This is a genomic window from Ensifer sp. GW823-FHT05D09 (assembly GCF_058795755.1).
The window spans coordinates 1-56,439 of record NZ_JBXAIA010000008.1 but is presented as its reverse complement, the minus strand read 5'-3'; the positions used below and the strand labels follow the sequence as shown (position 1 = coordinate 56,439).

Annotated in this window: 53 protein-coding genes (1 of these 53 only partly in view); 27 read left to right on the top strand and 26 right to left on the bottom strand. The window is 62.3% G+C overall.

All coding sequences use genetic code 11. From position 1 onward, the window contains the following. Nucleotides 1-1,392: the 5' portion of an amidohydrolase gene (locus AC1Q80_RS21490; protein WP_492361766.1), read on the bottom strand. Its footprint begins 270 nt before the window's first position; 1,392 of the gene's 1,662 nt are visible here — the first part of the coding sequence; it begins with the start codon at nt 1,390-1,392; its stop codon lies beyond the left edge, outside the window. A 121-nt stretch (nt 1,393-1,513) separates the two neighbouring features. Beyond that, nucleotides 1,514-2,395, bottom strand: coding sequence for a helix-turn-helix domain-containing protein (locus tag AC1Q80_RS21485; RefSeq protein ID WP_173423376.1), 882 nt, complete (start codon nt 2,393-2,395; stop codon nt 1,514-1,516). A 95-nt stretch (nt 2,396-2,490) separates the two neighbouring features. On the opposite strand from AC1Q80_RS21485, the gene AC1Q80_RS21480 reads away from it, so the two are divergent. The 3 genes from AC1Q80_RS21480 (at nt 2,491) to AC1Q80_RS21470 (ending at nt 6,027) form a co-directional block, all read left to right on the top strand. Then, nucleotides 2,491-4,053 carry a 4-hydroxyphenylacetate 3-hydroxylase N-terminal domain-containing protein gene (locus tag AC1Q80_RS21480; protein WP_492361765.1) on the top strand — a complete coding sequence of 521 codons (1,563 nt, stop codon included), beginning with the start codon at nt 2,491-2,493 and terminating at the stop codon, nt 4,051-4,053. A gap of 10 nt (nt 4,054-4,063) precedes the next feature. Then, complete coding sequence (locus AC1Q80_RS21475) at nt 4,064-4,576, top strand: flavin reductase (RefSeq protein ID WP_173423378.1); 513 nt, start codon at nt 4,064-4,066, stop codon at nt 4,574-4,576. Nucleotides 4,577-4,782: 206 nt separating this feature from the next. Further along, a complete protein-coding gene (locus tag AC1Q80_RS21470) occupies nt 4,783-6,027 on the top strand; it encodes a GGDEF domain-containing protein (RefSeq protein ID WP_492361764.1) in 1,245 nt (414 codons plus the stop codon). 29 nt (nt 6,028-6,056) lie between these two features. Here AC1Q80_RS21470 and AC1Q80_RS21465 read toward each other — a convergent pair whose 3' ends face one another. Then, a complete protein-coding gene (locus tag AC1Q80_RS21465) occupies nt 6,057-7,535 on the bottom strand; it encodes an aldehyde dehydrogenase (RefSeq protein ID WP_492361763.1) in 1,479 nt (492 codons plus the stop codon). 59 nt (nt 7,536-7,594) lie between these two features. Beyond that, nucleotides 7,595-9,046, bottom strand: coding sequence for an APC family permease (locus tag AC1Q80_RS21460; RefSeq protein WP_492361762.1), 1,452 nt, complete (start codon nt 9,044-9,046; stop codon nt 7,595-7,597). Between the two features lie 307 nt (nt 9,047-9,353). Between AC1Q80_RS21460 and AC1Q80_RS21455 the strand changes: the two genes are divergently transcribed. Genes AC1Q80_RS21455 through AC1Q80_RS21430 form a run of 6 tightly spaced genes read left to right on the top strand, consistent with a single transcriptional unit; the run spans nt 9,354 to nt 15,716 of the window. Beyond that, entirely contained in the window at nt 9,354-10,136 is a 783-nt protein-coding gene (locus AC1Q80_RS21455) for an IclR family transcriptional regulator (RefSeq protein WP_492361761.1), read from the top strand. Further along, on the top strand, nt 10,136-11,389 hold the full coding sequence (locus tag AC1Q80_RS21450) for a Tm-1-like ATP-binding domain-containing protein (RefSeq protein WP_492361760.1): 1,254 nt from the start codon (nt 10,136-10,138) through the stop codon (nt 11,387-11,389). Before AC1Q80_RS21455 ends, AC1Q80_RS21450 begins: the two co-directional genes overlap by 1 nt. After that, on the top strand, nt 11,386-12,033 hold the full coding sequence (locus tag AC1Q80_RS21445; RefSeq protein WP_492361759.1) for an HAD-IA family hydrolase: 648 nt from the start codon (nt 11,386-11,388) through the stop codon (nt 12,031-12,033). Before AC1Q80_RS21450 ends, AC1Q80_RS21445 begins: the two co-directional genes overlap by 4 nt. Before the next feature lie 18 nt (nt 12,034-12,051). Continuing rightward, complete coding sequence (locus tag AC1Q80_RS21440; RefSeq protein WP_492361758.1) at nt 12,052-13,410, top strand: aspartate aminotransferase family protein; 1,359 nt, start codon at nt 12,052-12,054, stop codon at nt 13,408-13,410. Between the two features lies 1 nt (nt 13,411). Beyond that, a complete protein-coding gene (locus tag AC1Q80_RS21435; RefSeq protein ID WP_492361757.1) occupies nt 13,412-14,695 on the top strand; it encodes an aspartate aminotransferase family protein in 1,284 nt (427 codons plus the stop codon). Between the two features lie 7 nt (nt 14,696-14,702). Then, on the top strand, nt 14,703-15,716 hold the full coding sequence (locus AC1Q80_RS21430; RefSeq protein WP_492361756.1) for a phosphotransferase enzyme family protein: 1,014 nt from the start codon (nt 14,703-14,705) through the stop codon (nt 15,714-15,716). Nucleotides 15,717-15,733: 17 nt separating this feature from the next. Here AC1Q80_RS21430 and hpaR read toward each other — a convergent pair whose 3' ends face one another. Further along, entirely contained in the window at nt 15,734-16,204 is a 471-nt protein-coding gene (hpaR, locus tag AC1Q80_RS21425) for a homoprotocatechuate degradation operon regulator HpaR (protein ID WP_173423387.1), read from the bottom strand. A gap of 131 nt (nt 16,205-16,335) precedes the next feature. Between hpaR and AC1Q80_RS21420 the strand changes: the two genes are divergently transcribed. The 7 genes from AC1Q80_RS21420 (at nt 16,336) to hpaI (ending at nt 23,382) form a co-directional block, all read left to right on the top strand. Further along, complete coding sequence (locus AC1Q80_RS21420; protein ID WP_492361755.1) at nt 16,336-16,728, top strand: 5-carboxymethyl-2-hydroxymuconate Delta-isomerase; 393 nt, start codon at nt 16,336-16,338, stop codon at nt 16,726-16,728. Between the two features lie 69 nt (nt 16,729-16,797). After that, nucleotides 16,798-18,315, top strand: coding sequence for a 5-carboxymethyl-2-hydroxymuconate semialdehyde dehydrogenase (gene hpaE / locus AC1Q80_RS21415; RefSeq protein WP_492361754.1), 1,518 nt, complete (start codon nt 16,798-16,800; stop codon nt 18,313-18,315). Between the two features lie 44 nt (nt 18,316-18,359). Then, nucleotides 18,360-19,340 (top strand): 3,4-dihydroxyphenylacetate 2,3-dioxygenase, encoded by a 981-nt coding sequence (gene hpaD / locus AC1Q80_RS21410; RefSeq protein WP_209790233.1) that lies wholly within the window; start codon nt 18,360-18,362, stop codon nt 19,338-19,340. A 69-nt stretch (nt 19,341-19,409) separates the two neighbouring features. Next, nucleotides 19,410-20,822 (top strand): pyridoxal phosphate-dependent decarboxylase family protein, encoded by a 1,413-nt coding sequence (locus AC1Q80_RS21405; RefSeq protein WP_492361753.1) that lies wholly within the window; start codon nt 19,410-19,412, stop codon nt 20,820-20,822. A 58-nt stretch (nt 20,823-20,880) separates the two neighbouring features. Beyond that, nucleotides 20,881-21,750 carry a fumarylacetoacetate hydrolase family protein gene (locus tag AC1Q80_RS21400; protein WP_492361752.1) on the top strand — a complete coding sequence of 290 codons (870 nt, stop codon included), beginning with the start codon at nt 20,881-20,883 and terminating at the stop codon, nt 21,748-21,750. 3 nt (nt 21,751-21,753) lie between these two features. Next, the gene (gene hpaH / locus AC1Q80_RS21395; RefSeq protein ID WP_492361751.1) at nt 21,754-22,557 is read left to right on the top strand and encodes a 2-oxo-hept-4-ene-1,7-dioate hydratase; all 804 of its coding nucleotides are present in this window, start codon (nt 21,754-21,756) and stop codon (nt 22,555-22,557) included. Nucleotides 22,558-22,566: 9 nt separating this feature from the next. Further along, entirely contained in the window at nt 22,567-23,382 is an 816-nt protein-coding gene (gene hpaI, locus AC1Q80_RS21390; protein ID WP_492361750.1) for a 4-hydroxy-2-oxoheptanedioate aldolase, read from the top strand. 21 nt (nt 23,383-23,403) lie between these two features. Here the strand turns inward: hpaI and AC1Q80_RS21385 are convergent, their stop codons facing one another. From AC1Q80_RS21385 to AC1Q80_RS21375, 3 genes are all read right to left on the bottom strand, one after another. Next, nucleotides 23,404-24,375, bottom strand: a complete 972-nt coding sequence (locus AC1Q80_RS21385; RefSeq protein WP_173423395.1) for an NAD-dependent epimerase/dehydratase family protein — start codon at nt 24,373-24,375, stop codon at nt 23,404-23,406. A gap of 11 nt (nt 24,376-24,386) precedes the next feature. After that, the gene (locus tag AC1Q80_RS21380; RefSeq protein ID WP_492361749.1) at nt 24,387-25,661 is read right to left on the bottom strand and encodes a glycosyltransferase; all 1,275 of its coding nucleotides are present in this window, start codon (nt 25,659-25,661) and stop codon (nt 24,387-24,389) included. A gap of 249 nt (nt 25,662-25,910) precedes the next feature. Beyond that, nucleotides 25,911-26,498, bottom strand: a complete 588-nt coding sequence (locus AC1Q80_RS21375; protein WP_492361748.1) for a YqaA family protein — start codon at nt 26,496-26,498, stop codon at nt 25,911-25,913. Between the two features lie 331 nt (nt 26,499-26,829). Between AC1Q80_RS21375 and AC1Q80_RS21370 the strand changes: the two genes are divergently transcribed. Then, nucleotides 26,830-27,717, top strand: coding sequence for an NAD(P)/FAD-dependent oxidoreductase (locus AC1Q80_RS21370; RefSeq protein ID WP_492361747.1), 888 nt, complete (start codon nt 26,830-26,832; stop codon nt 27,715-27,717). 107 nt (nt 27,718-27,824) lie between these two features. Next, the gene (locus tag AC1Q80_RS21365; protein WP_209790300.1) at nt 27,825-28,301 is read left to right on the top strand and encodes an Rrf2 family transcriptional regulator; all 477 of its coding nucleotides are present in this window, start codon (nt 27,825-27,827) and stop codon (nt 28,299-28,301) included. Nucleotides 28,302-28,405: 104 nt separating this feature from the next. Here the strand turns inward: AC1Q80_RS21365 and AC1Q80_RS21360 are convergent, their stop codons facing one another. Further along, nucleotides 28,406-28,594 (bottom strand): hypothetical protein, encoded by a 189-nt coding sequence (locus tag AC1Q80_RS21360; protein WP_234903115.1) that lies wholly within the window; start codon nt 28,592-28,594, stop codon nt 28,406-28,408. Here AC1Q80_RS21360 and AC1Q80_RS21355 point away from each other — a divergent pair. Next, a complete protein-coding gene (locus AC1Q80_RS21355) occupies nt 28,515-29,501 on the top strand; it encodes a GH25 family lysozyme (protein ID WP_327795845.1) in 987 nt (328 codons plus the stop codon). The genes AC1Q80_RS21360 and AC1Q80_RS21355 overlap by 80 nt on opposite strands. A 732-nt stretch (nt 29,502-30,233) precedes the next feature. Further along, nucleotides 30,234-30,491 carry a hypothetical protein gene (locus tag AC1Q80_RS21350; RefSeq protein ID WP_173423400.1) on the top strand — a complete coding sequence of 86 codons (258 nt, stop codon included), beginning with the start codon at nt 30,234-30,236 and terminating at the stop codon, nt 30,489-30,491. Between the two features lie 159 nt (nt 30,492-30,650). Here AC1Q80_RS21350 and AC1Q80_RS21345 read toward each other — a convergent pair whose 3' ends face one another. Next, the gene (locus tag AC1Q80_RS21345; protein WP_077502660.1) at nt 30,651-31,112 is read right to left on the bottom strand and encodes an Lrp/AsnC family transcriptional regulator; all 462 of its coding nucleotides are present in this window, start codon (nt 31,110-31,112) and stop codon (nt 30,651-30,653) included. A gap of 215 nt (nt 31,113-31,327) precedes the next feature. Here AC1Q80_RS21345 and AC1Q80_RS21340 point away from each other — a divergent pair, with 215 nt between their 5' ends. Then, on the top strand, nt 31,328-32,581 hold the full coding sequence (locus AC1Q80_RS21340; protein ID WP_492361746.1) for a D-amino acid dehydrogenase: 1,254 nt from the start codon (nt 31,328-31,330) through the stop codon (nt 32,579-32,581). 283 nt (nt 32,582-32,864) lie between these two features. Here AC1Q80_RS21340 and AC1Q80_RS21335 read toward each other — a convergent pair whose 3' ends face one another. After that, on the bottom strand, nt 32,865-33,074 hold the full coding sequence (locus tag AC1Q80_RS21335; protein ID WP_209790243.1) for a hypothetical protein: 210 nt from the start codon (nt 33,072-33,074) through the stop codon (nt 32,865-32,867). A 141-nt stretch (nt 33,075-33,215) separates the two neighbouring features. Further along, nucleotides 33,216-33,635: a VOC family protein gene (locus tag AC1Q80_RS21330; protein ID WP_492361745.1), complete on the bottom strand. Its 420-nt coding sequence runs from the start codon at nt 33,633-33,635 to the stop codon at nt 33,216-33,218. 658 nt (nt 33,636-34,293) lie between these two features. Between AC1Q80_RS21330 and AC1Q80_RS21325 the strand changes: the two genes are divergently transcribed. Both AC1Q80_RS21325 and AC1Q80_RS21320 read left to right on the top strand, forming a co-directional pair. Then, a complete protein-coding gene (locus AC1Q80_RS21325) occupies nt 34,294-34,767 on the top strand; it encodes a GNAT family N-acetyltransferase (protein ID WP_492361744.1) in 474 nt (157 codons plus the stop codon). Between the two features lie 112 nt (nt 34,768-34,879). After that, nucleotides 34,880-35,191, top strand: coding sequence for a hypothetical protein (locus AC1Q80_RS21320; RefSeq protein ID WP_173423405.1), 312 nt, complete (start codon nt 34,880-34,882; stop codon nt 35,189-35,191). A 54-nt stretch (nt 35,192-35,245) separates the two neighbouring features. On the opposite strand, the gene AC1Q80_RS21315 is transcribed toward AC1Q80_RS21320, so the two are convergent. The 5 genes from AC1Q80_RS21315 to AC1Q80_RS21295 all read right to left on the bottom strand — a co-directional run bounded on the left by AC1Q80_RS21315 (nt 35,246) and on the right by AC1Q80_RS21295 (nt 39,507). Beyond that, complete coding sequence (locus AC1Q80_RS21315; RefSeq protein ID WP_492361743.1) at nt 35,246-35,743, bottom strand: DUF2165 family protein; 498 nt, start codon at nt 35,741-35,743, stop codon at nt 35,246-35,248. A 422-nt stretch (nt 35,744-36,165) separates the two neighbouring features. Further along, the gene (locus tag AC1Q80_RS21310) at nt 36,166-36,588 is read right to left on the bottom strand and encodes a DMT family transporter (protein ID WP_492361742.1); all 423 of its coding nucleotides are present in this window, start codon (nt 36,586-36,588) and stop codon (nt 36,166-36,168) included. Beyond that, nucleotides 36,585-37,070, bottom strand: coding sequence for a DMT family transporter (locus AC1Q80_RS21305; RefSeq protein WP_209790246.1), 486 nt, complete (start codon nt 37,068-37,070; stop codon nt 36,585-36,587). The genes AC1Q80_RS21310 and AC1Q80_RS21305 overlap by 4 nt, the downstream gene beginning before the upstream one ends. 306 nt (nt 37,071-37,376) lie before the next feature. Continuing rightward, nucleotides 37,377-38,807, bottom strand: a complete 1,431-nt coding sequence (locus AC1Q80_RS21300; protein WP_492361741.1) for a coniferyl aldehyde dehydrogenase — start codon at nt 38,805-38,807, stop codon at nt 37,377-37,379. Further along, entirely contained in the window at nt 38,791-39,507 is a 717-nt protein-coding gene (locus AC1Q80_RS21295) for a lysoplasmalogenase (RefSeq protein WP_492361740.1), read from the bottom strand. The genes AC1Q80_RS21300 and AC1Q80_RS21295 overlap by 17 nt, the downstream gene beginning before the upstream one ends. A 233-nt stretch (nt 39,508-39,740) precedes the next feature. Between AC1Q80_RS21295 and AC1Q80_RS21290 the strand changes: the two genes are divergently transcribed. Together AC1Q80_RS21290 and AC1Q80_RS21285 are read left to right on the top strand one after the other, a co-directional pair. After that, nucleotides 39,741-40,334 carry a TetR/AcrR family transcriptional regulator gene (locus AC1Q80_RS21290; protein WP_209790249.1) on the top strand — a complete coding sequence of 198 codons (594 nt, stop codon included), beginning with the start codon at nt 39,741-39,743 and terminating at the stop codon, nt 40,332-40,334. Between the two features lie 47 nt (nt 40,335-40,381). Next, the gene (locus AC1Q80_RS21285; RefSeq protein WP_210264627.1) at nt 40,382-40,855 is read left to right on the top strand and encodes a Rid family hydrolase; all 474 of its coding nucleotides are present in this window, start codon (nt 40,382-40,384) and stop codon (nt 40,853-40,855) included. A 16-nt stretch (nt 40,856-40,871) separates the two neighbouring features. On the opposite strand, the gene AC1Q80_RS21280 is transcribed toward AC1Q80_RS21285, so the two are convergent. The 3 genes from AC1Q80_RS21280 to AC1Q80_RS21270 form a co-directional block, all read right to left on the bottom strand. Then, nucleotides 40,872-41,774 (bottom strand): methylenetetrahydrofolate reductase, encoded by a 903-nt coding sequence (locus tag AC1Q80_RS21280; protein ID WP_492361739.1) that lies wholly within the window; start codon nt 41,772-41,774, stop codon nt 40,872-40,874. Nucleotides 41,775-42,025: 251 nt separating this feature from the next. Continuing rightward, nucleotides 42,026-42,172, bottom strand: coding sequence for a DUF1127 domain-containing protein (locus tag AC1Q80_RS21275; protein WP_173423414.1), 147 nt, complete (start codon nt 42,170-42,172; stop codon nt 42,026-42,028). A gap of 300 nt (nt 42,173-42,472) precedes the next feature. Next, the gene (locus AC1Q80_RS21270; RefSeq protein WP_492361738.1) at nt 42,473-44,521 is read right to left on the bottom strand and encodes a bifunctional aldolase/short-chain dehydrogenase; all 2,049 of its coding nucleotides are present in this window, start codon (nt 44,519-44,521) and stop codon (nt 42,473-42,475) included. Nucleotides 44,522-44,983: 462 nt separating this feature from the next. Between AC1Q80_RS21270 and AC1Q80_RS21265 the strand changes: the two genes are divergently transcribed. Continuing rightward, nucleotides 44,984-45,964 (top strand): sugar-binding transcriptional regulator, encoded by a 981-nt coding sequence (locus AC1Q80_RS21265; protein ID WP_492361737.1) that lies wholly within the window; start codon nt 44,984-44,986, stop codon nt 45,962-45,964. 59 nt (nt 45,965-46,023) lie between these two features. Here the strand turns inward: AC1Q80_RS21265 and AC1Q80_RS21260 are convergent, their stop codons facing one another. The 5 genes from AC1Q80_RS21260 to AC1Q80_RS21240 form a co-directional block, all read right to left on the bottom strand. Next, nucleotides 46,024-46,971, bottom strand: a complete 948-nt coding sequence (locus AC1Q80_RS21260; protein WP_492361736.1) for a carbohydrate kinase family protein — start codon at nt 46,969-46,971, stop codon at nt 46,024-46,026. 53 nt (nt 46,972-47,024) lie between these two features. Then, the gene (locus AC1Q80_RS21255; protein WP_492361735.1) at nt 47,025-48,059 is read right to left on the bottom strand and encodes an ABC transporter permease; all 1,035 of its coding nucleotides are present in this window, start codon (nt 48,057-48,059) and stop codon (nt 47,025-47,027) included. Continuing rightward, entirely contained in the window at nt 48,056-49,642 is a 1,587-nt protein-coding gene (locus AC1Q80_RS21250; RefSeq protein ID WP_492361734.1) for a sugar ABC transporter ATP-binding protein, read from the bottom strand. The genes AC1Q80_RS21255 and AC1Q80_RS21250 overlap by 4 nt, the downstream gene beginning before the upstream one ends. A 200-nt stretch (nt 49,643-49,842) precedes the next feature. Beyond that, nucleotides 49,843-50,844 carry a substrate-binding domain-containing protein gene (locus AC1Q80_RS21245; RefSeq protein WP_173423419.1) on the bottom strand — a complete coding sequence of 334 codons (1,002 nt, stop codon included), beginning with the start codon at nt 50,842-50,844 and terminating at the stop codon, nt 49,843-49,845. Between the two features lie 79 nt (nt 50,845-50,923). Beyond that, on the bottom strand, nt 50,924-51,853 hold the full coding sequence (locus AC1Q80_RS21240; RefSeq protein WP_492361929.1) for an ABC transporter permease: 930 nt from the start codon (nt 51,851-51,853) through the stop codon (nt 50,924-50,926). A gap of 623 nt (nt 51,854-52,476) precedes the next feature. Between AC1Q80_RS21240 and AC1Q80_RS21235 the strand changes: the two genes are divergently transcribed. Then, nucleotides 52,477-55,038 (top strand): GcvT family protein, encoded by a 2,562-nt coding sequence (locus AC1Q80_RS21235; protein WP_492361733.1) that lies wholly within the window; start codon nt 52,477-52,479, stop codon nt 55,036-55,038. A gap of 183 nt (nt 55,039-55,221) precedes the next feature. On the opposite strand, the gene AC1Q80_RS21230 is transcribed toward AC1Q80_RS21235, so the two are convergent. Then, nucleotides 55,222-56,091: an aldo/keto reductase gene (locus AC1Q80_RS21230; protein ID WP_492361732.1), complete on the bottom strand. Its 870-nt coding sequence runs from the start codon at nt 56,089-56,091 to the stop codon at nt 55,222-55,224. Between the last annotated feature and the right edge of the window lie 348 nt (nt 56,092-56,439).

Genomic DNA, 56,439 nt, shown 5'->3' with positions numbered 1-56,439 from the left:
CCCCTCGATGCCACTCCACGGATCGGGGATCGGGCAGACCGGCCAATCGGAACCGCCGGCCAAGAGCGTGCCGGCGTCCAAGAGATCGGCAACCGGCCAGAAGCGTTCCGCACGCTCGCGGCCCATCGCCTCCTTATGGCCTTCCAGAAAGGTGGTGGGGAACCAGATCATCGGGCACAGATCGGCAACCACGCCGAGTTCGGCAAAGCGACGGATATCCTCGTCGCGGATATAGCTTGCATGCGCAATGTGATGCAGCACCGGCGTCGGCCCGTTGAAGTGACGGACCGTCTCGATGGCATCGAGCATCTGCGTCACCGAAGCATCGCCGGTGCAATGGACCTTCAGACCCATGCCGAGCTTCTCGGACCTGTCGATGTAGCGCACCAGATCCGGCTGCGAGACAAGCGTGTGGCCGCGATGGCCAGAACCATGGGTCGCGTCGGCAACATAGGGCTCGTGGAAGGCGGCCGTCCTTGCGCCCGGCACGCCATCGAGGAAGATCTTGGTGAAGTTCGGCCGGACGTGCGCGCTGCGGAATTCGTCACGCCGCGCCAACAGCGCATCGCCAGAAAGCCCGAACATGAAACTCGGCTCGACCAGCGGGATCGACGTCACCGACCAGGCCGTCAGCGCACCCTTGCCATCGAGACGCGAGAGCGCTGCCATGACAGGAAGGACGGAAGCGGCATCCTGGAAAGCCGTGATGCCATAGGCATTGTTGCTTCTGACCGCCTGCGCGACGGCCGCCTCGGCCATATCGTCGGTGAAATCCTTGGCTGCCACGTGTTCGACGATACCGGCGGCCGCTTCGATCAGAATGCCGGTCAGTGCGCCGGTCTTCGGATCGCGGCCGAAGGCTCCGTCCACCGGATCGGGACTGTCAGCACTGATGCCCGAAAGGTGCATCGCCTCGCTGTTGACCCAACGATTGTGCGCGGTCTCGTCGCGAAGCAGGACCGGATGGCCGAGGCTTGCCTTGTCGAGGCGCTCAAGCGCGTCGGCGCTATTGAGCACGGCAAGCATGTCGGCGCCCCATTGGCTGCCGAAAATCCATTGGCCCGGCGCGGCGGCTACGGCTGCCTTGCGGACATGGCCGAGGATCTCCTCCAGGGTTGCCGTGCCAGGAAACCGCTGTTCGAAAAGCTCGGCCTGTCCGCCCATGAGGATGTGGTTGTGCACATCGACAAAGCCGGGCATCGCCATGCGGCCCTCAAGGTCGACAATCTGCGTTGCAGGTCCGGCCCGCAGGCGAACCTCGTCATTGCCTCCAACCGCAACGATACGGCCATCGACGATGGCGATCGCTTCCGCCCAGCTTCGGCGCGGATCGACCGTGTAGATCCGCCCATTGATCAGAATCGTGTCCGCGGCGCGGCCATTGGAAGTCATCCTGCAGTTCCCTTTGGTTCATTATTTGAACCTTCTAGTTGAGAAGAGGATGCATCGGCTTCGGCAGGGTGTCAATATAATTCACACGTTAAATATATAGCAGTAAAGCGATCGGCAACGATCAGGGTGACGACGCCGTCTGCCCCAGTTTGAGCTGTCGCCAATCGCTGGGCGCCACGCCCGTCCGCAAGCGGAAGAAGCGCGAGAAATAGGCCGCATCGCGAAAGCCGATCTCATAGGCGATATCCTCGAGCGGCCGAATGGTGAAGAGCAGCAGACGTTTGGCTTCCAGCAGCCGGCGCTCGTTGATCAGTTCCTTCACCTGCATGCCGAACGCAGCGCCGGTGGCCTTGGCCAGCAGGTGCGGGGTGGACCCAAGAGCATCGGTATAGCGCCCCACGGTCCAGTTTTCGCGAAAATGCGCATCGATCATGCGCCGCAACTGCATTGCAAGCATCATGTCGGGAGATTGCGACGGCGACGGCGCAAACGAGGCAAGACGGGCGATCTGCGTCAGGATCGCCGATGCGAGCGACGCCATCATCGACTGGGTGCCGAAGGCGGCCGTCGCATATTCGTCCGCAATGATGTCCATCAATTGCGACAGGCGCTGCCATTGGCTGTCGCCGCTTACGCCCGCGATCATGACCGGCACGTCGATCGCCAACGCTGTCTGTGCGCGAACTGACAGCATTAACCCATCGGCGATCGAGATGACGATGGCATCGCTTTCCCGTGGCTCGACGGAAAAACCGTGTACGATGCCGCTTGGCACAAAGCTGACGGCCGGCGCCGAAAAGTCCAACACCTTGTCTTCGATGAAGTACGATCCTCGCCCGCGCAGCCAATAAGTGACCTGCGCCAACTGATCATGCTTGTGCGCCTTGACCTGCCCATGATGCAGTCCACGCCGGGCCATCACCGTTTCGACGTGAAAAAACCCCGGCTCCAGCGGCTGTTCCGGCTCGCCGTAGACAAAGAAGCTTGGAATGCCGTCAACCATGGTTCACCCGAAAAAGTACAAGCCATTTTGGCATTCTGTCCATGGCAGCGGTGACAATCAATGCCTAGTCTTGACGAAACTCAAGGAGGAGAACCATGAGAGCTGAAGACTTTCGCGCCGACAAGGCGCGCCCGTTTACCGGGACCGAATACCTCGAAAGCCTGCGTGACGGTCGCGAGGTCTACATCAACGGCGAGCGCATTCAGGATGTGACGACGCATCCGGCCATGCGCAACTCCGCGCGATCGCTGGCGAGGCTCTACGATGCATTGCACGATCCCACCAAGAAGGATGCCCTGACCGCTCCGACCGACACCGGCTCCGGCGGTTACACCCACAAGTACTTCCGTGTCGCCCGCTCGTCCGCCGACCTCGTCGCCCAGCAGGGCGCCATCGCCGAATGGGCGCGCATGTCCTATGGCTGGATGGGGCGCACGGCCGACTACAAGGCGGCGCTGATGAACACGCTCGGCGCCAATGCATCGTGGTACGGCCCGTTCAAGGACAATGCGCTCGCCTGGCACAGCAGAGCCCAGGAGGCGGCGCTGTTCATGAACCACGCGATCGTCAACCCGCCGATCGACCGGCACAAGCCCGCCGATGCGGTCAAGGACGTGTTCGTCCACATCACCAAGGAAACGGACGCGGGCATCTATGTCTCCGGCGCCAAGGTGGTCGCAACCTCATCGGCCCTCACCCACTACAACTTCCTGGCGCAGAGCTCGGCGACCGTGACCGAGGATCCGTCGCTCTCGGTGATGTTCATCGTCCCGATGAATGCGCCTGGTATCAAGATGTTCTGCCGCGTTTCCTACGAGCAGACGGCCAATACCGTCGGCCACCCCTTCGACTACCCCCTGTCGTCGCGCTTCGACGAGAACGATGCCATTCTCGTGCTCGACAATGTCTTCGTGCCCTGGGAAGACGTGCTTGTGCTGCGCGATGCCGCCAAGATCCTGTCGTTTCATCCGGCATCGGGCTTCATGCACGGCTACTGCTTCCAGGGCTGCACCCGCTTTGCCGTCAAGCTCGACTTCCTCGCCGGCCTGCTGGCCAAGGCGCTGCGCGCCACCGGCGGCGATGCCTTCCGCGGCAACCAGGCGGCACTCGGCGAAGTCATCGCGCTCCGGCACATGTTCTGGAGCTTCTCCAACGCCATGGCCTATAATCCCATTCCCTGGGCGGACGGCGCCGTGCTGCCCAATCTGGAAGCCGCCCTCTCCTACCGGACCTTCATGTCGGAAGCCTATCCCCGGGTGGTCGACACCATTCGCCGGGTCGTCGCTTCGGGCCTCATCTACCTGCCATCCTCGGCCAAGGATTTCGGCAACGGCGAGATCGACCGCTACCTCGCGCAATATGTGCGCGGCTCCAACGACATGGGTCACATCGAACGCATCAAGATCATGAAGCTGCTGTGGGACGCGACCGGCACCGAGTTTGGCGGGCGGCATGCGCTCTACGAACTCAACTATGCCGGCGCGCCGGAAGAAGTACGCCTGCAGGTACTGAAAGGCGCCGAGCGCGGCGGACGGCTGAAGGAAATGGAAGCGCTCGTCGATACCTGCATGAGCGACTACGACCAGCACGGCTGGACGGGCGACACCTGGCTGCCGCCGCTGGGCGCCGAGGCGCCGATCCGCAATGCGGCCGAGTGAGGTGACCGGCATGGAAACGGCTGTCTCGAAGACCGAATTCCGCAACGCGATGGCGCGGGTCTGCGCGCCCGTCAACGTCGTCACCACCAACGGACCCGCCGGACGCGGCGGGTTCACGGCAACGGCGATGTGCTCGGTGACCGACGACCCGCCGAGCCTGCTCGTATGCATGAACCGCAACTCGACGCAATGCGGCCTGTTCATCGATAACCGCCGCTTCTGCGTCAACGTGCTCAGCCACGACCATACAGAGCTTGCCGGGCATTTTGCCGGCGCCACCAAGGACATGACGGAGCGCTACGCCGCCGCCGACTGGGTCGAGATGACATCGGGAAGTCTGGCCGTGAAGGATGCGATCGTCTCACTCGACTGCGAGCTCGCGGAGGCACGATTGCTCGGCACCCACCATATCCTGATCGGCCGTGTCGTCGGTATCCGGTCGCGCAGCGACGGCAATGCGCTTCTCTACTTCGACCGCAACTACGTGCACGTGCCGACACAGCTCGGAAGTTTCGGCGGGTAGGCGAGCGACCCAGTTGACCGTTGGCGTGTGCACGCGTCTCGCGGCACCTTTTGAACTCGGATCGCCTGTGATCGTTCAACACGGCCTCATCGCAGGCCGCATTGCCGCAGAGCCGTCGCAATCGACAGGCACATGCGGATTGGCGCCTTTTGCTTTTTCCCGAAACGCGTCTATTTGCCTGGCGCGGAATGAGAAAGGAAATCGGAATGGCGGTGGTCGAGCCAACCGGACGATCGACGACGGACGTTGGAGGCAGGGAATCTGATCGCCTCGCCGCCCTCGGACAACTCGATCTCCTTGAAGCACCGAGGGATCACGGCATTGAACGCGTCGTGCGGCTCATCAAGAACGTCTTTTCAATCGACATCGGGATCGTTTCCCTGATGGACGCCCATCGGCAATGGTACATGGCCTGCTCTGGGCTTTCGGCAGAGGAAATGCCGCGCGAAGACACATTCTGCCAATATGTGGTCGCTTCCGAAAAGCCCGTTATTGTGCACGACACCACGAAAGACCCGCGTTTTTCACAGCATCCGGCCGTGACAGGCGAGGAGCATATTCGGTTTTACGCTGGCGTTCCCCTGAAGACGAGGGACGGACACACAATCGGAACCGTGTGCGCGATCGATCGCACCCCACGAGCTTTTGCCGACAGGGAACTTGACGTTCTGACCGAGCTGGCAGGGGTGGCGATGGACCGGATCGAGTTGCTCCACTCAGCTGCGACGGACGGATTAACCGGCACCCTCACGCGACGCGCCTTCCGCGAAGAGGCGGACAAGCTGATTTCGCTGGCGATCCGGCATGGACACGCCCTTTCGTGCATCGTCCTTGATGTCGATCACTTCAAGCGCGTCAACGATACCTATGGACACTCTGCCGGTGACGAGGTCTTGAAGGCTGTTGCCTCCGCCTGCCAGTCCAGTCTGCGGGCAAGTGACCTGTTCGGACGGCTTGGTGGCGAGGAATTCGCCGTCATGCTGCCGCACGTTGACGCCAAAGGCGCTCTGGCTGCCGCGGAAAAGCTGCGAGGGGCGATTGCCGCCCAGGCAATCCATGGTGACTTTGGCCCACTTGCTGTCACCGCCAGTTTCGGCATTTCGGCACTGTCGGCCAACACCAGGGATAGCGCGACATTACTCGCGCAGGCAGACGCAGCAATGTACCTCGCCAAATCCGCCGGCCGAAACCGCTGTGTCGAGTGGGAAGCTGGTCGTCAGGCCGGCCCCCGTCAAAGCGTCCTGAAAGCCGGTGCCATCCTTTACGATGACCGTCGCTCAAAGGTCGGTTGCACGATTAGGTCACTTGGTCCCGATGGTGCGACGGTCACGGTTTCGAACTCCGCCGGCATTCCGCCGGAACTCGTGCTGGTCGTTGCCGGCGAGGGTTTCGAGACCAGATGCCATGTGGTCGCACGAGATCGACAAAACCTGGAACTCGCCTTCGGGTAGCACCATATCGCAGCCGCCGCGCGGGTCGATCAGAGCTGGATCCAGGCGGTCTTGAGGTCGGTGTACTTTTCGAGCGCATGCAGCGACTTGTCGTTACCGTTGCCGGACTGCTTGACGCCGCCGAGCGGCACGGTGTTGTCGGCGCCGCCATAGGTGTTGACATGCACGACGCCCGCCCGGATGGAGCGCACCATGCGGTGCGCCCGCGACAGGTTCGCGGTCCAGACTGCCGATGCAAGCCCGTACTCGGTGCCGTTGGCGATGCGGAGCGCATCGGCCTCGTCTTCAAAGGGGATGATCGACAGGATCGGGCCGAAGACCTCTTCTCTCGCAAGCGTCATGCCCGGCTCGACGTCGAAGATCGTCGGCTGCATGTAGAAGCCGCCGGTCTCTTCGAGGATGCGTTCTCCGCCGGTCCTTAAGCGTGCGCCCTCGCCCACCGCCTGCTCGGCGAAGCCGAGGTTCTTCTCAAGCTGGATTTCGCTGGAGATGGCGCCGGCTTCCGTCGACAACAGCAGAGGATCTCCCACCTTCATGGTTGCCGCGATTGTGGCCACTTTCTCGGCGAAGGCTTCGTGGATCGACCGCTCGACCAGCAGCCGCGAGCCGGCAACGCAGACCTGGCCGGAGTTGCGGAAGATGCCATAGGCCGAAACCTTGGCCGCCTGATCGAGATCGGGCGCATCGGCAAAGACGATGTTGGGCGACTTGCCGCCGAGCTCCAGATAGACGCGCTTGAGGTTGGAGCGCGCCGAATACTCCAGCAGCCGCCGACCGACGCCGCCCGAGCCGGTGAATGCCAGCACATCGATATCCGCATGGAGGCCGATTGCCTCGCCGGTGATTGCCCCCCGGCCAGTGACGACGTTCAACACACCTTCGGGCAAGCCAGCCTCTGCGCAGAGCTCCGCGAGCCGCAGCAGCGTCAGCGACGCGCCCTCTGCCGGCTTCAGGATCACCGAATTGCCCGCGGCAAGCGCCGGCGCGATCTTCCAGGCGCCGATCATCAGCGGAAAATTCCAGGGCACGATGGCGGCGATGACGCCGACCGGCTCGCGATGGATGAGGCCGAGGACATTGCCCGCGGTCGGTGCGATCTCGCCATAGACCTTGTCGATCGCTTCGGCATAGTAGCGGAAGGTGCCGGCAGCGCTGCCGGGCTCCGCCTTCAGCGCCATCGAAATCTCGGTGCCATTGTCCCGCACGCCAAGAACGGCAAGCTCGAGAGCGCTTTTCTCGATGAGTTCGGCGACGCGCAGCAGCACTTTTTTGCGCTCGGCGGGTGCGGCCCTCGACCAGGCGCCCTTCTCGAAGGCCGCGCGGGCGGCCAGCGCGGCGGCATCGACGTCGTCGATGCCGGCATCGGCGATCGTCGTCAGTCGCGTCCCATCAATCGGCGAGATGACGTCAAGCGTCCCGCCGGACGTAGCGTCGCGCCAGACGCCGCCGATGAAGAGTTTTTGCGGCGGCACCACGTCGCGGCGCAACTGGTCGATTTTGTCCTGCATGTGTCCCATTCCATGTGTCAGGCGGAAGAGCGGCCGATTTTTCGGCCGCCCCTATCGGATCAGATCTCCTGGCCGGCGCCAAGCCGGGCGAATTCGAGCGGGCGGCCCGATTTCAGCATCGCTGCCAGGATGAGGCCGATCACGCCGGCAATGACGACAAGTCCGGGCAGGAAGACTGCAAGCAAACCGGTGGCGCCGGCAAGATCGCCGAAGTTGATCGCAATGGCGATGATCACCGCGATCAGGATCAGACCGGTGATCACCGGGATGATCTTGGTCACGAGCGTATTCGATTCCAGACCCGGATTGCGGTTGAAAAAGGCGACGATGGCGAAGGCGGTAAAGGCCATCAGCACCATGACTGCGAGCGTACCGACATTGGTCAGCCACGAGAACAGCGCCAGCACCGGATCCTGCCCGGTTGCGGCAAACAGCGCGACGACGAGCACGGCCGTGATCGTCTGGATGACCGAGCCCGCATGCGGGCTATGATAGACCGGATGGGTTACGCCGATTGAGGCCGGCAACAGGCGCTCGCGACCGGCGACGTAGAGGTAGCGGGCGACACCGTTGTGGAACGCGAGCACACCGGCAAACAGGCTGGTGACGAAGAGTACGTTCATGATCGGCGGCAGCCAGCCGCCGGCATAGCGCTCGGCGAGACCGAAGAGGAAGGTCGTCGGGTCGGCCAGACCCTGCAGTTCCGGCACCAGCTTGTCGGAGCCGACCGCATTCACCATCAGCCAGGAGGTCAGCATGTAGAAGACGCCGATGATCAGCACGGAGATATAGGTCGCGCGCGGCACGGTCCGGTGCGGTTCGCGGGCTTCCTCGCTGTAGATCGTCGTCGCCTCGAAGCCGATGAAGGCGGCAAAGCAGAACAGGATGCCGATTGCCGGCGAGCCTGACAGCAGGGCCGAAGGCGTGAAAGACGTCATCGTCAGGCCGCTGTCACCGCCCTTGGCGATGATCGCGACGTCAATGACAAGCACGACCAGATATTCGAGAATGACCAGCACGGTCAGCACCTTCGCCGACAGGTCGACTCGGCGATAGCCGAGAACGCCGACGATACCGATGCCGATGAAGGTCCAGACCCACCACGGCAGGTCGATACCAAGCCCGGCAAAGAGGCCGGCGGTTGCGGCACCGAACAGGCCGAAGACGCCGATCTGCATAGCGTTATAGGCAAGGATCGCGATCATCGCGGCAGCACCTCCCATCAACCCGCCCAACCCTTGGGCGGTATAGGCATAGAAGGCGCCGGCGTTGCGGATATGCCGCGCCATGGCGACATAGCCGATCGAGAACATCAATAGGATCAGCGTGACGAGCAGAAACGTGCCGGGGATACCGGCGCCGTTACCGAGCAGCATGGCCAGCGGCACACCGCCGGCAACCGCCGTCAGCGGCGCTGCGGCCGATACCACGAGAAATGTGACGGCACCGACCCCGAGCGCATTCTTGCGCAGCTGGTTGGCGCCGGTTGCGGGCGACGATTGATTGTCCATAGCTTCTTAGCTCCCCTTTTCTTGGCACTATTTGCCTTTGCCTCAGGTCCATCTCTCCAAAGGCATCCTCCGCGAAGCTGCTGCAGACCATGTTGTTTTTTGTTCTTGGTCCCGCGCAATAATCGGTTCAATATTCAAACCGTTGCTTCAAATATAGACTTGCAAATGACACGGCGACCTGTCAAGTTATTTCGCATGTTAAGTATCTCTGCCGACTAAAAACGCGATACGGATGGCGCAACCGCCTGAAAATCAAGGGAACAGGCATCGGGATCACTGGCGGCGGCGCTCGACGAAGGAAGATTGGATGAGCACAATCGGAAAGGCACTGGCCCTTTTGGACGCGATCTCGCGCCTCGACAGGGAAGCGGGTTTGAGCGACATCGCCAGGCACTGCGCGCTCGACAAGGCGACGGCGCGACGCTTTCTCGTCGAGCTTGAAAGACATGGTTTCGTCGAACAGGATCCAGACACCAAACGCTATCGTATCGGCGGCGCGCCGGTCCGGCTTGCCCGCATCAGGGAAGCACGGTTTCCCTTTCTCACGCTCGCCATTCCCTTTGTAAAAGAGCTTGCCAACACATCGGGCGAGACCGTGCATCTCTCGGAATTTGTCGCAGGCCGGCTTTCGACCGTTCACGTGGAAGACTCGCCGCGCGCCCATCGGGTCATCGTCGATGTCGGCAGCCCGCTGCCCCTCCATGCAACGGCCTCAGGCCACGCCTTCCTCGCCTTCTGCCCGCAAAGGCAGGTCGAGGATGTCCTGTCGGCACCACTCGAAGCCTTCACCGAACACACGATCACCTCGAAAACCGAACTGCGCCGGCTGCTGACGGAGACCGCCCATCGCGGCTATTCGATCAGCCAGCAGGGCTTGGAGAGCGGCGTCATCAGCGTTGCCGCGCCGATCCGCGCGCCAAACAGCGTACCGATCGGCGCGATCGCCGTTGCTGCACCGGAGGTGCGCGCAAATGCCGACACGATCGCGGAACTCGGGCCGGTGACGGCGGCGATCGCCAAACGCATTTCCGAGAAATTCTTTGGGTTGGAGCAGGCGACTGCCAATCCGCTGGCAAGGAGGGCCGGCTGATGAATGCAATGAACCGTCTGCCCAACATCCTCGTCGTCGGAACGGGCGACACCAAATGCGAAGAGCTTCAATTCATGGCATCCGTCATCCGCGAGGCCGGTGGCCTGCCGGTGATGATCGACGTCAGCGTTCTCGGTGATCCGCCCTATGCACCGGAATATTCACGTCACGATATTGCCGAAGCGGCCGGCACGTCGATCGTGGCGATCGCCGCAAGCGGCGACGAAAACAGCGCGATGGAGTTGATGGCCAAGGGTGCGGCCGCTCTGACCCGCAGCCTCTATGATGCGGGCCAGGCCGATGGCGTCATCATTCTCGGCGGCTCGATGGGCACCGATCTTGCACTCGATGTCGCAGCATCCCTGCCGCTCGGCGTGCCGAAATTCGTCGTCTCGACCATTGCCTATTCGCACCTGCTGCCGCCGGAGCGCATCGCGCCCGATCTGATGATGATCCTTTGGGCGGGCGGACTATACGGCCTAAACGGCATTTGCCGGTCGGTGCTGTCGCAGGCCTGCGGCGCCGTGGTCGGAGCGGCCCGTTTCGGCACCAGGCCGGACAAGGATCGCCCACTGATCGGGATGACCTCGCTCGGATCGAGCTGCCTCAAATACATGAAGTACCTGAAGCCCGAACTGGAGCGGCGCGGCTATGACGTCGCGGTGTTTCACGCGACCGGCATGGGCGGCCGCGCCTTCGAGGCGATTGCCGCGCAGAACGGCTTTACCGCCGTCTTCGACTTCTGCATCCAGGAGGTCAGCAACCATCACCACGGCACCGTCGTCACCTCCGGACCGGATCGGCTGGAAAATGCCGGCCGCGCCGGGATCCCGCAGCTTGTAGCACCCGGAGCGGTCGACATGGTCGACCTGCCCGCATGGCAGGCGCTGCCCGCCGTTTTTGCGGACCGCCCCTATCACGCCCACAACCGGCTGCTCGGTTCGGTGACCACATCGCCCGAAGGTCGGCGCGAGATAGCCCGCATCATCGGCGGCAAACTCGCCGATACCAGCGCGGAGGTCGCCTTTATCCTGCCGCTCAAGGGCATTCAGGAGTGGGACCAACTGGGCGAACCGCTGCACGAACCGGAGGCGCTCGACGCGTTCATCGACGAGATGCGCCGCGCCGTGCCCTCCTCCGTCCACCTTCACGAAATCGACAGCCACATCAATGCACCGGAGTTCTCCGCCATGGCGCTTGCCATCTTCGACGACTGGATCGCCCGCGGCGTGATCCCGGAAGGCCGCCCGTGACCAACCGCGCCCTCGTCCTCGACTTCGGCGGCGTCGTCACCCGCACGCTGTTTGAAACCCATGATGTCACCGAGCGGGCGCTCGGCCTTTCGCCTGGCAGCCTGACCTGGCTCGGTCCGTTCGACACGGCGACCGATCCGCTCTGGGTGTCGATGCAAAGGCGTGAGATCACCGAGCGCGACTATTGGATGGAGCGCACCCGCGAAGTCGGCCGTCTTGTCGGCGAAGACTGGAGCGATATGAAGACCTTCGTCCAGCGCGCCCGCGGCGCCGAGCCGGAGCTGGTGCTGCGTCCGGAAGCGCGCGACGCGATCCTGCAGGCCAAGGAAGCCGGCATCAGGCTCGCCATTCTTTCCAACGAACTCGATCTTTTCTACGGCGTGGAATTCCGCAAATGCTTTCCGCTGATCGAGCTTTTCGACGTCATCGTCGATGCCACCTACACCGGCATCCTGAAGCCGGACCCACGGGCCTACGAACGCGTTCTCGCCGAACTCGGCCTGCCGCGGGAGGCCTGCGTCTTCGTCGACGACCAGAAGAAGAACATCGAGGGCGCGGAGGCCGTTTCCCTGCCCAATGTGCACTTCGATGTCACCAGACCCGCAGAAAGCTACGCCAGAGCCCTTCGGATGCTCGGCATTTGAACTGACCAGGAGCAAGACATGCGCGAAACCAACTTTCTCATCGAGAACAACGCTCGCCACCTGTGGCACCCGATGGCCCACCCGGCCGAAATGCACGCGACGCCGCCGCGCATCATCAATGCCGGCGAAGGCGTGGAGATCGTCGACATCCACGGCAAGACGGTGCTCGATGCGGTCGGGGGCTTGTGGAACGTCAATCTCGGCTATTCCTGCGAACCGGTGAAGAAGGCGATCCGTGACCAGCTCGACGAGCTGCCCTATTATTCGACCTTCCGCGGCACCACCAATTCGCCGCTGATCGAGCTCTCCTATGAACTTGCCGAGTGGTTCAAGGCGGATGGTCTCAGCCGCTCGTTCTTCACTTCGGGTGGCTCGGATTCGGTCGAGACCTGCCTTCGCCTCGCGCGCCAGTACCACAAGCTCAACGGCCAGCCGGAACGCACGAAATTCGTGGCGCTGAAGAAGGGCTATCACGGTACGCATTTCGGTGGCGCCTCGGTCAACGGCAACGCCAATTTCCGCCGCAACTACGAGCCGTTGCTGCCGGGCGTCTATCACCTGCCCGCCCCTTATACCTACCGCAACCCGTTTGCGACCACCGATGGCACCGAGATCGCCAAGGGCATTGCCCGCCTTTTCGAAGACGAGATCGCTTTCCAGGGTGCCGATACCATCGCGGCCCTGATCATGGAGCCGGTGCTCGGCGCCGGCGGCGTGATCGTACCGCACGAGACCTTCATGCCGCTAATGCGCGAGATCTGCGACCGCCACGGCATTCTGCTGATCGCCGATGAGGTGATCACCGCCTTCGGCCGCACCGGCGCCTGGACCGGCTCGCGTCTCTGGGGCGTCAAGCCGGACCTGATGTCGACGGCAAAGGCCATCACCAACGGCTATTATCCCTTCGGTGCGGTGATGATCTCCGACAAGGTGGCCGAAGCCTTCGAAACCAACAAGACGGCTGCCGGCTCGATCGGCCATGGCTACACCTATTCCGGCCATCCGGTCGGGGCCGCCGCGGCTCTTGCCGCACTCAAGGAAACCAAACGCCTCGATGTTGCGACGAATGCCGGCGCACGCGGCGAAGAACTGATGGCCGGTCTGCAGGCGTTGCACGTCAAACACGAGCTTATCGGCGATGTCCGCGGCAAAGGCTTGATGTGCGCGCTTGAACTGGTGTCGGATCGCGAGAAGAAATCGCCAGCCGCCAAGGACGTGGTCCAGAAAGTGCAGGACGCGGCCTACGAGGCCGGAGTCATGGTCCGCACATCCGGCCCGAATGTGATCCTGTCGCCGCCACTCGTCATTACCGCTGAGGATGTGACGCGCATTCTTGCGGCTCTCGATGCGGGCCTAAGCGCTACCGAGGGCAAGTGACATGAGCGATACGGCAGCGCTCAAGGAACGCCGCGAACGGTTACTCGGCAAGAACATGTCGCTCTTTTACAGCGACCCGGTCCATATCATCAGGGGCGAAGGCGTATGGCTCTTTGATGCCGACGGCAAACGCTATCTCGACTGCTACAACAACGTGCCGCATGTCGGCCATTGCCATCCGCGCGTGGTCGAGGCGATCTCCCGGCAGGCGTCGACGCTCAATACCCACACGCGCTATCTGCATGAGGGGATTCTCGACTATGTCGAGCGGCTGACGGCGACGTTCGACCGCAGCCTCGACACGGCGATCCTCACCTGCACCGGCAGCGAGGCCAACGACATCGCCTTGCGCATGACCCAGGCGGTGACCGGCAAGACCGGGGTCATCGCCACCGATCACACCTATCACGGCAACACCACTGCTGTTTCACAGCTGTCCACCCGCATGCCGCCGGTCGGTGGCTTCGGCGGCCATGTGCGCCACATTCCGGCGCCCGACAGCTACCGGCCGCTCGGTGGCGTGCCGGGCGAAGCCTTTTCGGCGGCGTTTGCCGCCGAGGTGGAGAAGGCAATCGCCGATCTGCGGGAGAGCCCCTTTGGCTTCTCCGCTTTGATCATCGATCCGTTCTTCGCCAATGAAGGCTTTCCCGATCTGCCGTCGGGCTTCCTCGACAAGACGGTTGCCGCAGTGCGCAAGGCCGGCGGGGTGATAATTGCCGATGAGGTGCAGCCAGGTTTCGGCCGCACCGGCGGCCACATGTGGGGTCACCAGAGGGCCGGCATCGTCCCCGACATCGTCACCTTGGGCAAGCCGATGGGCAACGGCCATCCGATTGGCGGCGTCGTTGCCGGCAGCGATACGTTGAATGCGTTTCGCAAGGCGTTCCGCTACTTCAACACCTTCGGCGGCAACCCGGTCTCCTGCGCAGCGGCGATGGCCGTGCTCGACGTGATCGACGACGAGAAGCTGATCGACAACGCCCGCGAGGTCGGCGCTTACGCCAAGGCCGGCATCGACCGGCTCAGGCACAAGCACGCCATCATCGGCGACATCAGGGGCAGCGGCCTGTTCTTCGGAGCGGAACTCGTGCTCGACCGGGAGAAGAAGACCCCGGCCGTCGATCTCGCCACCAAGGTCGTCAACGACATGCGCGAACGCGGCGTGCTTATGGGCAAGCTCGGCATTCACCAATGCGCGACCAAGATCCGCCCGCCCATGCCGTTTTCCAGGGAGAATGCCGACCTGATGATGTCGACCCTCGACGACGTCCTGTCGGGCTTGTGAGCAGTCCATGGCCGAGCATCTGCCACAACCTCTGCTCGATGCCCTTGCAGCGCGAGCGCATGAGGCCGCCACCCACTGGGAACTTGAGAACGCCCAGCCGACATTGCTGAAATACCGGGAGAACGCCGTCTTCCGGATCACGCTTGCCGATGGTGAACCGGCAGCGCTCAGGCTCCATCGTCCCGGTTATCATGAGGAAGCCGCGCTGCGCTCGGAACTACAGTGGATGACGGCGCTGCGCGAGAGTGGCCTTGCCGTGCCGAGCGCCGTTGCAACCCCGGGGGGCCACCTTCTCGTCAGTCTCGAGCCCACGGATACTTTTGCTGGCCAGCATGCCGACATCGTCAGCTGGATGCCTGGCGCGCCTCTTGGCGAAAGCGGCGTTCCGCTCGCCTATAGCGGCGAGCGGCAGATCGCGATTTTTTATGCGCTCGGCGTCATGATGGCCGACATGCACGATCTTGCCGATCGGTGGTCGATGCCATCAGGCTTCAAGCGCACAGCGTGGGACGTCGAGGGACTGCTTGGCGACAGGCCGGTCTGGGGCCGCTTCTGGGACTGCGATGGCCTGTCCAACGAACAGAAGCTTGGTCTGTGCGATCTGCGCACCCAACTCCGACGCATCTTCGATGCGATGTCGGACAACGAACTCGACTACGGCCTGATCCATGCCGACCTCGTGCGCGAGAACGTGCTGGTTCAGGGCGACGGCGTGGCGTTCATCGATTTCGACGATGCGGGCTTCGGCTTTCGCCTGTTCGATATCGCCACGGCGCTTCTGAAAAACCGAAACGAGCCAAATTACGAGGCGATCGAAAGGTCATTGATCTCTGGATACCGGAGCAGGCGGCCGCTCACCGATGTCAGCCTCTCGACGCTGCCGATCTTCACGACGCTTCGTTGCCTGACCTATATCGGCTGGTTTGCCGAGCGGCCGGAACTTACCGGCGCTCGGACCCGCGTGCGTCGCTACGCCGATGACGCGCTGCAGTTGGCGCAAGCGTTGCCGGCCTTAGCATGACGTCTGCCTGCGACCGCTCAGTCGCCGAGCGTTGCGAGTTCGTCCAGCATGTCGAGCAGCACCTCGACGCGTTCACGACCATAACGCGTTTCGAGCTGGTCGTAGATCGCCCGGCTTTCCGGGCCGACATCGGCAATGACACGCATGCCGGCAGGCGCGATCTCGAGCAGCACGCGGCGCCCGTCATCGGCGTCCTTGTGTTTGGTGATCAGTCCGCGTTCCTCGAGGGAGCGGATGATCCGCGTCAGGCTCGGCGCCAGGATGAAGGCTTTGTCGGCCATCTCGGACGCGTCGACCTTGCCGGATTCGGCCAGAATCCGGATGACGCGCCATTGTTGCTCGGTGATTTCGTGACGTGCCAGCATCGGCCGGAAATGCCCCATCACCGCTTCGCGCGCACGCAGAAGCGCGATCGGCAAAGATCGACGCGTATTGTGGGGAAGAAGGGCGTCGGGCCCAAGCTCGGTAGGGGTTTTCGCACGGCTCATGCCCGATCTATGGGCGATTTTTTTGCTTTCTGCAATTGCCGTCGGAAACCCGACCGGCGCGAAAGCCGCTTGACAGCGCATGCCTTATTGTTAACATGTTAAATAATAGCTCGGTGACCTGAGGACCGAAAATGCCGCACTTCACGATCGAATATTCCGCCAATCTCGACGCGCGTGTCGACTTCGACCGTCTGTGCCGCACGATCCACAAGACCATCCTCGACACTGGCCTCTTCGAAATCGGCGCCATCCGCGTGCGCACGATCCGCTGCGCCGACTATGCGGTTGCCGATCTCTTGCCTGAGAACGGCTTCATCGACATGGCCTTCCGCATCGGACACGGTCGCTCCGATGCGGAAAAAAAGGCGACCGGGACAGCCATTTTCGAGGCGGTCACACAGGAGCTCGCCAGCCTTTTCGTCACGCCCCATTTCGCACTCAGCCTCGAGGTCCGTGAGATCGATCCGGACCTCAGCTGGAAGAAGAACGCGATCCATCCACGACTCCGCCCGAAGGGCAACTGACACCGACGGAAGTCGGCACAACGTTTCTGCGCCCGCTTGAACGGCAGCGCACCACGACTGGAGAATGACATGTCCAAACTCGACGAGAACCTCACGAAGGCGGAAGCCTATCTCGCCCGCTTCCGCACGCACGGCGTCTTGAACCATATCAATGGCGAAGCCGTGCCGGCAATCGACGGCGACAGCTTCGAGACGATCTCGCCGGTCGATCTGAAGACGCTTGCAACCGTCTCGCGCGGCAAGGCAGCCGATATCGATCGCGCCGCCCGCGCCGCCAAGGAAGCTTTCCCGGCCTGGGCCGCAATGCCGGGCGACGCGCGCAAGAAGCTCCTGCACAAGATCGCCGACGCCATCGTTGCACGCGCAGAAGAAATCGCCTTTGTCGAGTGCATGGACACGGGACAGTCGCTGAAGTTCATGGCCAAGGCAGCCCTGCGCGGCGCGGAGAACTTTCGCTTCTTCGCCGACCGTGCGCCGGAGGCTCGTGACGGCAAAATGCTCCGCGCGACCGACCAGATCAACATGACCACGCGCGTGCCGATCGGCCCGGTTGGCATCATCACGCCGTGGAACACGCCGTTCATGCTGTCGACATGGAAGATCGCGCCGGCGCTTGCGGCCGGCTGCACCATCGTGCACAAGCCGGCCGAATTCTCGCCGCTGACGGCGCGCCTGCTCGTCGAGATCGCCGAGGACGCTGGCCTTCCCAAGGGCGTCTGGAACCTCGTCAACGGCTTTGGCGAGGACGCAGGCAAGGCGCTGACCGAGCATCCCGCGATCAAGGCCATCGGCTTTGTCGGCGAGAGCCGCACCGGGTCGCTGATCATGAAGCAAGGCGCCGATACGCTGAAGCGGGTGCATTTCGAACTCGGCGGCAAGAACCCGGTCGTCGTCTTTGCCGACGCCGATCTGGAACGGGCTGCCGACGCGGCGGTCTTCATGATCTATTCGCTGAACGGCGAGCGCTGCACCTCTTCCTCCCGCCTCTTGGTGGAACAGAGCATCTACGACCACTTCACCACGTTGGTGGCCGAAAAGGCCAAACGCATCAAGATCGGCCATCCGCTCGATCCTGAGACCGTCGTCGGTCCGCTGATCCATCCGGAGCACGAAAAGAAGGTGCTGGAGTACATCGACATCGGCCAGAAGGAAGGGGCGACGGTTGCCGCCGGCGGCTCCAAATTCGAGGGTCCCGGCGGCGGATGCTACGTCCAGCCGACGCTGTTTACTGGCGCCAACAATGCCATGCGCATCGCTCAGGAGGAAATTTTTGGCCCGGTCCTGACCGCCATTCCCTTCAAGGACGAGGCCGAGGCGCTGGCCCTCGCAAACGACGTTCAATACGGCTTGACCGGCTACCTCTGGACCTCCGACGTCACGCGTGCCTTCCGCTTCACCGACCACCTCGAAGCCGGGATGATCTGGGTCAATTCGGAGAACGTCCGTCACCTGCCGACACCCTTCGGCGGCGTCAAGAGCTCCGGCATCGGACGCGACGGCGGCGACTGGTCGTTCGACTTCTACATGGAAACCAAGAACATCGCGTTTGCCAGCTCGGCCCATGCGATCGCCAAGCTCGGCGGCTGAGCGCGAGATAGAACCGCGCCGCCCATAATCTGGAGGAGACAACAATGCCCTTACCGAAACCGAACCTTCATCCGCCCTTCAACATCGTGCGCCTGAGCCATGTCGAACTCGCCGTCACCGATCTCGCCAAGTCGCGCGCCTTCTATGTCGACGTGCTCGGCCTGCAAGTGACCGACGAGACCACCGACACGATCTATCTGCGTGCGATGGAAGAACGCGGCCATCACTGCATCGTGCTGAAGAAGGCGACGACAGCCGAGGCCCGCGATCTCGGTTTCAAGGTTTTCGGCGATGAGGACCTCGACAAGGCGGCGCATTTCTTCAAGCAGAAGGCGTTGCCGGTCGAATGGATCGAGCGTCCCTACCAGTCGCGCACCTTCCGCACCCGCGATCCCCAAGGCATCCCGCTCGAATTCTATTCGAAAATGGACCGCCTGCCGCCGATCCACCAGAAATATGCGCTTTATCGCGGCGTGAAGCCGTTGCGCATCGACCACTTCAACTGCTTCTCGCCCAATGTCGATGACGCCGTCGCCTTCTACAACGAAATCGGCTTCCGGGTGACCGAGTATACGGCCGACGAAGAGACCGGCCGTCTCTGGGCCGCCTGGACCCACCGCAAGGGCGGCGTGCACGACATCGCCTTTACCAACGGTCGCGGGCCGCGACTGCACCACACGGCCTTCTGGGTGCCGACGCCACTCAACATCATCGACCTGCTCGACCTGATGTCGACCTCTGGCTGGCTCGCCAATATCGAGCGCGGCCCTGGCCGCCACGGCATCTCCAATGCCTTCTTCCTCTATGTCCGCGACCCGGATGGCCATCGCATCGAGATCTATTGCTCGGATTACCAGACGGTCGATCCTGATCTCGAACCAATCAAATGGGATCTCAAGGACCCGCAGCGCCAGACGCTTTGGGGCGCGCCGGCGCCACGCTCCTGGTTCGAGGAAGGCAGCCAGTTTGCCGGCGCCGAGACGGTGGAATCGGCATTGAAGGCGCAACCTATCATCGCCCCGTAAATCGGGGCATGAAAGGCTGGGTGCCGGCACAAGAGATCTGGCAGCCATCGGCACAAGGGGAGGAACGGAATGGACGAGAAGACTTTCGGGGAGTGGTCGCAGAAGGCTGCGGAATGGGGATCGGCCTATAGGGCGTCGTTGCGCGACCGCCCGGTTCGTGCCCAGACGGCACCCGGCGCGATCGCCGCACAGCTCCCCACCAAGCCGCCCCAGACCGGCGAGGACATGCAGGCGATCTTCGAGGATTTCGAGACGATCATCCTGCCGGGAATGACCCACTGGCAGCACCCGCGTTTCTTCGCCTATTTCCCCGCCAACGCTGCGCCCGTCTCCGTCATCGCCGAGTATCTGGTGACGGCAATGGCCGCCCAATGCATGCTGTGGCAGACCTCGCCGGCGGCAACCGAGCTTGAAACCAGGGTTCTCGATTGGCTGCGCCAGGCAATCGGCCTGCCCGACGGCTTTTCCGGCGTCATCCAGGACTCGGCCTCCTCCGCCACGCTTTCCGCAGTGCTTGTCATGCGCGAGCGCGCCTTGAACTGGAAGGGCAACAAACAAGGCCTCAGCGCGCACGCTCCCTTGCGCATCTACTCCTCGGACCAGGTCCACACCTCGATCGACAGGGCCATCTGGGTGTCGGGCATCGGCGAGGAAAACCTCGTGCGCATCCCGGTGGCTGGGCCGCTGCAGTCCATGGATTGGCAGGCGCTCGAAGCGGCAATATTGAGAGACAAGGCCGCAGGGCTTCTGCCGGCCGGCGTGATCGCCTGCACCGGCGGCACCAGTACCGGCGCCTGCGACGATATCGCCGCGGTCGTGCGGGTCGCCCACAAGCATGGCCTTTATGTCCATGTCGATGCGGCATGGGCAGGCTCCGCGATGATCTGCGAGGAATTCCGCTCGCTCTGGGCCGGTGTCGAAGAGGCGGATTCAGTCGTCTTCAACCCGCACAAGTGGCTCGGCGCGCAGTTCGACTGCTCCGCGCACTTCATCCGCAATCCGGATGATCTCGTCCGCACACTGGCGATCCAGCCGGAATACCTGAAGACACACGGCCGCGACGGCATCATCAACTATTCCGAATGGACGATCCCGCTCGGCCGACGCTTCCGCGCATTGAAACTGTGGTTCCTGCTGCGCTTCCACGGGCTGGACGGCTTGAAGAAGATGATCCGCAACCATGTCGCCTGGGCGAGCCGCCTTGCCGAGCGCCTTGCAGCGAATGACGACTTCGAAATCGTCACGGCCCCACGCTTCTCGCTGTTTTCCTTCCGACATCTCGGTGGCGCCGACAGCGATGCTCACAACATCGCACTCGTCAACGCCATCAACGACGATGGCCGAATCTACCTGACCCAGACGCGGGTCGACGGCCGCGTCGCCATCCGCTTCCAGGCCGGCCAATTCGACATGACGGAGGCGGATGCCGATGTCGCGTTCGATGTCATCACCGAGATCGCGGTGCGAATGTCAAACCAGTGATCCACGAGATCAAACATGCCTGCCCGTCGGCATCGCCTGACCAGGCCGGAGGATTGAAATGACCTTTGCGAAATTCGCCACCTTCGCCGCCGCTGGCGGCCAGGGATACGGCCTTGTCACCCAAGATGGCATCATCGACCTATCCCGGCGCTACGGCTCGAAGTGGCCGACGCTGCGGGAAGTCGTCGCCGACGGCGCCCTGACAAAACTGGCGGACGAGGCTTCCGCCCTCGCTCCGGATTTGTCACTCGCCGATATCCGCTTCGAGATCCCGATCCCTGCACCGGAAAAGATCATCTGCGTCGGCGTCAATTTCCCCGATCGCAACGAAGAGTATCGGGATGGGCAGGCAGCGCCTTCCAACCCGTCACTGTTCATCCGCTTTCCGCGTTCCTTCACCGGTCACGGGCAACCACTGATCCGTCCACCCGAAAGCCCGCAGCTCGACTACGAGGGCGAGATCGTCATCGTCATCGGCAAGGGGGGCCGGCGCATCCCCGAGGCCTCGGCGCTCGACCACATCGCCGCGCTGTCGCTCTGCAACGAAGGCACGATCCGCGACTGGGTGCGGCACGCCAAGTTCAACGTGACGCAGGGCAAGAACTTCGACCGCACCGGGTCGATCGGGCCATGGATGGTTCCCTACACCAATGAGGCGCAGATCGCCGACATCAAGCTTGAGACCCGCGTCAATGGCGATGTCCGGCAGCAGGACCGCACAAGCCGGATGATCTTCTCGTTCCGCAAGATCATCAACTACGTCTCCACCTTCACGACGCTGGCGCCAGGCGACGTCATCGTCACGGGGACGCCGACCGGCGCCGGCGCCCGTTTTGACCCACCGATCTGGCTGAAACCCGGCGATATCGTCGAGGTCGAGGCCGATGGCATCGGCGTGCTGCGCAACCCTATCGCCGACGAGACCTGATCCATGTTGAATACGACCGAAATCGCCGATGCGGCAAAGGCGCTGGATGAGGCGGAAAAAAACCGCGTCCAGACCCACCTCCTCTCCCTGAAGCATCCCGGCATGACGATGGACGACGCCTATGCCGTGCAAGCGGCCTGGGTGAAGCAGAAGATCGCGCGGGGTCGCCGGGTCATCGGCTGGAAGATCGGGCTCACCTCCAAGGCGATGCAATATGCGCTCAACATCGACATCCCCGATTCCGGCGTGCTGTTCGACGACATGATGTTCGAGGATGGCGCGATGATCCCGAAGAACCGCTTCATCCAGCCGCGCATCGAGGCAGAGATCGCCTTCGTCATGAAGGCGCCGCTCGCCGGCCCCAATGTCAGCGTCTTCGACGTGCTCAACGCCACGGACTACGTCACCCCGGCGCTTGAAATCCTAGATACGCGCATCCTGCGTGTCGATCCGGAAACGAAGAAGGCCCGCACCATCGTCGACACGATTTCCGACAACGCCGCCAATGCCGGCATCGTCATCGGCGGCCGGGCCATGCGCCCGCAGGATGTCGACATGCGCTGGATGGGCGCCATCGTCTCGCGCAATGCCGAGGTCGAAGAGACCGGGCTTGGTGCCGGGGTGCTCAACCACCCGGCCCGCGGTATCGCCTGGCTCGCCAACCGGCTTTCCAGCTATGGCGACCGCATCGACGCCGGGCAGATCGTGCTTGCCGGCTCCTTCATCCGCCCCGTCGAGGCCCGCCACGGCGACACCATTGTCGCCGATTTCGGGCCGCAGGGAACCGTCAGCTGTTACTTCGAATAGGGTGCGCCCATGCCTGCTCCACGCAATATGTTCAAGTTGGCACTTGCCGAAGGACGGCCGCAGATCGGCCTTTGGCTGGCGCTCGCCAATCCCTACACCGCCGAGATCTGCGGTGGTGCCGGTTTCGACTGGCTGCTGATCGACGGCGAACATGCGCCCAATGACGTGCCGCTGATGATGGCGCAGTTGCAGGCGCTTGCCGGTTCGCAGAGCCATCCGATCATCCGTCCGCCGATCGGCGAGGCCTGGCTGATCAAGCAGCTCCTCGATATCGGCGCGCAGACGCTGCTGGTGCCGATGGTCGAAACCGGTGACCAGGCCCGCGCGCTGGTCCGGGCCGTGCGCTATCCGCCCCACGGCATGCGCGGCGTCGGTGCTGCGCTCGCCCGTGCCTCCGCGTTCAATCGCATCGACGATTATCTCCCGACTGCGAATGCCGAAATCTGCCTGCTGCTGCAGGTGGAAAGCCGGGCGGGTCTGGCGGCTATCGACGATATAGCCTCGACCGAAGGCGTCGACGGCGTCTTTATCGGCCCGGCGGATCTGGCCGCCGACATGGGCTTTCTCGGCCGGCCCGGTGCGCCGGAAGTGCAGGAAGCCGTCGAGGCCGCACTGGCGCGGATCCAGTCGCACGGCAAGGCTGCCGGTATCCTGACCTCGGACACTGCACTTGCGAAACGTTACCTCGAACTCGGCGCGCTTTTTGTTGCGGTCGGAAACGATGTCAGCCTGCTGGTGGGGGCGACCAGTCGCCTGCGTGCAAGCTTTGCCGAGCATGCTTCTGCACCGATAGCCGGAGCGAACACACCCGCCTCTGGCTATTGAAAGGCGACGGCAGCCAATAGGTCAGTACACTCTCGATCGCAAATGGTCGAGCGTCAGCGCCACGCCGGCCTCGAGATCGACACGCGGGGAAAGGCCATAGGAGGCCTGTAGCGCCGTATCGCCGCAACGGTAGAACACGCCCTCGGGCTTATCTGACCGGCCGCTTATTTTTGGCTCCCAGCCGATGCCTCGGCTGACCAGCCGGGCGAGTTCTATGAACGAGGTGGCGACGCCGGTGGAGATGTTGAGACAGGCGCCGTTCTGCAACCGGGTAAAGGTTCGCCAGACGAAGTCGATGCAGTCGGAGATATGGATGAAGTCGCGACACTGTCGGCCGGAGCCCCAGACGAAGACCTCCTCCGCCCCACGCTCCTCCAGAAGCCGCCGGCAAATCGCCGGGAACGGATAGCTCAGATCCTGGTCCTCGCCGTAGCCGCTGAACGGGCGATAGGCGACCGCCCGGCCGCCATAATTCTCGACATACAGCTTCATCAGATATTCGCCGCTGAGCTTCGCCCAGCCATAGCTCAGATCTGGAACGCCGATGCTGGCCTCGAAACCGATCATGTCTTCGCTGAGCTTCCGATAGGCTTCCGGTCGTTGCAGGCTCACGGGATAGGCGGCGCTGGAGCTGAAATAGACGACCGATCCCGGCCGCGTGCGCGCCGCCCAACGCCACATGTCGGTGTCAACCGCGAGATCCTCGGCGACCAGAAGCGTCTGCGTTTCAAGCATGACGCGACCGCCGACCATGGCGGCCAGATGAAACACCATGTCGAACCGGTCGTCGGCGCGATCGAAATAGCGGCGGCAATCCTCCTCAATCAGAGAGAAGCCGGCCTTTGGCGGGTTCGGCCATTCGGCGGGACGCATCGCGCCGGTTCCGCGCGCGAACTTGTCGACGCAAACGACATCGACACCCTCCGATATCAGCTTGCCGCAGAGATGGCGTCCTACAAATCCGGCTCCGCCGGTCACCAATGCACGCGCCATCCCCCTGCCTTTCAGATCCGGCCGGCCATTTCAAACTCTTGTCGGGCTGGCCTGCCCATTGTCTCTTTCAGCTTGTCGCGTGTCACGAATTTCAACCGGCCTGAGTAGATATCAACGATCCGCTGGCGCCATTCGTCTCTTGAGGGGGCAACGCTCTTGCCATAGGCGAAAGCCCCCCTGCTCAGACGCCGGACCAGAGCGTCGCTCTCCATCAGTGCCATGATCTCGGCAAGAGATCGTGCATTGCCGTTCTCGAACACCAGCCCTGCCTGGTGCTGCTCGATTTCCGAGGCAATCAACGCATTGCTGCTGGCGATCACCGGAATGCCGCACATCAGTGCCTCGGCGGCCACCAGACCATAGGGTTCCGGCATCCTTGACGGCATGAAGAAATAGCGCGCCCGCGATGCGACAGCCGCAACCTCGTCGTCATCGAGCCAGCCTGGAACATAACAGTGCGGAAGCGCGCGCTGGATCTCCTCAAGCAACGGCCCTCTTCCGATCAAGGTCGCAGCCTTGCCCGTGGCATTGAGCGCCTCGGCGAGGGTTCGAACGCCTTTTTCCACCGACATGCGACCAAGAAACATCGGGCGGCTGTTCTTCCAGGCCTCGACCGGGGATTGCGTGAGCGGCGTCGACGGCGTGCGCAACGTCAGGAAGTTTCGAAGCGGGCCCTCGCTCAGATAGGGTTCCATGCCCTCATGGGCGAGAATGACCCCGACACGGCTCCAAAATGCCTCGCCCGTGGCGGTCTGGGTCATCGCCCGGGCGAACCGCCACAGTTTGTGCAGGTGGTTGCGCTTGTCGCAGGCACTGACGAGGCAACCGGTCGACAGTGGCTTCTCAGTGCAGACCTCGCCCTTGCCGTAGTGGACATAGGCACCGTTTGGACAGGTCAGGAAGAAGTCATGGGCGGTGACGACGACCTTGGCCTTGCTGTGCGCAAGTGCATGAAAGATCGAGGGCGACAGGATCTGCGACCAGCCGTGGACATGAACGACGGTCGGGTCGCTCCGGGCTTCGAGCAATCGCCGCAAGGCGCGGTAGGCGCGGCGGTTGAAGTTCCTGTCAAACAGGTTTGTGAAGCGGACGCCGTCACGCAAGGGGCGCTCGCCCAAAGCCTCCACCTCGACACCAGGGAAACGCGAGCGAATGCCGGCACCGTCGTCGCCGACCAGAACGGCACAATCGAGCCCCGCAGCAACGCCAGCCTCAATGCATTGGAGCGCAACCTTGGTTGCACCCCCCAGGGCCTCCGATACGTCGTTGACAACGATAAGCCGCATGAACACTCGCCTCTCGGAGACTTTAACTGCGCGACCTGGTTCCCCTTCATTTCGCCGCCTGTTGCAGCAGATTTGCAAGCCATCAATTTGCGGTAGACGCCGCGCGCGAATGGCCGGATCAGCACCGCGCGAACCGCTTGAGAGGATGCCGGCTGGTACGCCGCAAAGGCTGCGGGAAGTTGGCGCTGTCTACCGGCTGATCCGTCCGAAGCGGGCAATGTGCACGCCCTTGGCTTGGCCTGACCGCTGCTACTTTGCCAGGACGTATAGGCCGTAAAGCACAATGAGCGCTGCAGCACCGATGGCCGCGATCAAGCCCAGGCGCTTCTCGATGAAGTGCCGCACCGCTTCGCCGTGCCGGCGAAGCACCGCGGCGAGGATGAAAAAACGTGCGCCGCGGGTGATGACCGCCGATGCGATGAACATGCCAAGGCTGACATTGGCTGCACCGGACAGGATGGTGACCACCTTCATCGGGGGTACATGCGCAAGCCCCGATGTGACCAGCATAAGCACGACCGCTTCCATGTCCACGGAAGCGCGCATGGATTCGAACGCATCGATCTTGCCGTAGAACTGCAGGATCGGACGGGCGATCGCGTCGAAAGCATAGTGGCCGAGGAACCAGCCGGCGATGCCGCCAAGCACCGAGAACAGGGTGGCAAGGAAGGCATAACGATAGGCCCTATGCGGTTTTGCCAACACCATCGGCAGGAACAGGACGTCGGCCGGAACCACGAAGACCGAACTTTCGACGAAGGCGACAAGCGCCAGCCACCAGGCCGCCGACTTTCGGCCAGCGAGGTCCATCGTCCAATTATACAAACTGCGAAGCATGGCAAATCCGGTCGTTCATGGGCGTCCCCATGGGACCCTGGCGGGAAGAGTTCCAATCCTCCGGGGCGGAGGCAGAGACTGAACACGCATCGATATGGTGCAGTCGGTTAGCAAAGGGGCGGATTTTTGTCTGCCCCAAAATCGCGCTGCGCAACTCTTATTGTCCGGCGACCCCTCCTCTCCGCAGCGGCCCGCGCTCGCGACCGCACCGGATCAGTCCGGTTGGCGCCGCATCATTGACGCCATCACGTAACTTTTATTGCGCCATGATATTGAAAAGCGCTACTCATGTAACATAATAAGATACGATATTCACGAAACGAGGCCCGACATGACCCATGACGTACTCATCCTCGGCGGCAGCTACGGCGGGCTTTCCGCCGGTCTTCAACTCGCGCGCGCCCGCCGGAAGGTGTTGGTGATCGACACCGGGTTGCGGCGGAACCGGTTCGCCCGCACGTCGCACGGCTTCCTCACCCAGGATGGCAGCACTCCGGCAGACATTGCCGCCGAAGCCCGCGCGCAGTTGATGGAATACCGGACGGTCGAGTGGCTGCAGGCTGAGGCCACCCATGCCGAACGCACGCAGGATGGCTTCAAGGTCGCCCTGCGGCAAGGCCCGGAGGTTACCGGAAAGCGGCTTGTGCTCGCCACGGGTGTCACCGATGTCCTGCCGGAGCTTGAGGGCCTTGCCGATCGCTGGGGCAAAAGCGTCTTCCACTGCCCGTATTGCCACGGTTACGAACTCGACGAGGGGAGCATCGGCGTGCTCGCGACATCGCCCCTGTCGATGCATCAGGCCCTGATGCTGCCGGACTGGGGTCCAACGACATTCTTTCTCAACGGGGCATTCGAACCCGATCACGACCAGTTGCAGCAGCTAGCACGGCGGAATGTGACGGTGGAGCATGGCATCGTCCACAGGCTCGATGGTGAACGGGCGGACGTTGTCATGCGGGACGGACGGGTGCTGCCAATGGATGGCCTGTTCACTACCACCAGGACGGTGGTCTCGTCGCCCTTTGCCGAACAGCTCGGCTGCGCCTTCGACGACGGCCCGCTCGGTCGCTACATCCGAACCGATGCCATGAAGGCGACGAGCGTTGCCGGCGTCTTTGCCTGCGGCGATGCGGCGAGGCCGACGGGATCGGTCGCGCTGTCTGTCGGAGATGGGGCGATGGCGGGTGCTGCCACTCACCGATCCCTCATGTTCGACTGAGAGGCCGATCGCGACAGGTCCCGGCAGCGCACCGCTGAACACCGGGACTGCGGGCTCCCCTGGCCTGCATGTTCCATGTTATCAAAGGAAAACAGGGAAGAATGCCATTGCGACAGGACGGACGACTCTCACGCTTGCTGCATGTATTGCTGCACATGGAAAAGCATGCGGCCCCAATGACATCCGAAACGATCGCCCGGATGCTCGGTACGAATTCCGTCGTCGTGCGCCGCACGATGGCCGGACTTCGCGACGCCGGTTACGTATCGTCCGAAAAGGGCCATGGCGGCGGCTGGACATTGTCGCGGCCGCTTTCCGATTTCACCCTCCTCGATGTCTATCGAACCATCGGCAGTCCAGGTTTCTTCGCCATGGGTGTCGCCACCGACGAACCGAGATGCCTGGTCGAACAGGCTGTCAATTCGGCGCTGGAGCGAACGCTCGATGAGGCCGAGGCCCTGCTGCTCGCGCGCCTCGGCGAAATCGCCGTTTCTGATATCGCCGCCGATTTCGAGCGGCGCTACGGCGCTGCCATGGGCAACAGGTTGCCCTCATGTGCAGACCACCCGAACAGCGCAGATTGAGTGCTGACTGCGCCATTGCACCATCCGCTCCGCCTCAGCGTCCTCAAGGGGGGCGGTCGTAAAGATTGTATTTAGTCTTTTCCGGTAAGTTTCCGTTAGCAATTTCACATCAATGGGGTCTGGCGGCACTGTTCCTCGCCGTCGACAATGTTTTGCGTACGGGTGTTCATGCGTTTCTCAGCTGTGCCAGCAATGTTCCTTGCCTGTCTGGTTTTGGCAGGCTGCACGTCCAGTTCGACGCTGGACACGATCGTGCCGCAACAGCCGTCGCGCGAAACGACGAGCTCGGTCATGCCGACATCTCCCGTGCCTTCGGCCAGTGTCGGCGTCGCCCAGGCGCAAGCTGCGCCGCCGCAGGAAGTGCTCGCCTGGGCAGGGGCGGTGCCGGAACCGGAAGCCTTCCGACCGGATGCAAGGGCCGCAGCAACACCGATGCCGTTGGAGCGGCCCGTTGCCGCCATCGTGCCGGCGACACCCGCGGTTCTGACGACGCCGGGAACCCGCTCGCAAATTTACGGGCATCGCTTCCGCGACGCAAAGCCGATCAATTTCGGACGGGCATCGCCACGCAAGATGGCCGTCCATGGCGTCGACGTGTCGCGCTGGCAGGGCGAGATCGACTGGCCCAAGCTGCGCACCCAGGGTGCCAACTTCGCCTATATCAAGGCGACCGATGGCGGCGACCACCTAGACCCGATGTTCAAGAAGAACTGGCGCAAGGCCAAGGAAGCCGGACTGAAGCGCGGTGCCTATCATTTCTTCTACTGGTGCCGGACTGCCGGCGAGCAGGCCGACTGGTTCATCCGCAATGTTCCGCGTGAAGCCGGCGCTCTGCCGCCGGTGATCGACGTCGAATACAATGGCGAGTCCAGCTGCAAGCGGCGCCTGTCGCGCGCCCGCGTGCTTGAAAAGATGCAGGTCTTCATGGACAAGCTCGAGGCGCATTACGGCCAGCGCCCGATCATTTACACCGCCCCGGATTTTTATGCCGACAACCTTTCGGGCGAACTGCTCGACTATCCGTTCTGGCTGCGCTCGGTGGCGGCTCACCCCTCAAAGAGATATCCGGGCCGCAAGTGGGTCTTCTGGCAATATTCGGGATCGGGCCTCTCGCACGGCGTCGAAGGCAAGATCGACCTCAATGTCTTTCACGGCGATGAGAACGATTGGCAGAACTGGCTCGCCCGGCGCGCAAGCTAGGCCATCGTAACCGACCGGGCGCCCGGAGCGCGCCCGGATCGACAAATTTCGGTTTAAAGATGCGTCAGCCTCGGACGCAATCCCCCTGCGGTAGCGTTGCAAGGCGAAACGCGCCGCCCCCTCTTTCTGGATGCACCAGTCGCGCTCTCCCGCCCAAAATCCAGACTTCCCCTGAATGCCGCCAGTCATGCGTATAGGCCGTGCCGGAAAAGAAAAAGCCTGCCGCGGGAGGAGGTGCGGCAGGCTCTTGAATGGATTGAATGGCAACTGGGAGGAGGAGTGTTGCCATTCCGGCAAGCGCTCTTTGGGAGGAGGAGAAAGCGCCTGCAACTATCGAAGCGTTGCGGGAGGAGATGCACCGCTTCGATGAGTTGACTATACAAGAAACCGGTCGGTTTCGTAGATCCGAGTTCGCAGACCAGCCATGCACTCAGCGCCGATCGGATGGCTCGCAACATCAGCCAACGACAGAAAGATCGGCCCAAACGGGCTTGAAACTGCCCTTCGCATGGACGAGCCCCCATCCTCCGCCAGCGGCAAAATTGAATGATATCAGAGACTTGCGTCGCAAGTGACACCCGCAGCCGCGGCCGTCACGCCCATGTCACGGGAACGGTCCCACAAACCGTGTTATAAAATCCCGTCATCGCGTGTCTCCGACATCCCCCGGCCAGCGGTTGTGGATGCGAGAAGCATTGAAAGCCCATGCAAAACGGAAAGGAGCGGCGGACCATGCCCCGCTACATGTACCATATCCATGCGGCCGGCGTGACGAGCCGCGATCAGGCCGGCAAACAGCACCCCAATGACGGCCGCGCAGTCGCTTACGGACAGCTCATCGCCGACGAACTCGCCGAGGAATACGAGTATCGTGGCGCGATCGTTGACGTGCTTGCGCCAAGCGGACGCCTGATTGCGCGTCTGGTTTCAAGCCGGGCTTTTCCGCCGTGGCTGCAATCCACGCCACCAGCGCAGCGCGCGCTTCACTGATACCAACGTAATTGGGAAAGCGATGGCTGCGGCCATCGTCTCTGCAACGACAGAACTGGCGGACAGGCAGCACGCCGAAACACGTTTGGCCCTGCCCGCCGGCAACCTTTCACGAGATCAGGAAGCGGCACACGTTCCATCCATAGCCACACGGCCGAGCTATCGCCGCCGCGAGCGTGACGCAAGGACGTTGCGGATCGAAAAGCTGGAATGGATCCGCAGGACGCCCGGGAGCTTTGCGAGGATCTCCTTGTGGATGCGCTCGAAGTCGCCGGCATTTTCGACCTCGACCCGCAACAGATAATCGGAACCACCGGTCATCAGGTAACATTCCTGGATTTCCGGGTGCTTTCTGACCGCCGCCTCGAAGCGGTTGAGGTGCTCCTCCGTCTGGCGTTCCAGGGTGATGTTGATGATCACTGCAATGGCGTTGTCGCCATCGACGTTTCCCACCAGCGCGGTGTAGCCTCGGATCACGCCGCCCTGTTCCAGCAGATTGATGCGCCTCAGGCAGGCCGATGGTGACAGCCCCACTTCTGCCGCGAGCTTGGTGTTGCTCATGCGCGCATCGAGGCGCAGCAGGCGAATGATGTTGCGATCGATCGCATCAAGACCGGACATGCAGATTCTTTCATTTTTCCGCCGAATACTCCTAAAATCAGTCAATGATGGAATTTTCAAGCGCTACTTCGCATGATCGTGCTCGATTATTTCACTATGCTCTGAAGCGATTTCTGCCGGAGCTGGGGGGGGGCTTGGAGGGAGGCTGGCAAACGCCAAGCACCTTGTGTCGACCTCAGGCTGCCAGACGATCGATCTGTGATCCTGAGGATGCGATGAAGATTACCATATTGGGCGCCGGCGTGATCGGCGTGACCTCTGCATACTATCTCGCCAAGGCCGGCCACGAGGTGACCGTCCTCGATCGTCAGCCCGGTCCGGCGCTGGAAACGAGCTTTGCCAATGCCGGCGAAATCTCGCCGGGCTACGCCTCTCCCTGGGCGGCGCCCGGCATCCCGCAAAAGGCGCTCAAATGGCTGTTCATGAAGCATGCGCCCTTGATCATCCGCCCGATGGTGGACGCCGCCACCTGGCGCTGGATGACCGCAATGCTGCGCAATTGCACCTCAGCCCGCTACGCCATCAACAAGGGCCGGATGGTCCGCCTGGCCGAATACAGCCGCGATTGCCTGATTGCGCTGCGCGAGGAAACGGGCATCGCCTATGATCACCGCACGCAAGGCACCCTGCAACTCTTCCGGACCGCCAAACAGCTTGATGGCATCGGCAAGGACATCGAAGTGCTGAAGGCCGATGGCGTGCCGTTCGAGGTACTCGACCCGGCCGGCTGCGTGGCCGCGGAACCTGGGCTGCAGCCGGTCCGCGACAAGATCGTCGGCGGCCTTCGGCTGCCGAATGACGAAACCGGCGACTGCTTCAAGTTCACCAACGAATTGCAGAAGCGCGCCGAAGCTCTCGGCGTCCAGTTCCGGTTCGGCGTCGACATCCGCCGGCTTCGCCAGGACGGCAACCGCATCGTCGCCGTCGAAACGGCTGAAGGCGAAATCCGTTCCGACATCTTCGTCGCAGCACTCGGCAGCTACACACCGGCGCTGCTGAAGCCGCTCGGCCTTCGCCTGCCCGTCTATCCCGTCAAGGGTTACTCCATCACCGTGCCGATCGTCGACGAGACGCGCGCGCCGGTATCGACGATCATGGACGAGACCTACAAGATCGCCATCACGCGGCTCGGTGATCGCATTCGCGTCGGCGGCATGGCGGAGATCGCCGGTTTCAGCAACGACCTTCCCCAGACGCGTCGCGCCACACTCGAACATTCGGTCGAAGACCTGTTCGGCGGCGCGGGCGACCAGAAGCAGGCAACCTTCTGGTCCGGGCTGCGGCCGATGACGCCGGATGGAACGCCGGTGATCGGCGCTACGCGCTTCGCCAACCTGTTTCTCAACTCCGGTCACGGCACGCTTGGCTGGACCATGGCCTGCGGCTCGGGCCGCGTATTGAGCGATCTCATCAGCGGTTCCAAGCCCGAGATCGAAACAGCGGACCTGGCAATCAACCGATATCATTGACGGCGCACGCAACGGGCCGGCGCCTCGCGGCGCCGGCAGATGCCGAGATCGAACTCGGCGCCTCGGCCCGCCATTCTACAAGACGTTAAACAGTGACGGGGCCGCCGGCTCCGTCGCCTGGTTGCGGCGGCAGATCCGCCCACTTTCTTTCGCTGGCGCCGAAAGCGCTCGCGCACTCGCCCGCGCCATAGGAACAAAGAGCAGCCGGCAAAGCACCCGAGCGCATACATCCCCGGCTCAATTCCAGGAAAATCAGCTGGTCATCGCCTGTGCGCGTTCAGGATCAATGGGATTTCACCCTTTTCAGGTCGAATTGCTTGCGCCCACCATCGAGGTTCAAGCTCAGCTGCACGCCGCGGCTCAGCTTCGGCAAAGGCGCAGCCAGGTCGATACGGCCAAAAATCTGCTTGCGGCGCTCGCTGTCACGTTCTCGCTTCAGGCGGGAGTCGGCGACGGCGGCCAGTGCGCGATTGATGATTTCAGTGCGGGTCATCGTTCATCTCCACATCTGTTCTCTTTTTGTTCTATTTTTAGAAAAATGTCAAGTGAACGTCTCGCCTGCGCGCCGGCGTTGCCAAGAAGCCCCATGACATCATGGGCGCCGAGGCATCACGCCTCCCCCGGACAAACGCCCCTAGAACGTGATCTTCACCGAACTGGTGCTACGGCTGGCGGCGCTGTGATAGACGGCTTCGATGTTGTTGCCATCGGGATCGAGCAGGAACGCGGCGTAGTAGCCTGGATGATAGGGACGTTCGCCGGGTCGACCGTTGTCCTTGCCGCCATTTTCCAGACCGACTTTGTAGAAGGCGTCAACCATGGCGCGGTCCCGGGCTTGGAATGCCAGATGGTGGCGCCCGGTCAGCTTACCCTGGGCCGCTTGGCTGCCGGCCGTCGAGACGAACAGTTCGTCGGCCCAAAAATAGTCTTCGCCCACGCCTCCCAACGGCACCTCGAGAGCACGCAGTACCGCTTCGTAGAACCGCCGACTGGCGCCGAGATCCTTGATCACCAGCTGGATATGGTCGATCAATCGGCCGCGATGCAGTTCCATCCTCAAATCCTCCGTTCGCAATCGACAGGGATTTAGGTCCGGCTCGAGGCTCGTCAATGGCCGTCAGGTACAGCCTTGGTCGCCCCCTCACGCGCAAGACTTTTGGAGAAGATTATCGACGACCTTGTTTCCAGGGCTTGAAATGGCCGCAATCGCTCGCCATATGGGGCATAACGAATTGATCGTTGAGCATAGACAGTCTCGGTGAGACGGATGTGTTCCGGTCAGAGTTCGCGCTAAACCGCTGACCACGGATGTACTGGCAGGGCAAAGCAGCGAACGGGAAAAGGTCGGCATTGCCGGCCTTTTTTGTTTTCGAAATTTCCCGCTGCCGCATCAAAATCCGCACAGATCTGTTGCGTTCGACTGCCTTTGTCTGGCAGAAGACCCAGGAACGCGATCGCCATCAGTTTTAGGATGGGGTCGGGCGGGCGATTGACGTCTACCTCGCTGCCACGAGACCACGTGGCCGTTCACTACAGCGCCGCGCGTCCTGATGGACGCACGAAGGTCAATGTCGCACCTGAAATTACTGGCTGTTTTTACCCTTGAACCGGATACGATTTAAAGAGACATGCAGTAGGCCTTCCACAGCATGTGCCGCCGGACTGGCAGCAGCCGGACTGCTCACCGAACTCTGCAGATATGCGAAGGAACCATGATCTCATTCAGGCCGATGCTTGAGAGCGAGTATGCTGGATATCTCGCCTATTTCATTCCCGACTATGCCGCGGAGATCGCCGCCAACTACGGGCTCCCGGCTGCAGACGCGCTGGCGCAGGCAACGAGCGAGATCGCCGCGGATCTGCCGCAAGGCGTCGATACACCAGGCAGCGTCCTGCTGTGCCTGATCGAAAGCGCAAGTGCCGCGCATGTCGGCTATCTCTGGTATCGACCGGACGCAATGGGCCGCTCAGCCTTCATCAGCGACTTCCATATTCTGCCCGATCATCAGGGAAAAGGCCTTGGAAAGCTCGCCATGGCTGCGCTTGAGGTCGAACTCTCGGCAAAAGGGTTCGAGCAGATCAAGTTGCGTGTCGCCGAGAACAACCCGCGTGCCCGGCACGTCTATGAGGCAACAGGATTTCGCGTGACCGGCACCAATATGAGCAAGACACTCAAGCCATCCTAGAAGGTAGCTCCTTCGTGAACACGGCACCGTCGGTCGCCTCGTTTGCAATCCCGCGCGGAACTTAAGCCGCCCTTCTTCGTTGCACCCTTGCTATAACAAACGAGGTGCAAAAATGGCCAATGACATTCAGCGATCCGTCGAAGACCAGATCTCCGAACTGCGGGCACAGGTTGCCGATCTGACCCGATCGATCTCCGCACGCGCTGGCGAGGCTGCCGAGAGCGCCGCCGATCTGGCGGAGGATGCGAGAGGGCGGGTTCGTTCGGCCGCGCGTGTCGTGCGTGCACAGGGACAGAGCGTCGTCGAAGCGGCGAAGGACAATCCAGGCACGGCGACGACGGTTGTCAGCACCGCCGGACTGATCGGCTTTGCTATCGGCGTCCTTGTCGGCGTGTCCTGCCAAAGCAATGCGCGCTGGCGATAACTGCCGGGCCCGACGTGGTTGACCGGTACGGTTGGCCACGCCAAGTGAGCTTTTCTATTGAGCCGGCATGTTCACCAGCAGCGTGCCGGCGACGCCAAGCCCGATCAGGATGAAATGGGTGATCTGCAGGGTGTCCTGGCGGATATAGTAGGCAAACCAGGCACCGCCAAGCAGCATGACCAGGCTGAGGGCTATGAAGGCTGCGAAAGCGAGATTGGCCCAGATGACAGCCGTGGGACCCGCCGATATGCCGAGGAGCGCGCCGAAAAACATAAACGCTGCTGCGGCCAGAAGCAGCATGGTCGCCATCTCCAGCAGCAGAACGAAGCTGAAGACCGCACGATGCCAGAGGGCGTCATTGACGCGGCGCGATAGCAGCGGCGTGCGGATGGCGGGCTCCTGATCGAAGAGCTGCATGCGCATCAACAAACCAATCGAAAAGACGCCGTTGCGAAACGCGACGACGTTGTTGAGCACGACAATGGCAAGCCAGAGCGCGAGACCGGAAAGCAGGACGGCTTTGATCAGGAGGAGCGAAGTCAACTGGGTCATTTTTCGATATCACCATGGGTTGAGACGGACGCGTTTGATCGCGATACCCAGATGACGAATGGCAGCAGGCAGATGTGACCCGACATCGTCATTTTTTCCGGCCTGTGCTTTTCCGCCGGAATGAAGGCTGTCCACATTTTCGGGAATAAGTTGGGGATCAGCTGGCCATCAGCGCCGCCGCCGTGCGCCACATACCTGGACGCCTTATTGAGGCCACGAAATCGGTGGCACCATCGGCGTCGGCGGACCTTGGGTCTATTGCCTTGCGCAGGGATCGAACGAGGGCCTGCGCAAGGCATGATCGGCAAAGCGGTTGTCGCCCATCCCCGTCAGCAAATCACATCCATCAGCAAAATGACGACGGAGGCGGCGGTGGTTGTCCACTGACGCGGCGATAACGCTTGCCTGCGCCTGTCGCCTTTTCAACGGCGGCGTTGGGTCAGCGCCATGCCGGCAAGGATCAGCGCGACGCCGAGCACACTGGCAAGAAGCCCCGCAGAGACGCCCTGCAACACATCAAGCGCCACGCCCGAGACCATCTGCCCTCCGATCACCAGCAGCGCGGTATTGACGGCACCGATGCGCGCGATGAGCCAGCTTCCGGCAGCGACGAAGACCACACCGATCGAGCCGCCGAGATAGGCATGCCAGGGGGCGTCCGCCGCCCCTTCGGGAATGAGGCCGCCAATAGACAGGCCGAGAATGCTCAGGGCGACGAAGCCGACGATATGGTTCCAGAACGACGCGATCAGCGGCGACGTCGAAAGGCTGAGCCGGCCATTGACCTGTCGGCTGACGCCGACCAGAACTCCGGCGAGGCAGGCAAAAAGGATCGGCAGGGTCATGCGTTGCCCCTGCCGAAGAGGATAATGAGCGCACTGCCGGCAAGGATCAGCACCATGGCGGCCAGATCTCGACGATCCGGACGACGCATCGGCAGGCCGAAGAGCCCCCAGCGATCCGCCACGATGCTGAAGATCACCTGGCCTGCCAGACCCAGGGCAAGCGTACCGGACAATGCAAGCGGCGAGTTCACCGCAAACGAGGTGAGCATGACCGTGATGGCGCCGGAAATCCCGCCAAGATAGGCCCACAGCGGCGCATGCGGTTTTGCCCCTGCATTTCGCGCGCGCCAGGGGTAGAGGATAGCGAGCAGCACAAGTGCCGCCACTGTCCCCGTGCCGTGCGCCGCCCAGGACGAGAACAGTGCGTTGCCGTAGCGGCCCAGTTCTCCGTTGAAATGAACCATCAGCGTCAGGAGCCCGCCGGTGCCGAAGGCGGCCAGCAGGTGCAACGGGTTCAGCCGAGGTGCGGAGGGCGTGGTCATGAATGGGTACTCGCAACAAAATCGATCATTCGGCAGTCATCAATCGCCGTTTGCTTCTCCTAGAGGTTCGGGCGCGCGATTGACAGCGCTCGATTGCTTTTGCCTGCCAATTTCCGGCGGCTCGCCCGCGGCCAGCTTCAAACGAGCACCCTCTCCCGTGGAATCCAACAGCTAGTGGACGCCCTGATATTGGGGCTGAGACCGTCGCCAGGCAGAACCGTCCGAGCGACGCTGACCGCAAAATTCTAGCATGACAGTCGCCGTCAGGGCCGATCGACAGAGCTGCCGGACCGGCCCCAGGCTGCGTTAGCGGCCCGGAATCCACGTGATGAAACGAACAAGCTTGTCCGTCAGCCCCTTGTAGGGCGGCGAGATCAAGTCACTCGGTGCGGGATCATATTTCCTCAGTACCGGCATCGACTTGGAGAAGGTCAGGAACCCTTCCCGACCGTGATAATGGCCCATGCCGCTCGCGCCGACGCCGCCGAACGGCATGTCGTTGCAGGCAAACTGGTAGAGCGTATCGTTGATGCAGACGCCGCCCGCGACGATGCGGGCGAGGATCGCCTCGATCTCGGCCGCATCCGCGCTGAAGCAATAGAGCGCCAGCGGCCGATCGCGGCCGAGCACATGGTTGATCGCCTCGTCCGTTGTGCGATAGCTGATCACCGGCAGGATCGGCCCGAAAATCTCCTCGCGCATGACTGCGCTGTCTTGAGTGGGTTCGAGCACCACGGTGGGTTCCATCAGGCGAACGCGCGACGGCGAAGCCTGTTTCATTTCAAGAAGCGGAATGAGCGCATGCCCGCGTGCCCGCGCATCGCTTACAAGGCCGGCGAGACGGTCGTGCTGGGCGTCGTTGATGATCGAGGTATAATCCTGATAACCGTTGCCCACCCCGTAGCGCTCACCGAGCTGCTGCCTCAGCAGGCTGACGAAAGCATCGCGTTTGCTTTCGTGGATCAGGACATAGTCCGGCGCGATGCAGGTTTGGCCGGCGTTGAAGAACTTGCCTGTCGCGATACGGTCCGCCGCACGCCTTAAATCCGCGCTTTCCCCGACGATCACAGGGGATTTGCCGCCAAGCTCCAGTGTGACCGGGGTCAGATTCTGCGCGGCCGCCGCCATCACCTTGCGACCAACGGCGGTCGAACCGGTGAAGAACAGATGGTCGAACGGCAAAGCGGAAAAGGCCGCCGAGAGGTCGGCGCCGCCGAGCACCACCGTCGCCCGCGTCTGCGGGAAAACGTCGGCGATCAGCCTGCGCAAGAATTCCGACGTGCGCGGCGTATGCTCGGACGGCTTGAGCAGCACATGGTTGCCGGCACCGATCGCCGCGACCAGCGGCGCCAGCGCCAGATTGACCGGATAGTTCCACGGCGAAATGACGCCGACGACACCGAGAGGAACGAACCGGACGTGCGCCTTTGCCGGCCACAGCTTCCATCCGGCCGCGCGGCGCTCGGGCTTCATCCAGGCCTTGAGCCTTGCGAGCGTGTGATCGATCTCCGAAAGCACGACGCTGCCCTCACCAAGCAGCGTTTCATGGACGGAGCGATGGCCGAAATCGGCGCTGACCGCCGTCGACATCTCGTCGAGGCGTTCGCGGAAGAGACGGCGCAGGCGCTTCAGATCGTCCCGGCGCTGCTCGTAGGCTGGACGTTGGTCGAGCCAGGCGGAGCGCAAGCGCTCGAAGCTCTGCTGTAGCTGAGGCGGATGACTATCGTGCATGCGCATTGCCTTCGGTCGAACGGGCGAAGAGCCATTGTGCGGCATAATAGGTGCCGAGTACCCAGACGGCATTATAGGGGATATTCCAGCGGAACCGACCGTAAGCGAGCAGCGTGTCGCTGACCATGAAGAGCAGCCCACCGAGCGCCGCTGATCGCGCGGCGGATTTCTGTGGCGCGCCGATAGCAATCTGCCGATCGCGGGAAATCGCCTGTGCTGCCATCGCCGCCAGCGCCAACGCATAGATCACGACGGGAACGCGCATGCCTGGCGGCAAGGACGACCACAATCCGGCAATGACGACAAAGCCGATGACGGTGAAGAGCGCGAACATCCTCTTGTCCGCGGCAAAGCGGCTGTCTCGCGTGAGCGCCCAGATATAGGCGCAGTGGGTCAGGAGAAAACAGACGAGGCCGGCAAGAAAATAGTCGCCCGGCAACATCAGAAAGAAATCGCCAGCCGCCGCAAAGGCCAGCCCCACGACGATCGCCTTCCCATAGGCGCCAGACGAAGGGGCGATGTTGCGAAGGACGGCGACGAGCAAAAGCAGCGTCGCCGTCGGCTTCGTGAGGTAGTGCAGCCACCGCCAACCGGATTGATCGCCACCGGCCAACAGGCTGCCGGCAATGGCGAGAACCGCGAGGAGGATAAACAGCGCATAGAGCCATGCGTTGTTTCGCGCGCCCAAAGTGATGCTTTGTTCCATGCCTGCCCCTCGTTGTTCGCGCGACTTGTCCGCCACGATCGCCCGGTGAAGACCGCCGCTATTGCTGCTCCCCGCTCATTCGAAGGACTGTAATCAAGCACCGAAGATTGTCCATAGCTGAACAAATATGGAGGCCGAGGTCTTTTCTGTAATCGCGGCTACATAAATACGGGGACGGCCTTGTGTAGGCGGTCAGACGATTTATATAAATCTGACTACAGAAAGGACTGCTCATGGCAACCCGGGGACGGCCGCGTGGTTTCGACCGCGATCTTGCGCTTCAGAAAATCATGGATGTGTTTTGGGCAAAAGGGTACGAGGCCGCTCAACTCAACGACCTGACGGCGGCCATCGGCATCACGCCGCCGAGCTTCTACGCCGCATTCGGCTCGAAGGAGCAGGCGTTTCGCGAGGCGGTCAGCCTCTACGTCGAGACCGCTGGATCGAGCTCAATGCGCGCGCTCAATACCGGAGAAACGGCGCAACAGGCGATACGCGCGATGCTTCTCGCCAGTATCGACGTCGCGCTCAATGCTCCGCAATCGAACGGCTGCTTGCTGATCCTCGGCGTCATGAACTGCCAAGCCGAAACAGAGCCGCTCTACGATCTGCTGAAGGGCCTGCGGAAAGAAACCGTGGAGCGCGTGCGCGCAAGGCTCGAGCGCGGCGTAGCAGACGGCGATCTCCCGCAAACCACCGACATAGCGACCTTGGCCAGCTACTACGGCGCCATCATGCAGGCCATTTCCATGCAGGCGCGTGATGGCGCGCGCCGGCCGGAGCTGGAAGCTCTTGTCGGCCCGTCCCTCACCGCCCTGCAACAATGAAGACAGATTGCCGCTGCGGCAGTCACGACGAATTGAGAGAGATGACGATGCAGACCTTTGAGACGACCGTCAACGCTGTGCCCACCCGGACCGGAAAGGTCGTAATACCGGAGGAATTTCAGGCGGATGTGGATCAGTTTCACTACGCGCCCGCCCGCCGCGCCGGTGATTTCGTCTATCTCTCCGGCATTGTCGCCGCAAACGACGACACCAGACCGATGGACGCCGAAAGGTTTCGTCTCGAACTGCGCCGCGTTTTCACGCTGATCGCACGATTGCTCGATGCGTGTGACGCGCGCCTCGAGGACGTTATCGAACTCCAGATGTTTCATGTGTTTGGAAGCGACCGCCTGGCCCTGGACAAGGCCGGCCAACTGGCCGCGATCGCCGCGGTGCGAGACGAGTTCTTTGCCGCGCCCTATCCCGCCGCGGTCGAACTTGCCGTTGCCGAACTCAATCCCGACGGCGGACTGGTCGAGATCAAGGCGACGGCATTCGCACCTCTGGCTACGTCCGGTTGATGGGCTTCCAGGCCCGTCAAGGATATCGGGTCTCGTCGAGGACACGTGCGCTTCCGGTCATGTGCCGGCCAGCGGCGCCGTCCGCCCAGGCAACCGTCTCGGCAATGCCGCCGAAGGGGTAAAGATGAAGCCTGACCCTGCCGAGATCGCGCCCCCTCATCCCGTCTTCGAGACGGGTCATGAAACGATCCGGACCTACCTTGTTGATGAGATTGGCCAGAGAGAAGCCATACTTCCCGACGATCGCCGCCGACGAGACCACACCGAATTGTGTGGCGAACCGCAACAGCCGTCTGACGTCGGCAGGTCCAGGCACGCCGATGCGGATAGGTACATCGATACCCTTGCCTCTGACCTGCGCGATCCAATCGACGATTGCGTCCGCGTCGAAGCCGAATTGCGTCGTGATCTCCACCGTGCAGCCACGGGCTTTCAAGAGCCCGATCTTCAGCTCCAGGGCTTCCCACAGGCGCGCTCGGTCGATCCTCGGGTGACCTTCGGGGTAGCCCGCGATCCCGACATGGACAATGTCGTGGTCTGTGATGATGCCGCCGGCAATCAGATCGAGGGAGTCTCCATAAGGACCGGCGGGTGACGACGGATCGCCGCCCACGAACATGAAACGCGTCGGACGCGCAGCAACGATCAGGCCGGCGAGCAGTTCGTCCCGGTCCTCGACCGATCTCAGCCGCCGGGATGAAATGATCGGGACGGGTTCGAACCCCCATTGCCGGATCCGTGCCGCCGCGTCGATACGTTGTGCATGGGTCTCGTTTCCGAGGAAGGCGATGTTGATCGGCGTTCCGGCGGGAATGGCGGACCTCGCAGCTTCGATCTGCCCGATATCCTTGCCGGTAATCTCCAGCGAATAGTTGTGAAACAGCGCAGTCTCTGAATCGTGTCGTGTAAACGCAGTCATGGGCATCCTTTGCCGGCGCGGCGACGCATGGGCTGAGTTATCGCAACGCCCCGATCGTTTCCCTGCAATCGTCGATGATCTACCCGATGGGCGGCTGCCGCGTCGACGCGCCAAGCGTCGCAGGCTCGACGCGCTCCGAGAGCAAGACTGGGCAAAGCACAAGCGATGCATCGAGCTGTAAACCGGAATCAAAAGCGCCCGCTTGTTTCCAAGCGGGCGCTTCATGAATTGGTCAATGGTCTCAGGCGCGATTAGCGGCCGTAGGCACCACGGGCAATGCTCTGGATGTCGGCGCGTTCGATGCCGAGGTCGCGCAACTCGCGAGAGGACATGCGGCCCAGTTCGGAGACCGTCTGCCGGTACTTGAGCCAGTTGTTGAAAGAGCGTGCTACGTTCATGATGATCCCCTTTCCTTGGGCTTTCGAAGCTCAGCTGCCAGTCCTTGGCGCTTCGTTCGCTTCGATGAGAGGAATATAGGCGATCACCCCCGCTGGCAGTAGCGCCAAGACCTCAGCCCACCCCTGCAAGCCGTGCATGGATCGTTGTTCCCCAGGGCACTGCGGCGGTCGGAAAGCTGAGTCAAAGAGAACGATCACGGTGATCAACCGCCCTTTGAGAGCAGTTTTACCCAGCCCGGGAAGGTTGGACCTACCGGGCTGGGTGCTGTCATGCTTGGTCGAATGTCCGATGCCTGAAACTCAGCGCATCATCGCGCCGACATTGCCGCCGTCGACCGTGAGGACCGCACCGGTGCTGGTGCGCGCCTTGGCGAGGTGGACGAAGGCGGCCGCAACATCCCGGGCCGTGACTTCACGCTTGACTAGGTTGCCGCGCATGTAGCTCTCCGGCGAAATGCCGCGGGCCTGGCTGCGCTCCTCGATCATCTGGTCAGTCATCAGGCCGGTACGGATGCGGTCCGCATTGACCGCGTTCGAGGTGATGCCGTCGGCACCGTGTTCGACGGCGTACTGGCGCATCAGCGCCATCAGCGCCGCTTTCGACGTTCCGTAGGGACCGAAGTCGGGACCGGGATTGACCGCCTGCTTCGAGACATTGAACACCAGCGCGCCGCCGGTCTTCTGGGCCTTCATGATCCTGACGGCGCTGCGGGCGATATAATGATGCCCCCAGAAATTGAGCGCGAAGGCCTTCTGGAAGACCTCCTCCGACACATCCAGCAGCGCGCCCTGGAAGGCGGCACCGGCGTTCGAGATGACGATATCGACACCGCCGAAATGCCTCGCCACGTCGGCAAGGGCGGCGTCGACCGCCTCCGGCTTGGTCACATCGCAGACGAGACCGATGCCGCCAAGGCGAGCGGATTCCTTCTTCAAGGCATCCTCCGCAAGATCGAGCAGGGCGATCTCGGCGCCCTCGGCGTGGAGCGCCTCGGCAATCGCCAGTCCGAGGCCACCGGCACCACCAGTGATCACGGCAACCTGCCGGCTCAGCGGTTTTTCAGCCTGCTTCGTCAGCTTCACCTGCTCCAGCGACCAGTATTCGATGTCGAAGAGGTCTTCTTCCGACAGCGCCTCGAAGCTCTCGATGCCTTCGGCATTACGGATCACGGCGATCGTCGCCTCGGCAACATCGGCGCCGACACGAGCAGCCTTCTTCGACGGCCCGGCGGCAAACAGGCCGACGCCGGCGACGTAAAAGACCCGCGGCATCGGATCGAGCATGCGCTTGATGCCGCCGACGCGGGCGTTGTTGCGCTCGAAATAGGCGCGATACTCGTCATTGTAGGCGGCGACGGCGGCGCGCACCTTTTCGGCCCAGGCCGTCATGTCGCCGGCAATCGGAGCCGGCAGCGCCACGCCAAAGCGCTTGATGTGGATGACATGCTCGGGGGTGGCGTTGCCGCGATGGGCCAGATCGGCAACATTCTCTGCATTGCAGAAATCGAGAACCTCCGCACCTGAGCGGTGCTCGAGCACGAAGCGGCGCGGGCAGCCTTCAATGCCGCTGTCGATCGCTATGGCGCCGCGCAGGACCGGCGCGATCTCGGCCGCCGTTGCCAGCGAAGCCGCCTGTTCGACGGTTTTGAACGGACGCGGGTTGCCGCGGGCAATGCGACGCTCGGCCTTGTCGATGGCCGCGATCATCTTTTCATAGGATTCGCGCGGATCTTCCGACCAGGTGAAGATGCCGTGCTTCAGCAGGATCATGCCGTCGGCGCTCGGATTGGCGCGAAACGCCGCGTCGCAGGCCTTGGCAAGATCGAAGCCCGGCATGACGTAGGGGACGATGATGGAGTCCGGGAACAGTTCGCGCACCAGATCCTCGCCATGCGGCTGGTTTGTCAGCGACACGATGGCGTTGGCATGGGTGTGGTCGATGTGCCGGAACGGCAGGTTGGCGTGCAGGATCGCCTCGACCGACGGGTTCGGTGCGGCGGGATCGATGAGCAGCCGGCGCTGCAGCATCACCATGTCGTCGTCGCTGAGGACAGGGAATTTGACCATGGCCTGAAGCGGCTCGAGCCTGACTGCGGGCAGGCCCGCCGGCTCGATCGTGCCCATGTCCCAGCCGCTGCCCTTGACGCACAGAACGGCGACCTCGGACCCATCCATCTCCGTAAACGTGGTCTTGACCGAGGTGTTGCCGCCGCCGTGCAGCACCAGCTCAGGATCCGAGCCGAGAAGCCGGGTCGTGTAGGTGCGGATAGCAAGGTCCCGGTTGACGCCGGCATTGACATAGCTGTCGACGACACGGGCGAATTCGGCTTCTGACCATCTGGATTTCATCAAAGTCTCCTGTCTTCCCGCGCTTGGCAGCGTTTCCTATGGGGTTTGAAAATCAAGTCCTGTCGCCGGCCCTCCATCGGATCGCGTGCAGGACGATCGTTCGTCCTGCACGCGCCGTGAAGACACTGGGTGGCCTATCCGCCGGCGGCCTGCAGGCGAAGCCTCGCTGCTGCGTCATCGATCCGGGGCTGAGTGCGCCCGAAACCGCAATCGACGTCGCGAGTGAGTTGCAGCGGGTTTGCGGAGGCGAAAATGGCTGGACGCAGCGCTCGGCCGACTGGTTCGTTTCCAACCCGTTTGCACGCGCCTATAGTCGTCCATTGCATCTCGGCGTCTCCCAAAACCTTCGCCGAGACAATTGCCACCATGTAGTGTCATGTGTCAACAAGCATGGCAAATTTGTTTGACGGCGGACACTTTTTCCGCTTCAGGAGAAGCCATGACAATCCAGGGGAGCAGACGATGATGGATAGCACGCGGGCGAACCGGGGAGTGGGCGAAGGCATAGCGCTGCCCGCGGAGTTCGACGATGGCGTCGTCTGGGCCGCCTGGCTCTATTATGTCGACCAGCTCACCCAGAGCGAGATCGCCAAGATGCTCGGCGTGTCCCGGGCCACGATCGTCAACTACCTTCAGGAGGCCCGCGAGCGCGGGCTGGTCAATATTCGGCTCAACACCGAAGTCGGCTTCCGCACCGGCATTGCGCGACGCCTGAAGGACAAGTTTGGCCTCGAGGGGGCATTGGTCATTCCGGCCGTCGACAACAGCGACCTGGTGCAGCGTCTCGGTGAAGCCGGAGCGCGCCTGCTTGCCGATATGGTGCAGCCGGGCGACACGATCGGCGTTGCTTGGGGGCGCACGGTGCTGGCGGTTGCCGACAGCATCTCGCTGCCCGAGCCGGTGGAGGGATTGACGGTCGTGCAGGTCTCCGGAAGCTCGATTGCCAACCCGGACTTCGCGCCTGAATTCTGCACCTCGCTGATGTCGCGCCGCATCCATGCCCGCTGCATCAACCTACTTGCCCCAGCCCTGCTGTCGACACCCGAGCTGAAACAGGCACTTCTGGCCGAACAGGTCCTGGTCAAGCAGTTCGAGCTCATCCACTCCTCGAACATCATCCTCTTCGGCGTCGGCGACATCGGCCCCGAGACGTTGATCCGCTCGGCCAACATCACCGGCCAGGAGGACATCGACGCCTACCAGGCCGGCGGCGCGGTCGGAGTGCTGATCTGCCGCTTCATCGACGCCGAAGGACGGCCGGTGCGCGGCGATCTCGACAACCGCATGGTCGGCATCGAGCTCAACGAGTTGAGCCAGGTGCCTCGGCGCCTGTGCGTTGCCGGTGGCGCCAGCAAGCTGACGGCGATCCGGGCGACGCTGAAGGGCGGCTATCCCACCCATCTGGTCACCGACATCGCCACGGCGGAATTGCTGCTGCAGTAACAGCTCCGCTGCCCGATGTCGGATCGGGCAGCGGACGGTCTTTTCTGCGGGACCCGGCGTCAGCTGGCCTTCACGCGGGCATTGTTCATGAAGTCCCAGGTCGCCTCAAACGAGGTGATGCCGGCATCCGACCCGAGTCCGGTCGCCACGAGTGCGGCCGACGCCTGAGCAAACTTCAAGGCGGTCTCCGTCTCCATGCGGTGATGCAGCCCGGCGATGAAGCCGGCATTGAAGGCATCGCCGCAGCCGGTGGTGTCGACCACGTCGATCTCGAAAGCCGGCAGACGCAGGCTCTTGCCATCGGCATCGAGGAAGCAGACGCCGTCGCCGCCGAGCGTGAAGATGCAGTGCTTGACGCCGAGATCGGCAAAGAAGCGGCCGGCATCTTCGGCGGTCTTCTGGCCGGAAATCAGCATGGCTTCTTCGACCGAAGGCATGAAGTAATCGATAAAGGGGAAGAGCGGTCGGATCAGCGACAGCGTGTTGTCGTTGGCGCCCAGCAGATCGAACGTCGTCGTCCGACCGAAGCGCTTGGCTTCCTCCAGCAGAACGCGGCTCGGTTCGCCGTCGAGGCGATCGAGCAGCCCCGTACCGCCAAGATGGACGATCGGCGGCGCCAGCACCCGCTCGCGGGCATCGGCGGGTATCTCGAAATGCCCCGAAGCGCCGCGCACGTGCAGCGCCGGCCGTTCGCCGTTGCGGCGGATGTTGAGAATGCTTGCGGATGTCGGCACGCCGGGGATGCGCTGCATCTCCGAGCGGTCGACACCGAAGCGATCGAGCGTCGCGAGCACGAAATCCGCCTTCTCGTCGTCCCCGACCGCGCCGACCGCCAGGCAGTTCAGCCCGAGCTTGGCAAGGTCAACCACCGTGCCGCCGGCAGTGCCGGCTACGGTCAGGCGGATCTCGTCGATAAATTCGACGTTGCCGCCGGATGGGATCCGGTCCACCGGACGGCCGAGAATATCGAGAATATACAATCCGATTACAGATACGTCGTGCGCCATGCACTTAACCTTCCCTGCTGAAATGGTAACCGCTGGATGATTGCCGAACGCCCTTAGCCTCTTGCGCGAAGCGAAAAGACGGTGCCGGCGAGAACGATGAAGACGCCGATAATGGCGAGCTGCCAGGTGCTCGGAATGCCGACGAGGATGAGAACGTTGCTGACCAGCGTGATCAGCACCACGCCCAGCAGCGTTCCGATCACGCTGCCGGAGCCACCGGTGATGCGCGCACCACCGAGAACGACGGCTGCGATGATCTCGAGCTCGGTACCGGCCAGATCGAACGGATTGGCAAGCCGGTTGCTGGCGACATGCATGATCCCCGCGATGCCGGCGAGCAGGCCCGCATAGGCAAAGACGAAGATGTGCACGGTGCGCAGGTTGTAGCCGAGACGCTCGGCAATACCGGGATTGCCACCGACGGCATAGACGGCCCGGCCCATCAAAGTGCGCTCGAGGATCCACCAGGTCACCGCGGCAGCAACGGCCAGCACCAGCACGAAGGCCGGCAGAATCGAAATCGAACCGTTGGCGCTCTGGTGCGTGAACAGCGCCAGCTTGCCGAACGCCTCCATCGAGCCCGGAATGTTCATGAAGAGAGCGGTGCCGACGAAGGTGAGCAGAAAGCTGCGAATGACATATTGCGTGCCGATCGTCACGATCAGCGACGGCGCGCGCAGCGTGTGGACGAGCAGGCCGTTCAGCGCCCCGAAACAGGCGCCGCCCGCGGCCGCCACCAGCAGGATCACCGGCATCGGCAGTCCCGGCAACAGGTTGGTGACCAGCATCGTCACCGTGTACATGACGAAAGCGGCAATGGCGGTGAAGGAAACGTCGATGCCGCCCGACGCCAGCACCACCAGAACCCCGAGCGCAAAGAGCCCGCGAACGACGGAAGCGCGCAGGATGTCGAACAGGTTCGACACCTGCCAGAAGTCCATATTGATCGTCCCAACCACCAGGCAGACGAGCACGATCAGCGAGAAGGTGACGACCGGCGGATGCCGCAGCAGCCAGCGCCAGGCCGAAGCAAGCGAAGCCTTGCCGTTGCCTTCAGGGGTTGCCCCGTTGAATGTCGTGTCGGTCATTGCGGGGTCCTCGCAGTCGTCTCTTCTACCAGGGCGCGATAGAGCGCCTCTTCCTTGAGCGTTTCGGCCTCGAAGGCTTCGACCACCTCGCCCTTGCGCATCACCATGATCCGGTCGCAGTTCTGCAGCAGTTCGAGCAGGTCGTCGCTGATGATGATGACGCCCATGCCCTCGTCCGCGAGGCGCTGGATGATCCGATAGATCGTGTCCTTGGATCCGACATCGACGCCGACGGTCGGGCCGTGCAGCACCAGAAGCTTTGGGTTGATGGTCAGCCAACGGCCGATAAGCACGCGCTGCTGGTTGCCGCCGGAAAGTGACTGCACCGGGTTGGCGACATCGGGTGTCACGACCTGCAGATCTTCGACCGAGCGCTTCGCCAGTTCGCGGCTGCGACGACCGTCGAGGATGCCGAAGGCGCCGCGAAGGCGGTCGAGCACCGGCACGACGATGTTCTCCTCGATCGGCTTTTCAAGAAAGAGACCTTCCGAAAGCCGATCCTCGGGGACGTAGCCAATGCCGGCTTCGATGGCGTCGGCAGGCTTGCGGGGCGTCACATCCTTGCCATCGAGGCGGATGCGCCCCGCATCGGCCGGCACGACGCCGGCAATTGCCCTGGCGAGTTCATTGCGGCCCGAATCCAGAAGGCCGGTGATGCCGACGATCTCGCCCCCGCGCATGGAGAAGGAAACGTTGGCAAAAGCCCCCTTCAACGACAGCGCATCGACGGAAAGCAGATCCTCGCCAAACTTCGGTGCGGAGCGATAACGCGCTTCGTCCAGCACCTTGCCGGTCATCCAGAAGCCGAGTTCGGCCTTGGTGTGATCGGCGATGTCGCATTCGGCGACCTTCTGGCCGTCGCGCATGATGACTGCGCGGCCGCCGATCTCCTTGCACTCGTCAAGCTTGTGCGTGACGAACAAGACGGCAACGCCCTTGGCGCGCAAGCGCGTGACGATGCCGATCAGATTGTCGACCTCGTGTTTCGTCAGCGCCGTCGTCGGCTCGTCCATGATGACAAGGCGGGCATCAGACGCGATGGCGCGGGCAATCGCGATCAACTGGCGCGTCGCCATCGGCAATTCATCGGTGCGCGTCGACAGAAAGGCGCGGCTCGTCGGCAGGTTCACGGCGGCAAGCGCCCGTTCCGCCGTCTGGCGCATCTGTTTGAGATCAAGCCGCCGGGCAAGTTTGCCGGAAGCGGCGACCAATTGCTGCGTCAAGCCGACATTTTCGGCGACGGACAGGTTGGGCAGCAGTGAAAAGTCCTGGTAGACGGTCTCGATGCCGGCCGCGAGAGCCGCAACGGGCGTCAGATGACCGACGGGCTTGCCGTCGATGAGCAGTTCGCCGGCGTCCGCCGGCTGTGCACCGGAAATGATCTTGATGAGCGTGCTCTTGCCGCAACCGTTCTCGCCCATCAGGTGATAGATCTGCCCGGGTTCGATCGACAGACTGACCCCCTTCAGCGCGCGAACGCCACCGAAGCTTTTCTGGATGTTGCGAATTTCCAGATAGGGGATTGCGGCTGTCGCGATCTCGCCGCCTTGAGGCGGCGCGCCGGCTTCGTGCTTGAGCTGCATGGCACTGTCCTGACCAAAAAGAACGAGGCCTGCTGAACGTCTCCTCACATCACAATCGATCCGTCGAGAAGATAGGCAGCAGGTTTGAAGCGTTATAGCGCCCCTGGCGCATCCGGTTTGACACGCAGCGCTATAGCGGCATTCGACTGGCGATGCCGGGCTCACGATCGAGCCCGGCATCGCCGTCATCATCTACCCGATCAGAACGGGTACTTAGCGTAGTTCGACTTGTCGACGTCGACCCAGGCCTGGCCAACGACGATCACGCCTTCGCCGGCACCCTTCTTGACGGTGACCTTCTCGTAACCGGGAACGCCGAGGTCCATGCCGTCCTTGAGCTCCTCGCCCTTCAACACCATGTCGGCGACCTTGTTCATGACGTAGCCGGCATCCTTCGGATCCCAGAAGCTGATTCCGTCGACGGCGCCCGATTCCAGATAGGAGCCGGTGTCCTTCGGCAGGCCGATGCCGAACACGCATGTCTTGTCCTGCAGGCCGGCTTCCTCGACGGCGCGGCCGATGCCGATGACGTCGATCGCCGAACCGCCCTGGAAGCCCTTGATGTCAGGGTATTTGCGCAGGATCTCGCGCGCCTTTTCATAGGCGCGATTGGCATCATTGAAGGATTCGTTCTTCTCCGAAACCAGCTCCATCTCCGGGTACTTCTTGGCATTTTCCGAGCCGCCATCGGCCCACTGCACGTGGGTCAGGCTACCGAGCGAGCCGACGAACGAAGTCCACTTGCCGGACTTGCCCATGCACTCGGCGATCTTTTCATTGAACCGTGCGCCAAAAACCTTGTTGTCGAAGGCTTCGATGTCGACGAGCGTGTTCTTCATGTTGTCGGCTTCATGGGTGATCACCTTGATGCCGCGCTGGCTGGCGCGCTTCAGCACGCCTTCGAGAGCGGACGCGTCCATCGGCACAACGGCGATCGCGGCAACCTTCTTGGCCACCAGATCTTCGATCAGACGACCCTGCTGGGCGGCATCCGCTTTGCCCGGACCGACCTGGCTCGTGGCGACACCGGGATTTTCCTTGCCATAGGCGTCGACGCCTTCGTTCATGCGGGTGAACCAGTTTTCGCCGGTGACCTTCACCACGGTGACGATGCTGGGCTTTTCCTCGGCAATGGCGGCCGTGGTTGCAGTCAATGCTCCAAGCGCAACGGCGCAGGCAGCGAATTTACGAATGGCAAGCATGCATTCCTCCCAAAGAACCTTCGAATTTTGACAGATCGGCCGGCGTGCGAAGGCGTCTCGCCGGCCCTGGAACTTAAGGTCAGCCGCGCAACGCCCTGACCCAGGCCTTGGCGTCGAAACCGGATGTCGCAAGAAAGACGAGCAGCAGCACGCCCCAGGCGAGGTCGCGGAAGAAGTTGGAGATGTCCATGAAGTTGAACAGGCTCGACAGGATCTGCAGCGACGTCGCCGAAAGAACGACGCAGATCACCCGGCCATAGCCACCCTCCGGGCGGACGCCCGCCATGACGGCAATGAGGATGGCGATCAGCACGTAGGAATTGCCGTAGTCCCACTTCACGCTGGAGGTGCGCGCGGCAATCACGATGCCGGCGACCGAGGCGAGTACGCCGCAGGCGGTATAGGTCAGAAACAGGATGCGCTTTTCCGCAATGCCGGCATAACGCGCGGCCTTGGCGTTGTTGCCGAGCAGCAGCAGCCTCAGACCGAACGGGCTGTAGCGCAGCACGCCTCCGAGGATAAGCGCAATCAGCAGGAACAGTGCGAAGCACAGGGGGACGCCCAGAACCGGGGTGTTGCCGAAGGCATCGAGCGGTTCGATGTAGCCGAGACCAAGTGCAGACCCGTTGGTGAAGGCGATCGCAAGCCCGGTAAAGAACAGCTGCGTGCCGAGCGTGGCGATGATCGGCGTCAGCCCGGCGCGCGCGATCAGGAAGCCGTTGAGCATTCCGCCGGCGAGACCAACCAGCAGCGCAATGCCGGCAAAGCTCCAGCTGAACAGGAGTGGTGCATCGTCAGGCGAAACCGTGTCGCGCAACACGAGATAGGCGACGACGCCCGACAGGTTGGCAAGCGCGATGCCGGAAAGATCGATGCCGCCATTGCCGGAGATCATCGCCAGCATCACGCCGAGTGCCAGAAGGCCGAGTTCAGGGACTTGGCCGGCCATAGATTGCAGATTGTAGATATCGAGGAAGCTGGCACCGACCAAAACGCCGCCCGCCACCATCACGGCGACGTTGACGACGGCCAAAAAGGCCAACTGACGATCAACCCGAAATTCCAAAGCGCGCCCTCCGTCGTGGTCGTTCGCAAGCCAGCGCGACCACGGCTCCCAGCGCGCTTCAGGGCACGCTCCGTGACCGCGCCCCGGGACCTCTTTCGAGTTCGGATGCCGCGACGGCCGACCCAACACGGTCGGCGATGACTTTTGCCAAAGACTGTTGTGTATTGTCAACAGCAATCTGGCGCCACCTTCCTATTTGTCTGAAAAGTTTGGAATTTCCCCAACAGAAACACTGCTTCCATATCGCCATTTCTGAACGAAGCGGGAGTCTGGACCGACGTGGAACCGGTCCCGGCCCTTTCCGAAGGGCAAGTCTTCAAGCGTTGCCGAACGACCGACAACCTGGGCGATCCGTCCGGCGGCAGTGCTGCGTCACGGCTGCCGACGAGGAAATCCCTGCATGCGAAGAGATGCACCCTTGTCGCCGACGGACAGGTGATAGAGAAATCCTGTTTGCAGCGTGCAGGCTCTGGTCGTGCAGCACGATAATTATGTCGTAGACAGGCTCTAGTCGCAGCGCCGCAAATCCTAAAATCCGGCTTCAGTTTCAATCAGGGTCGCAATCAATGGCAGAGTTTCCGCAAAAGGCGAAGGTCGTAATCATCGGGCTGGGTGGCATCGTTGGTGCCTCGATCGCGCATCACCTGATCGAGCGCGGCTGGGACGACATCGTCGGCATCGACAAATCCGGCATCCCGACCGATATCGGCTCGACGGCGCACGCGTCGGACTTCTGCTACACCACCAGCCACGATTATCTTTCGGTCTGGACGACGCAGTATTCGATCGATTTCTTCGAGAAGATGGGGCACTACGCCCGCATCGGCGGCCTGGAAGTCGTACGCACCGGCGACGATGTCTGGATGGAAGAAATCAAGCGCAAGCTTTCCTCGGCCAAAGCCTTCGGCACCCGCGCACACTATGTCTCACCGGCTGAAATCAAGGCGATGTTCCCGCTGATCGAGGAAGATCAGGTCATGGGCGGCATGTTCGACCCGGATGCCGGCCTCGTCATCCCGCGCTCGCAGACGGTTGCCGGCAAGCTGGTCGATGCGGCCGAGAAATCCGGCAAGCTGCAGATCTTCGGCAACACCCCGGCAACGTCACTCATCGTCGAGAACGGCCGCATCAAGGGCGTCGTCACCCATCGCGGCACGATCATGGCCGACCATGTCGTCGTCTGCGCCGGCATCTGGGGCCGCCTGATCGCCGAAATGGTGGGAGAGGATCTGCCGGTCATGCCGGTCGACCATCCGCTCACCTTCTTTGGCCCGTACAACGAATTCGAAGGCACCGGCAAGGAAATCGGCTTCCCGCTGTTGCGCGACCAGGGCAACTCCGCCTATATGCGCGACACCGGCGACCCGAAGACCACCGAAGGCGGCCAGATCGAGTGGGGCTATTACGAGACCACCAACCCGCGTCTCTGCCATCCGCGTAACATTCTTGAAAAGCACGAGGCGCGCCTGTCGCCCTCGCAGCGCGACCTCGATATGGAACAGATCATCGAGCCGCTCGAGCGTGCCATGGAACTGACACCAATTCTCGGCGAGCTCGGCTACAATGAGGGCCATTCCTTCAACGGCCTCTTGCAGGTCTCGGCCGCCGGCGGCCCCTCCTGCGGCGAGAGCCAGAAGGTGCGCGGCCTCTGGTACTGCGTCGCCATCTGGGTGAAGGACGGCCCCGGCTACGGCAAGCTGATCGCCGACTGGATGACCGACGGGCGCACCGAGATCGACCACGCCTCGATCGACTATTCCCGCTTCTACCCGCACCAGCTCGAGGAAAAGTTCATCGAGGGCCGCTGCTTCGAAGCGGCTCAGAAGATCTATTACCCCGCTGTGCACACGCGCGAACCTTATGCGAGCGGCCGCAATGTCAAGCGCTCGCCCTTCTATGAGCGCGAGAAGGAACTTGGCGGCTACTTCATGGAACTGGGCGGTTGGGAGCGCGCGCACGGCTACGCCGCCAACGAACATCTGCTCGAAAAATACGGCGACCGCGTTCCCGTGCGCGAGAACGAATGGGACAGCCGCCATTTCTGGCGGGTTTCCAACGCCGAACATCTCGCGATGAGCGACGATTGCGGTATCGTCAACCTCTCGCACTTCCATATGGTCGACATCGCTGGTCCTGACCATGTCGAACTGCTCGAGTGGCTGTGCGCTGCCAAGATCGGCGGCGACGGCAATATCGGCAAGGGCATCTATACCCACTTCCTCGATGACGAAGGTATGGTGCGGGCCGACTTCACCGTCTTCCGCATGGCCGATCGCTGCCGCCTCGTGAACGGCGCCGATGCCGGTCCGCGCGACTTCCAGTACATGCGCCGCGTCGCCGAGGACCGCGGCCTCGATGTCACCATCACCGACGTCTCGGAAAAGTTCATCACCATCGGCATCTGGGGCCCGAACGCCCGCGAAACCCTGAAGAAAGTGGTTGCCGACCCCTCGGGCCTTGACCTCGAAAACTTCGCCTTTGCGGCAATCAAGCCGATTGAAATCGCCGGCAAACCCGTGACCGCCTTCCGCATCTCCTATGTCGGCGAGCAGGGCTGGGAACTGCACATGAAGTACGAAGACGGCCTTGCCGTCTGGGACGCACTGCGCGCAACCGGCGTCATGGCCTTCGGCGTAGAAACCTATGCAAACTCACGTCGCATGGAAAAGAGCCTGCGCCTGCAGAACGCCGATCTCCTGACCCAGTACAACCTCATCGAGGCGGATCTGGCTCGCCCGAAGGTGAAGGACGTGGATTTCCGCGGCAAGGCCAAGCATCTCGAATACAAGGCCCGCGAGCACCAGCCGGCCATGCTGTGCACGCTCATTCTCACGGAGAACACCGACAAGAACGGCGTCAAGCGCTACCCGGTCGGTAGCCTGCCCGTCATGGACCCGGAAACCGGCGCGGTGCTGGTCGACGAACTCGGCCGCCGCTCCTACACCACTTCGATCGCCTTTGGGCCCACGATCGGCAAGAACATCGCGCTTGCCTATCTGCCTTGGTCCCACTGCCAGGTCGGCCGCAAGCTGAACGTCGAATACTTCGCCGAGAGCTACCCCGTCGAAGTTGCCAGCGTCGGCTACAAGCCGCTCTACGACCCGGAGAACCTGAAGCCGCGGAGCTGATCTTGCCCTGAAGAGACATGCGTGCATACACCGCAAGACAAAGGCTCGCTCACATCCGAGCGGACCTTTGTCTATTTCCAAGGTCACCGCCCGAGCTGTGAGAGAGTCAGCGTAGCTGACGAACGACGAGGCCCAACCGGCGCACGCGCGGCGGCAGTGCCTGGATCCGAACCGGAGCCGTTCCTACGGGAGCACATGCCCCGCCGCCCTGAAAAGGTAGTACCAGTCCTCGCGCGACAAGGTGATGTCCGCACCGGGCGCGATGTCGCCGAGACGCTCCGGGCTGGTCGTGCCCAAGACCACCTGAATCTTTGCGGGATGTCGGGCGATCCAGGCATAAGCGATGGCCGACGGCGATACCCCGTATTTGCTTGCAAGCTCGACCAGCACGCGATTGAGTTCCGGAAAATTCTTCTCGTCACCAACGAATACGCCCCCGAAGAAGCCCTGCTGGAACGGGGACCAAGCCTGGAGGGTCATCCGATTGACGCGGGAGTAGGCAATGACCTCTCCGTCGCGGTCGATCGACTGCTCCAAACCGGCCATGTTCGCTGCAAGACCGAAGGCAACGGAAGGGGCATGCGCGATACTGAGCTGGATCTGATTGGCAACCAGCGGCTGGTTCACGGCAGTCTTCAGAAGATCGATCTGCCGCGGTGTGTGGTTCGATACACCGAAATGCCGCACCTTGCCTGAAGCGTGCAGATGGTCGAAAGCCTCGGCGACTTCCTCCGGCTCCACCAGTGTATCCGGCCGATGCAGCAGAAGGAGATCCAGATAGTCGGTTTTCAGGGCTGCAAGAGAACGGTCGACGGCCCGGAGGATATGTTCCTTGGAGAAATCAAAAAAGCCCGGGCGAATGCCGCACTTGCTCTGTATCACGATCGAGCCCCGCTCACTCGCGGTCAGGCGTAGTGCCGCACCAAAGCGACGCTCGCATTCATGCGCTTCGCCACCATAGATGTCGGCGTGATCGAAGACGTTAATGCCGACATCACGCGCCTTACTGAACAGCTGACGAATGGCGTCATCGCTCAGATCGGCGATACGCATCAGGCCCAGGACTGCGGACGAAACAGCCAAATCGGTCGTTCCCAGATTGAATGTCTGCATTGGAGGTCGCTCACTCTGTCAATATCGTTGCGGAAGGGTAGCCTGGCACCGGCACGGCCGACTACCGCTGGAACCTGCTGTCGGAGCGGCAAGCTGTAGCAGCATGGAGGAGCGAGGCAAATGCTGGGCGATAGAAATGCGCGGCAACAGGTTTGTCTTTTCCGTGATGCACTCGCCAATCACCTTGACCGCGGCTCGTCTTTCGGTCTCCGGACCTTACGGAAGCACTGGGCGTAATTTGTGCTGTGCTTTTGCGTGGCTGCGGGCCGATTAGAGCTCAGCACGCAA

Excerpts from the sequence above, each read along its gene's own strand:
- AC1Q80_RS21485 (WP_173423376.1), bottom strand. The coding sequence starts at position 2,395 with ATGGTTGACGGCATTCCAAGCTTCTTTGTCTACGGCGAGCCGGAACAG.
- AC1Q80_RS21480 (WP_492361765.1), top strand. The coding sequence starts at position 2,491 with ATGAGAGCTGAAGACTTTCGCGCCGACAAGGCGCGCCCGTTTACCGGG.
- AC1Q80_RS21475 (WP_173423378.1), top strand. The coding sequence starts at position 4,064 with ATGGAAACGGCTGTCTCGAAGACCGAATTCCGCAACGCGATGGCGCGG.
- AC1Q80_RS21470 (WP_492361764.1), top strand. The coding sequence starts at position 4,783 with ATGGCGGTGGTCGAGCCAACCGGACGATCGACGACGGACGTTGGAGGC.
- AC1Q80_RS21465 (WP_492361763.1), bottom strand. The coding sequence starts at position 7,535 with ATGCAGGACAAAATCGACCAGTTGCGCCGCGACGTGGTGCCGCCGCAA.
- AC1Q80_RS21460 (WP_492361762.1), bottom strand. The coding sequence starts at position 9,046 with ATGGACAATCAATCGTCGCCCGCAACCGGCGCCAACCAGCTGCGCAAG.
- AC1Q80_RS21455 (WP_492361761.1), top strand. The coding sequence starts at position 9,354 with ATGAGCACAATCGGAAAGGCACTGGCCCTTTTGGACGCGATCTCGCGC.
- AC1Q80_RS21450 (WP_492361760.1), top strand. The coding sequence starts at position 10,136 with ATGAATGCAATGAACCGTCTGCCCAACATCCTCGTCGTCGGAACGGGC.
- AC1Q80_RS21440 (WP_492361758.1), top strand. The coding sequence starts at position 12,052 with ATGCGCGAAACCAACTTTCTCATCGAGAACAACGCTCGCCACCTGTGG.
- AC1Q80_RS21435 (WP_492361757.1), top strand. The coding sequence starts at position 13,412 with ATGAGCGATACGGCAGCGCTCAAGGAACGCCGCGAACGGTTACTCGGC.
- AC1Q80_RS21430 (WP_492361756.1), top strand. The coding sequence starts at position 14,703 with ATGGCCGAGCATCTGCCACAACCTCTGCTCGATGCCCTTGCAGCGCGA.
- hpaR (WP_173423387.1), bottom strand. The coding sequence starts at position 16,204 with ATGAGCCGTGCGAAAACCCCTACCGAGCTTGGGCCCGACGCCCTTCTT.
- AC1Q80_RS21420 (WP_492361755.1), top strand. The coding sequence starts at position 16,336 with ATGCCGCACTTCACGATCGAATATTCCGCCAATCTCGACGCGCGTGTC.
- hpaE (WP_492361754.1), top strand. The coding sequence starts at position 16,798 with ATGTCCAAACTCGACGAGAACCTCACGAAGGCGGAAGCCTATCTCGCC.
- hpaD (WP_209790233.1), top strand. The coding sequence starts at position 18,360 with ATGCCCTTACCGAAACCGAACCTTCATCCGCCCTTCAACATCGTGCGC.
- AC1Q80_RS21405 (WP_492361753.1), top strand. The coding sequence starts at position 19,410 with ATGGACGAGAAGACTTTCGGGGAGTGGTCGCAGAAGGCTGCGGAATGG.
- AC1Q80_RS21400 (WP_492361752.1), top strand. The coding sequence starts at position 20,881 with ATGACCTTTGCGAAATTCGCCACCTTCGCCGCCGCTGGCGGCCAGGGA.
- hpaH (WP_492361751.1), top strand. The coding sequence starts at position 21,754 with ATGTTGAATACGACCGAAATCGCCGATGCGGCAAAGGCGCTGGATGAG.
- hpaI (WP_492361750.1), top strand. The coding sequence starts at position 22,567 with ATGCCTGCTCCACGCAATATGTTCAAGTTGGCACTTGCCGAAGGACGG.
- AC1Q80_RS21385 (WP_173423395.1), bottom strand. The coding sequence starts at position 24,375 with ATGGCGCGTGCATTGGTGACCGGCGGAGCCGGATTTGTAGGACGCCAT.
- AC1Q80_RS21380 (WP_492361749.1), bottom strand. The coding sequence starts at position 25,661 with ATGCGGCTTATCGTTGTCAACGACGTATCGGAGGCCCTGGGGGGTGCA.
- AC1Q80_RS21375 (WP_492361748.1), bottom strand. The coding sequence starts at position 26,498 with ATGCTTCGCAGTTTGTATAATTGGACGATGGACCTCGCTGGCCGAAAG.
- AC1Q80_RS21370 (WP_492361747.1), top strand. The coding sequence starts at position 26,830 with ATGACCCATGACGTACTCATCCTCGGCGGCAGCTACGGCGGGCTTTCC.
- AC1Q80_RS21360 (WP_234903115.1), bottom strand. The coding sequence starts at position 28,594 with ATGACCGAGCTCGTCGTTTCGCGCGACGGCTGTTGCGGCACGATCGTG.
- AC1Q80_RS21350 (WP_173423400.1), top strand. The coding sequence starts at position 30,234 with ATGCCCCGCTACATGTACCATATCCATGCGGCCGGCGTGACGAGCCGC.
- AC1Q80_RS21345 (WP_077502660.1), bottom strand. The coding sequence starts at position 31,112 with ATGTCCGGTCTTGATGCGATCGATCGCAACATCATTCGCCTGCTGCGC.
- AC1Q80_RS21340 (WP_492361746.1), top strand. The coding sequence starts at position 31,328 with ATGAAGATTACCATATTGGGCGCCGGCGTGATCGGCGTGACCTCTGCA.
- AC1Q80_RS21335 (WP_209790243.1), bottom strand. The coding sequence starts at position 33,074 with ATGACCCGCACTGAAATCATCAATCGCGCACTGGCCGCCGTCGCCGAC.
- AC1Q80_RS21330 (WP_492361745.1), bottom strand. The coding sequence starts at position 33,635 with ATGGAACTGCATCGCGGCCGATTGATCGACCATATCCAGCTGGTGATC.
- AC1Q80_RS21325 (WP_492361744.1), top strand. The coding sequence starts at position 34,294 with ATGATCTCATTCAGGCCGATGCTTGAGAGCGAGTATGCTGGATATCTC.
- AC1Q80_RS21320 (WP_173423405.1), top strand. The coding sequence starts at position 34,880 with ATGGCCAATGACATTCAGCGATCCGTCGAAGACCAGATCTCCGAACTG.
- AC1Q80_RS21315 (WP_492361743.1), bottom strand. The coding sequence starts at position 35,743 with ATGACCCAGTTGACTTCGCTCCTCCTGATCAAAGCCGTCCTGCTTTCC.
- AC1Q80_RS21310 (WP_492361742.1), bottom strand. The coding sequence starts at position 36,588 with ATGACCCTGCCGATCCTTTTTGCCTGCCTCGCCGGAGTTCTGGTCGGC.
- AC1Q80_RS21305 (WP_209790246.1), bottom strand. The coding sequence starts at position 37,070 with ATGACCACGCCCTCCGCACCTCGGCTGAACCCGTTGCACCTGCTGGCC.
- AC1Q80_RS21300 (WP_492361741.1), bottom strand. The coding sequence starts at position 38,807 with ATGCGCATGCACGATAGTCATCCGCCTCAGCTACAGCAGAGCTTCGAG.
- AC1Q80_RS21295 (WP_492361740.1), bottom strand. The coding sequence starts at position 39,507 with ATGGAACAAAGCATCACTTTGGGCGCGCGAAACAACGCATGGCTCTAT.
- AC1Q80_RS21290 (WP_209790249.1), top strand. The coding sequence starts at position 39,741 with ATGGCAACCCGGGGACGGCCGCGTGGTTTCGACCGCGATCTTGCGCTT.
- AC1Q80_RS21285 (WP_210264627.1), top strand. The coding sequence starts at position 40,382 with ATGCAGACCTTTGAGACGACCGTCAACGCTGTGCCCACCCGGACCGGA.
- AC1Q80_RS21280 (WP_492361739.1), bottom strand. The coding sequence starts at position 41,774 with ATGACTGCGTTTACACGACACGATTCAGAGACTGCGCTGTTTCACAAC.
- AC1Q80_RS21275 (WP_173423414.1), bottom strand. The coding sequence starts at position 42,172 with ATGAACGTAGCACGCTCTTTCAACAACTGGCTCAAGTACCGGCAGACG.
- AC1Q80_RS21270 (WP_492361738.1), bottom strand. The coding sequence starts at position 44,521 with ATGAAATCCAGATGGTCAGAAGCCGAATTCGCCCGTGTCGTCGACAGC.
- AC1Q80_RS21265 (WP_492361737.1), top strand. The coding sequence starts at position 44,984 with ATGATGGATAGCACGCGGGCGAACCGGGGAGTGGGCGAAGGCATAGCG.
- AC1Q80_RS21260 (WP_492361736.1), bottom strand. The coding sequence starts at position 46,971 with ATGGCGCACGACGTATCTGTAATCGGATTGTATATTCTCGATATTCTC.
- AC1Q80_RS21255 (WP_492361735.1), bottom strand. The coding sequence starts at position 48,059 with ATGACCGACACGACATTCAACGGGGCAACCCCTGAAGGCAACGGCAAG.
- AC1Q80_RS21250 (WP_492361734.1), bottom strand. The coding sequence starts at position 49,642 with ATGCAGCTCAAGCACGAAGCCGGCGCGCCGCCTCAAGGCGGCGAGATC.
- AC1Q80_RS21245 (WP_173423419.1), bottom strand. The coding sequence starts at position 50,844 with ATGCTTGCCATTCGTAAATTCGCTGCCTGCGCCGTTGCGCTTGGAGCA.
- AC1Q80_RS21240 (WP_492361929.1), bottom strand. The coding sequence starts at position 51,853 with ATGGTGGCGGGCGGCGTTTTGGTCGGTGCCAGCTTCCTCGATATCTAC.
- AC1Q80_RS21235 (WP_492361733.1), top strand. The coding sequence starts at position 52,477 with ATGGCAGAGTTTCCGCAAAAGGCGAAGGTCGTAATCATCGGGCTGGGT.
- AC1Q80_RS21230 (WP_492361732.1), bottom strand. The coding sequence starts at position 56,091 with ATGCGTATCGCCGATCTGAGCGATGACGCCATTCGTCAGCTGTTCAGT.